Genomic DNA, 57,671 nt, shown 5'->3' with positions numbered 1-57,671 from the left:
GAAAAAGTACAGTCTATTCCTGGTGGATTAGAAGGATTAGTGGTAGGAGAGGTGATTTCGGCCGAGCAACATCCCAATGCAGATAAATTACGTGTTACGAAGGTGGATGTTGGTACAGGTACACCATTGGATATTGTATGTGGTGCGCCAAACTGTCGCGCTGGTCTCAAAGTGATCGTCGCGACGGTGGGAACGACTTGTCACCCAACTGTTGGGGAGCCGTTTAAGATTACAAAGTCCAAAATCCGCGGAGAAGTTTCCGAGGGAATGTTGTGCGGTGAGGACGAAATAGGACTAGGTAGCTCACATGCAGGAATCGTAGAGTTGCCTGCTGATGCAAAAGTGGGTTCGCTGGTCAAAGAGTTTTACCAAATGGAAGATGATTTCTGTTTCGAGATCGGATTGACACCGAATCGTGCAGATGCAGCATCTCACTTGGGGGTAGCACGCGATTTGGCCGCTTATTTTCGCAGTACGTACATATTACCGAATGTCGAAGGATTCGCCGAACCTACAGGAGCGAGCGCTGCGGCAGTAGAGGTGAAAAGCACCGAAGCTTGCCCAAGATATTCCGGAGTACACATTTCTGGCGTTAAGGTAGGGGACTCTCCCGATTGGTTGAAAGAGAAGTTAAATACAATAGGTATCCGCTCAATTAATAATATAGTCGATATCACAAATTATGTCTTGCATGACTTAGGACAGCCTTTGCATGCCTTTGATGCAGCTAAGATAGCAGGGGATAAAGTCGTCGTACGTCTAGCCAACGAGGGTGAGCTTTTTAAAACACTGGATGGCGTTGAACGTAAATTGTCTTCAGAAGATTTAGTTATAGCCGATGATACCAAGCCTATGTGTATCGCAGGAGTTTTTGGTGGAGAATATTCAGGTGTTTCTGAAAGTACGACGGATATCTTTCTAGAGTCCGCATATTTTAATTCCGTTTATGTTCGTAAGACTGCTAAGCGTCATGGTTTAAAAACAGATTCCTCATTCCGTTTTGAGCGGGGGACAGATCCTAATATTACTGTTTTTGCATTAAAAAGAGCTGCACTTTTGATCCAAGAGATCGCAGGGGGAACTATTTCTTCTGCTGTTACAGATCATTATCCGAATCCGGTTTCTCCATTTACGTTTGATGTAGACTGTAAAAGTGTACAACGTTTGATTGGTAAAGAGATTCCGGTTCAAGAGATCAAGGAAATTATCCTTGCTTTAGGGATTGCGATTACTTCCGAAAAAGATGCTGTCTTTTCGGTTGAAGTTCCCGCTTATAAGGTGGATGTAACGCGTGAAGTAGATGTTACCGAGGAGGTTTTACGTATTTATGGTTACAATAATATCGAGTTAAAGAGTCAGATTCTAGCTTCACTTAATACACAGGAGAAGCCAGATAAGGAAGTCGTATTAAACCAAGTAGCTGATTTATTGATCGGTAACGGTTATAGAGAGATCCTTTCAAATTCGTTAACGAAATTAGCTTACGTAGATGATGAGTCTACAGCTGTTCGTTTGTTAAATCCCTTGAGTTCGGATTTAGATACGATGCGTCAAAATCTGGTTTACTCCATGTTGACAGCTATGTCTTATAATCAAAAACGTAAGTCTAGCGATCTTAAATTTTTTGAATACGGTAAGACATACCACCTGTTGGAAGAAGGCTATAGCGAACGTCAGCGCCTTGTACTTGGTGTGGTAGGAAATAAATCAAAAGAGCAGTGGAATGCATCGAATGGCACAGTAAACTTCTATAACCTTAAAGCTGCTGTCGATATGATTGTGAAGCGTTTGAAAGTTGAAGGTCTCCAAGTTGTGGAAACTGCAAACGCAGATCTGGCCTATGGTCTAGATTATATGAAGGGACAAAAAGTGTTGGTTTCTTTTGGTGCTGTTGCTGCTGAAGCGTTAAAAAAGGCGGATGTTGATGGACAGGTATATTACGCTGATTTTGATTGGGATTTGGTCATTCGATCGATTCGGAAGAATGAAATCAAGTTTAAAGAGGTTTCTAAATACCCTGCTGTACGTCGTGATTTAGCATTATTGTTGGATGATTCGATCACATTTGAGCAGTTAAAAAACATCGCATTGAAGTCTGAACGTAAGCTTTTAAAAGGCGTTAGCATTTTTGATGTGTATAAAGGAGATAAATTGCCGGAAGGTAAAAAGTCTTATGCTTTGAGTTTTACGATTCAGGACGAAGAAAAAACGCTAAATGATAAACAAATTGATAGCATTATTCAAAAATTAATTATTAACTTTGAGAAAGAGACTGGTGCTGTAGTGCGCTAGTTTATTTAATTTAATTGCGAATTATTATATGGCATCATTATCGACACAAATGAATCTTATCGTTGAGAAAACGAAGAATTTAGTTCAATTGTGTGAAGCTTTACAAGAAGAAAATGATCTTTTAAAACTGGAGTTGCAGTCGGTACAGGTTGCATTTGAGACCAGTTCAGGAAAGGTAAATCAGCTTGAAGAAAAGATCAAGGCAATGGCTGTAGCCAAATCCTTAGAAGAGGCGGATATAGATAAAAGTGCTATAAATGAAAAAATACTTGACACAAAACAAAAAATTAACGATTTTGTGCGAGAAATAGACAGATGTATAAACCTGTTGAAATAACTAAATAAGGGTGAAGTCAATTTGGTTTAATACATTATAAAGCTCATAAAAATGGGAGAGATTTCCATAAAAATAAATATCGGTGATCGTGTGTATCCTTTACGTGTTGGGATAGAAGAGGAAGAGGTGATACGTCACGCAGCGAAATTGATAAATGAAAAAATGAAGGAATTGCAGGAAAACTATTCCGTTCGTGATAAACAGGACTTGTTGTCTATGTGTGTATTACAATACGCTACTGGAATGATCAAAGCCGAGCGTAGCGCACAGCATCAAGATCTTGGACTGGAGCAGTCCGTTCATGAATTGGATACGATTTTGACAGATTTCTTTAAAAAATAAGTTTTCGTTCTTATATATAGAGCTTTAACAACGAATTTGCCGCAATTAAATTCGGGTTGTCACTATTTTAAACTTAACGCTTCAATATCACGAGCACTAAAAAGATGTAGGCCATTTTGCATATTTGCCATCTAGGTCATGATCATACGCTCAAATCATGTGTAATCGAAGTTTAATAATACATGATACCTGTTAATTTAATTGCGGTTTTTTTTTAAAAAAAAAACTAAATAATATATACTAAATAAAATGGAGTTATCTATAACAATTTCAATTATAATATCGCTCTTAATTGGTGTTGCAATAGGGAGGTTTTTATTGCAATTGCTGTTTAAGAAGCAAGAGAAGGATGCTAGTGAAAAGGCGGAAAGTATTTTGAAGGAAGCGGAAAAGCAAGCAGAGCATACCAAAAAGCAACGACAATTGGAGGCTAAAGAGAAGTTTCTTCAACTGAAAGCAGAGCATGAAAAAGAGGTCAATCAACGTAATAACACGATAAGCCAAAAGGAAAATTCTATCCGTCAAAAGGAACAATCTCTTAACCAAAAGTTGGAGAGCATCAATCGTGAAAAACAAGAACTTGATAATAAGAGCAAGAAGTTGGATCAGTTGACCGAATTGAACGAAAAGAAACGTGAAGAGGTTGAAGCGTTGAAAAACCAACATATCCAACAATTAGAGACTATAGCAGGACTTACTGCCGAAGAGGCGCGTGAGCAATTGGTATCTTCTCTGAAAGAAGAGGCCCGTTCACAAGCGATGATTCAAATCAAGGATATCGTTGATGAGGCTAAATTGACAGCTTCAAAGGAGGCTAAGAAAGTGGTTATCCAAACTATCCAACGTACAGCTACGGAGTCTGCTATAGAAAATACGGTTTCTATCTTCAATATTGAAAACGATGAGGTAAAAGGACGTATTATCGGACGTGAAGGGCGTAATATCCGGGCTTTGGAAGCGGCGACTGGCGTAGAAATTATTGTAGACGACACACCAGAAGCTATTATCTTATCTGGGTTTGATCCTGTGCGTCGTGAGATAGCTCGTTTAGCGTTACATCGTTTGGTGACAGATGGTCGTATCCACCCTGCTCGTATCGAAGAGGTTGTTGCAAAAACACGTACACAGATCGAAGATGAGATTGTAGAGATCGGTGAGCGTACAGCAATCGACCTGGGTATCCATGGTCTACATCCAGAATTGATCCGTATGGTAGGTCGTATGCGTTACCGTTCGTCCTATGGACAGAATTTATTACAGCACTCCCGTGAAGTAGCCAATTTCGCAGCTACTATGGCTTCTGAATTAGGCTTAAACGTGAAACATGCAAAACGTGCCGGATTATTACATGATATCGGTAAGGTACCAGATGACAATCCTGAATTGCCACACGCGATTTTAGGTATGCAATTGGCCGAAAAATACAAAGAGCATCCGGATGTATGTAATGCGATTGGCGCTCACCACGACGAAATCGAAATGACAGCGATGATCTCACCTATCGTTCAGGCTTGTGATGCGATATCTGGAGCTCGTCCAGGTGCTCGTCGTGAAGTAGTTGAAAGTTACATCAAGCGTTTGAAAGAATTGGAAGCATTGGCATTATCTTACCCAGGGGTAGAGAAGACATTTGCGATTCAGGCGGGACGTGAGCTTCGTGTTGTCGTAGAGAGTGAAAAAATATCTGATGCACAGTCAGAGATATTAGCCGCAGATATATCGAACCGTATTCAGACAGAGATGACTTATCCAGGTCAGATCAAAGTCACTGTAATCCGGGAGACACGTTCTGTTTCGTACGCGAAGTAATCGCTTAAGACATAAGCATAAAAAAGCCTCAAAGTGAAAATTTTGAGGCTTTTTTATGCTTGATTGTAAGATCGTAGGTGCGTACCATTGAATATTTAGATGTTTTCAAGTTCTTCTTTCGTATAACCTCCCGTACAATCCATACAGGAATTTGCATATTGGTTGTACTCATCATAAGCAGCCCCTATTTTCCCAAATAGTGTTATGATACGGTCTATTCTTATCCGATAATCGTTATCCATGATTATGAAGACGCCTTTGTTTTTTTCTTCGGTCATTTGGAGTACGGTTCCCTGCGCTTCACCGACTGTGTTATCATCCTCAAAATAGAATATTTTACCCCTGTTTTTTTGAGGATCTGCTCTTCAATAATTTCACGATATTCCCATGCTACCGGGAGATATTCGTTTCCTTTCGTCGCGATTTTGGTCTTCATTTTTATTAAATTCAGACTTTAGAAGTCAAGTTCAGTTATTTGGATTTTTTATAAATGAAAAATACGTAATTTCTCACAGACATCACAACTGCTCCTATAGCATTACATCCCTAGTCAGCTTGGTGTTAATAGAAAATCGCTGAGGAAGACTGGATCTTGGTGTCTGCGTATTTCCAGGCTTCATTGAATGCGATCATAATTTTTTTTGCGTCGCTGATTTTTTTTTGCTTTAGTAATGCCTCATGTAGTCCCAATAATGCCCAGCCATTTTTCTTCCATTTTTTTAAGTCTTCTACATATATATGTGCTGCTTTTTCGTAGTTTTTAGATCGTAGTAGTACTGCTCCTAAATGATGCCTTACAGAGAAAAACCAATCCGGTGGTTCGTTATAGTTTAGTTTATCCTCTATAGTAACAGCTTCTTGAAGTAGTTGTATCGATTTATCGAGATCGTTATTTTTAACATTTATTGCAGCAGCAAGTACTTTATTTGCTATCTGTACCAAATCAGCCATTGTATTTATATTCCAGACCGTGAGTTGGGAGAGGCTGCTGTCTCTGGATAATTCTTCCAGTTTTTCGGCTTCTTTTTGAGCGTTGTTAATCTCTTTTTTCCCAATGTAAGCCAGCCCTTTAGCATAATGCCAGATTGCGTTCGGATAAGGCATGTTTCTTGGCGGAGCAGGAAAAGATAGAATTTTATCCCACATACCGAATTTAACAGCTATGTAGTAAGGTATCGTGTAATAATGCTGTAGGGTGCTCCATTCGGGCTGTTCCATCAGATCGCGTGCCAGATGTTGTTGTAGCCTTTCAGCAGCATAGAATGATAGCGATGAATTGCCCTCTAGGGCAGCTGTGGCAGCAAGGAAATGGTAGTTGTGTGGATAATAAGCTAAAGGGTATATTCCATGCGCATAGCATGCGATTGTATAAGCACTGTCAACAGCTATGGCACGCAGGTTTGATTGTGTCGCGAGATGGTAGTCACCCGTGTTAATGTAAATATGGGAGGGCATATGTAGTAGATGGCCTGCTCCCGGCACTAAAGTATCTAAGAGCTTTGCACTATTGAGGGCGCGTTGGGGAGCAGATGATGCTTCCACCGCATGTATGTAGAAATGATGTGCGCCAGGGTGCTTTGGATTGGATTTCATAAGCTGTTCTAAAACGCCAACCAATTCGGGAGTCCATTCTTTAGACTGTTTTGTTGTATTGTCGTAAAGATCCCAAGGGTGTAAGTTCATTAAAGCATCAGCGTATAAAGCACCGATATCCGGATGTGCAGGAAATTTCTCATACACTTTTTTCATTGCGTTGGCGTAAGCAATATTTAATGGTGATCGGTCGGCTGGTGGACTAGATTGATACCGATAGCTTAGTGCTTTGATAAGTTCTATTTCTAGTGGGGTACCACCCATGGAAAGAGATTTAGCTTTTATGACAGCATCGTTAGCTAGTTGATAGTTGTCGTTTTCCATTCCTGCATTGTAGTTAGGCCCTAGTGCATAAGCAAAGCCCCAATGGGCCATAGCGCAAGTTGAATCTAGTCGCATGGCTTCAAAAAAAGACCTTGCTGCTTCCGCATGATTAAAACCATAGCATAACATCATTCCTTGGTTGAAATATTGTTGTGCTTCTTCGTTTGTGGTTGATATTTTGAAATCAATACCCGCTAAGCCTTTAAATAGAGGAGCTTTTTTTCCTGAATAATACCATTCTCTATCGGAAGTTGTAGTACTAGCACAGGTGGATACATCCGAAGTTTTTCTCTTCTTTGGTTGTTTTCCCTTGCAGCTGATAAGAAACAGTGCCGTTAATAGTAGAAAAGCAAATCTAAACATAACAGTATAGTTGAAATAGAAACTTTGGCTATCGTCAGGAGGCTGAACGAAGTGCTATACTATAGGGCAGTAATTATTTGGCGTTGCAAGTTTACTTCGTTTATAACATGAAGATAATGAATGCTATCGATACTATCTTATAACATTTGAAAATTGTATACATCCTTGCTCAGTTGTGCAATATTGAAGATAGCTCGGCTGTATATCTGATACAATTCATTATACTGCACGATATAGTCGTCCATGGTATTGTAAACTTCTGTCACGGTCTGTAAGAACTCTTGCAGATCCTTATCCAAAGAAACGATATCGACATCCATATCTTCATGATGGAGGAATATAGCGTCCAGAACGGTGAAGTTTAATGGATCTATCGGCTTGTCTCCCCTGTAAAAGGTATCGGTAATAGCATTGTATGCCGTGGTACAGCTACGTACCTCATCATAAAACCGTAGGATAGCTTGATGTAGCTCTTTTACCTGCAAGTAGAAGTCGCGTAGTTCTACCTGTAGTTTATAGTCTAAGTTGTATAGTGGGGCTGATGGCGACAATTGGCTGGTCTCTTTGTAGAAGTTATACATGTCCAGCAGTTCAAGATATTCTCTATCTAGGAGGTCGATCTCTATGATGGCTAATAGAACTTTTCCTCTTTCTTTCTCGAAGAGCAGTTTCATTTTCCAGACCTCATCGTGTGCTTTGCGGTAATTGTCCAAACTTTGAACTTCATGAGATAGGGGAGTCCCTATTTCATTCGTTGTATAAATAAGATCTCGAAGAGGGTGTTTGATGCAGATAGTCTTCATAATTGGTAATCAAAGTAGTCTAAAGATAATAAAACTTTCACGATGTACCAATATTGATGCATCGTGAAAGTTTCGTTTAACTATACGACATAGCAGCGTACGATGTCACTGTAATTGGGCGTAGGGTTTGTACCTAGATAGGTCACTCTAAATTCGTATTGTTGCAAATGCTCCAGATTGCCGATTATTGTCTTGGACTTGCTTGTCAGCACACGCGTCCACTCATTTTCGCTACCTACCTTTCGGTATTCAAATTGGTAAAATCGTGCTGGTTTCCATGCTTTGACACGCACACCGACCTGCTGTAATCCCGCTTGCGTAATTTCTACCCTAAAATCGGTTGGTTTAGGGGAGGATTCTCCACTGGCGACCTTTTTTTTGCTTGGGGCGAATCCGGCTGCCATAATGGTTGCTGGATTACCCTGTGCCACAGTCTCCACGTAGAGCGAGAAGTCATACAGCAATGCCTTTAGTTGAGCCGCCTGCTGGTTCTTTAATTCCACCTGTCGCATATCCCTAAAAGAAGCCTCTGTGAGACCACTACGATAGGCCTGTAGAGCGGATTCTATCTCCGCTAAGGTAGGCACAGGATCAGGAAATAGGCTTGCATTTTCTGTTACTTTTGCAAGGATGTTTTCAGCGTACTGCAGCAGCTTTGCTGCGGTTTCTGTTTTGGATGAAAGTACTGGTTTTGCCATAACTTTAAAATTTAAATTTGTTAATAGATAAAAGTTTATGGCCCAAAGGTACTACGGGCACTATTTGAAACAGGGGGGTAAATCGGGTCAATCTTTTTAGAGGGCGTCTGTTTTTTGTGACCCGATTTGACACCATCGGTTCTAAAATAGTTTTAAAATAGGGTATAAGGTTATTTAGAGCATGCTTTTGAGGGTAAGTCCGTACTCACCGTTTTGATCCACTTTTGCGCCAAAAGTGGATCGGTTTTAAGAAAAAGTAGATCTGTTTTTGGCAAAAGTGGATCCGATTGCTGTGATCTTGATGTACTTTGTTGCAAAAGTCAAAGGGATTGTCTCGATCTTGATTCCAGTCGAGTGTAAAGTGAATCGGTATTTGCCAAAGCCAAATCCGATTGTTGCGATCTTGATGTGTTTTGCAGGAAAAGTCATAGGGATTGTCTCGATCTTGATTCCAGTCGAGTGTAAAGTGAATCGGTATTTACCAAAGCCAAACCCGATTGTGAAAATCTTGGATCTGATTATCGCTAATTAATTCACCAAAGATCTTTTTCGTATCATTTTTTCTCTCCATTCGGTAGGGGTATATCCGAATCGTTTTTTAAATAGTTTTGAAAAGCTCTTTTGACAGACAAAATGTAATGAAAATGCAATAGAAACTATGGTATTATCCGAAGCCATGATCCGGTCCCGAGCTTCCACCAGCCGTAATTCCTGAAGATACGCACTTACGCTGTGCGGTCGATTCGCGAAACTCCGGGTCAGTGTCCGTACGCTGACATTCAAGGACTCGGCTATACGCTGTAAGGTAAGTCCTTCTTCGCAGAAGTGCTGTCGCAAATACGTTATTGTTTTATGATACAGTCTGACTTCATGATCCTGTTCTGTATCGGTTTCTTCTTTGGCTTCGTTGAAGACGATATCAAATATCCGTAAGTTCCAGGCCATCAGTAGATAATATGTGCCAAAAGGCCGGAAGCTGATACGTTTGAGTGCATCTAACACACTGAACAATTTGGGATGTAGAGTCATCTTACCCAAAACAGTACATTCTTTGCCTGTATGGTCCATATTGAGCCAGGTCCTTATTGCGGGATATTCTGCTGCCAATCGTTCCATATTAGCAGGTAATATACCTATCATAAATACCCAATTTTTGCCATCGTTGAGCTGTACACTTAAGGGGGCGATCGATTGTTTATAACATTGGATTTCTCCCGTGGATAGTGGACGAGGCGGTGACGTCAGTAATACGCTTCGTCCCGACAGGTCCATATGTATCCAAAGACAGTCCTGCATGTTGGTATGTATTTCCAGCTGCTGTGGCGATAGCTGTATGCTGTCTTTTACCTCCAGCCAGTAGAAATTATCATTGTATAAATAACGATGAGCAGGCTGTTTGTCAGTAATGGAGCAATGCGTTTCTGGGATAAAGGAGAGGTAGCCATCGTATCGGGATGCCTGTCTCAGAGCGCTATTTTCGTTCAGAAATTTTACAAATGACATAATTATATTCTCCAATCGGTTGTCTTAAGATAGGTGAAAAATATGAGAATATTCGTATCTCTTTTATAGAATGATAAAATTGTCAGGGCAGAGATATACCTTTACGAGCCATCAATGTTGTAACTATATAGGTAAACGGCATACTTACCTGTTTTTGGAAAGAGATATCATTTTTTAACACATTTGTTAATTTAATTCTTTTATAAAAATTTTAAATGTTTTCAAACTAATTGGTGAATTATCGGGCTTCACGATGATCTGGCCGGTATAATCAATTATGAATTTTGAAGAAAAAATTGAATTCTGAGTTATTCGGGCATTCCAAATAGAGCCACATGACTCGTCCTTTATTATTTTATATAATGAAAGGAAATCCCTACTTTTAAGGGGTTTTAAAAAAATGGCAAAGCAGATACGTAAGACATATAAAGGGGAGAAAAACGATAAAGAGCGTACTATGGGTAAGCTCTTGGCAGCAGTAGGAGAGGTATTGAAGGAGAAAGGGTATACGGGAATGACTATAGCTAATATTTCTAAACAAGCAGGAGTAGACCGTAAGCTGATTTCACTTTATTTTGGATCAGTTGAAAACCTAGTAGAGACTTATATTAAAGGAAAAGATTACTGGGTTGGGGCGATGGCAGGGGCTGTGGAGCATTTTGGAACTTTGTCGACAGAAGGATCTAAGGGTTATCTACAAGCCTTGTTGATGAAGCAGCTGGATCACTTTTTAATAGATGAGGAGATGCAAAAGTTAGTAACTTGGCAGATCAGTGAGGAGTCTGATGTAATGGATCAGATAGTACGTGAGCGGGAGAAGATGAGTGCTCTGTTTTTTGCACTTGCAGATAAAGAGCTGGAAGGGCGTAATGTGGATCTACGGGCTATAACAAGCTTGCTCGTGGCGGGGATATATTACTTAGTGCTGCATGCTAGGTATAGGAAAGCCACTGTATCCGAAATTGAACTGAACGATGCTGGGTTTGATAGGATACGTGCTGCTGTGAAAGACATTCTTTCTTGGGCATACGATATAAAATAATTTATGACATTACCATAAGAAACTTCTGGCAACAGTTGTTTTATAACCTCTAATAAAAACGGTACACTCGGCTTGCGATTTTTCTTATTCCAAACCAGAGTGAGTGTTTTGTTCTATTTATGCCCCCATTTCTTTTTTTAAGTACCGATATCATTTTTTCTTGTGTTTTTTTTCCTAAACAAGGGAAAAAAATAATGTTTTTTTTCACAAATAGCATTGATGTTAAAATTAAAATTCTCATTTCAATATTCGTTATAAATTAATTCTCGCAAACTTATATAAAATTCCTATTTTTGAGAAAATTATAAGTATTTAATAATGAGTATTTCAATTAGAGTTTGGTTTTGTGTTGCTTTTATAGTCTTTTTCAGTGCGTGCGAAAATAAGAATGAACAATTTTTGCCTGCGCCTATTATTGATACCGTAGAGGTATCTGGTACTAAGTTGACGCTGCACGTGAACCATTTCAATCTTTATGACCGTAGTAAGAATCTTATTAAAGTAGATGATCAAATTTTGAGCTATGAAATAATCAGAGAAAAGGGGAATATATTTTTGGCCGACTTCAAAGCAGATGTTTTCGATGAGTTTAACTTCGTAAGGACAGTGTTGTTTCACAATGGGTTTAGTGAAACAAGTAAGCAAATATATAGTCCTTTATACCCTGTTATATTAGAGATCAGTCCCAAAAGAGCTTATCCAGGAGATACGATTACCATCGACGGTAATAACCTCGATTTTAAAGAAGATCTAGCTGTACTTTTTCCGACTTCTAGCGGAGATTATGTATTCGGTAAGATTATTTATGGCGATGAATACACGTTAAAAGTAATTGTACCTGAGAATGCGGTCAGTGGGGCTCTGCTGTATCGGAATCGATTGGGCATATCGGATAAACTCATGGGATTACTCACTACGGATCTAGAGATTAAAGTAAAGTAAACCCGTTGTGCATTTTAACAGAGGTTCATAAAGTACTATCCTCATATTCAAAAAAAATTATATATAAAAAAACCTTAAAAAGATGATAAATTTAGTAAGAATAAATGCATTGATTGGAAGCGTATTACTTATGTTGACTTTTACAAACTGTAAAAAAAGCCCGGATGCTGTTCCCAATATGTATGAACACTTCTTAGAGTTTAAAGACAAAAGCGATAAAAATTTATTAAATGACTTTGATATCAATAAATTAAAAACCGATATAATAGTAAATACTGAGAAAGGCGACGAGGTTAATACCGTTTATTCAGTTGTTGAAATGAACAGCAAAAAAATTCTCAAAATAAATTCATCTACCTTACCGAATAATAAGGTCAATGTCTTGATTTATACGATACATAATGAGGAATTAATGGGGGATTCAGAAAAGCATATCCTAAAAACTAACTGGAATATTTCAAACAACAGGATTACACTAACAGATCTCTTTAAAAATGGCGAAAAGCAAATCTCAATTAAAGAAGACTTTGTTAGCTTTAGTCACTATGTTTTGACTAAAGAATGATAACGTATTACTTACGTTTAGCACCGCCAGATCGACAACACTGTCTCTAGGTGTGTAAGTTATAGAAATACGGAGTTCTTCTTATTCCAATATAGCCCAAAAACCACTTTTTGTGGAGCCTATCCTATTTATTAGTTTCTGCTTTTTAAGCTTGTCTATCTGATATTCAACACCTCTTACGGATAGGTTTGCTTTCTCTGCTAATTCCTGACGTGTAATGTACGGATTGTCTTTTATAAGAGATAATATCGTTGCAGAGGTCCTCCGTAAAGTTTCTCCCACAGTTTCGGCGACATGTGCATACGCAACCACTCTAAATCCATGTTGAAAGTTTTCAAAGATAGGTTGTCTCAGTCCGTAATTGGTAAATCCTTCAGTGATGTGCTAATCGTATTATCTTAAATAATCGCGCTATAACTTGTGCACGTTCAAGTTTTTACAGTTCGTAATAATTCTCGTTTATATCTCTTGGATAGAAATAGCCTTTTATACAGTTTGGATTTCTAATACAGAGTTGGATATGATCCTTTTCGCGGAATCCAGCATTTGGGTAGGGAACTTTACCTTATCCAAGATTTTTTTAGAATCTAGATAATTGCTTACTTTTGTTGGATGAACAAGAAGAATAGGAAGCAGGACCAAAAGGAAACGCTGATTAGGCCGGTAGATAAGTACTTTAAGGAATTGGATAATACATTTTCGCAGGGAAATAAAGGACTTTACGCCCTGTTTTTAGCACTTGCTTTTTTTGGATTTATGGGATTGATATGGATGATTCCATTTCCGCAGTTTGATTTTCTTATTCGTATGAATGCCCATACGTTTCTGAATTGGGGATCTGTATTTATTGCTGTGGTAATCTATATTTACCTGAAATTAGCACCGACATTGTCTTATGCAGTCTTGTTTTGTATCGCTGTTATGAGTTTTTTTATTGTGCAACTCGAATATATAGAGCGGGATGGCGGGCCTTCGGTAGTATTGGTATGTTCGAGCATAGCTCTTGTTTCGTCACTCATTTTATTTGTATTGATTAGAAAAGAGGAAGGTTTGGGACTAAAGCACTTTTTTAGTCTAATAGGATTGGGGCCGATCTGGTTATGGTCTAAGGTGTTTGATAAATTTAAATGGAAATATTAATATGAGTGCATTTAACTATCCCCTGCATTTTCAATTCAAGATCGGAACTCTCGCTAATGACTTTATGGCAAAGGATGCCTCGGGTGAGACCATTTGTTATGTACGTGAGAAAATATTTGCATGGCGTGATCAGATTAAAATCTATAGTGATGAATCCAAAACCAATCTCCTGTATGAATTGGTATCTGATAAATTGATTGATTTTCAGCAGACGTTTACGATCAGCGACCATTCGGGTAGGGTAGTGGGCAAGGTGCGGAGAAAAACGCTTCGATCATTATGGAGATCGACCTTCCGACTGATGGATAGTGCGGATACACACGATCATACCATCCAAGAGAAAAATCCTTGGACAAAATTTATGGATGGGCTTTTTGGAGAGATACCATTGATAGGTATACTATCGGGTTATTTCTTTAATCCTGCTTATTTATTGTCCAATAGTGATGGCCAGGTATTATTCGAAATCAAAAAGGAACCTTCTTTTTTCGGGCGTAAATTTACGGTACATAAGCTGACGTCGGATGCAGTGGATGAAGAACGTTTTGTCTTGAGTCTAATGTTAATGGTATTGATAGAAAGAAGCAATGGTTAACCATTGCTTCTTTTATTCTATTTTATAATCCTTTTTATCTTATTGGACTTCTTTATCAGTTTGTGAAGTCCTTCGTAATCTTCATCTTCTAGTTTACGATGTAGTTTTTGCAACTGCTTGATATGTTCTTCCAAAACTTCCAATACATTAGTTCTATTCTGTTTAAATATAGGTGTCCACATATCGGGCGATGATTTGGCAAGACGTACGGTAGACTCAAAGCCCGAACCCGCTAGTTCAAAAATCCGACCCTGTGACTTTTCTTTTTCCAATACCGTCAATGCTAGCGCAAATGAAGTCAAGTGGGATATATGCGAAACATATGCCGTATGCATATCATGCTCTTCGGCATTCATAAATACTGATTTCATCTCCAACTGTTCGGTGATAGCATCAGCTATATCAAAGGCATCTTCGTCCGTACGGAAGGCATCGACATATACCATGTTTTTGTCTTTAAACAAATTTGGTATCGCCGCCTCGGGTCCCGAATACTCTGTCCCTGCCATGGGATGGGCTGCGATGTAACGCCCTCGTTTGGGATGATCGGCGATGAGTTGCAATATATTTATTTTGGTCGATCCCATATCGATGACGACCTGTGTGTCAATCTGATCAAGAATAGCAGGAGCCAACTGCATAATTGCATCAACGGGTACTGTTAATACAATTACTTTGGCTTGCTTTATGGCGTCTTCCAAAGACATAATCTCATCTACCAGGCCTAACTGTAGGGCTTTTTTTTGATTGGATTCGTTTTTGTCTACCCCAATTATTTTGTCGAAAGATTTTGTTTCTTTCAATCGGATGGCTGTAGATCCACCAATTAATCCGATCCCGACAATAGCTATGTTCATTTTATAGTATTTAAATGTGAGATATTAGATAGGAGATTTCATAGCCTTATCAACCATACAACTCCGTAACAATATAACTCGATAACCTTATTTAACCATTATTCCGATTCGTGCCAGTGCCTTATCTAGAACCTCCGTTTTTGCGCATAGACTAATACGGATATATCGATCTCCCGCATTACCAAATATGCCGCCCGGAGTTATAAAAACTTTAGCGTCATATAACACTTTATCACTTAGTGCATAGCCGTCCGTATATTGCTCAGGAACTTTGGCCCATACGAAGAGTCCAACCTGATTGATATCGTATTGACAGCCTAATAGATCCATAATTTCAAAGACCTTTTTGCGACGCTGTGTATAGGCTTCGTTCAACTGGGTATACCATGATTTGTCCAAAGATAGTGCTTTTGAGGCTGCAAGTTGTAATGGTAAGAACATGCCTGAGTCCATATTACTTTTGAACCGTAAAATCTCATTAATTCGGTTTTCGTTAGCAACGAGCATACCAATACGCCAACCGGCCATATTGGACGATTTACTTAAAGAGTTTAGTTCTATAGCAACTTCCGCAGCCCCATCAACAGCCATGATACTTTCCGGATAATCATTCAGTATAAAGCTGTATGGATTGTCATGACAGATTAAAATGTTGTGTTTTTTACCAAAAGCAATTAGCTTTTCAAAGAAGCTTTTGTTGGCCAATGCTCCTGTTGGCATATGTGGATAGTTAACCCACATCATTTTTACTTTGCTTAAATCTGTTTTTTCTAAGGCGTCAAAATCCACCAACCAATGGTTTTCTTGACATAGATCGTAAGGCACTATAGTCGCGCCAGAGATCTTTGCCGCTGATGTATAGGCTGGGTATCCTGGATTAGGTATTAATACTTCATCACCTTCTTGAAGGTAAGTCATACATATATGTACTATACCTTCCTTGGATCCTATTAATGGAAGAATTTCTGTTGCTGGATTTAAAGTAACGTGATAATATCGCGAATACCAATCTGCCATCGCTTGACGTAACACAGGAGATCCTTTATAGTTTTGATAACCATGTGTATTGTCTTGAGCGGCTTGCTCGGTCAGCACTTGGATGACTTCAGGGTGCGGAGGTAGGTCAGGGCTTCCTATACCTAGATTGATTACCTGTGCTCCGGCCTTGTTCATCTCGTCAATTTCTCTCAACTTCTTCGAGAAGTAATATTCCTCGGTCTGTTGTAGCCTTTTCGCAACTTCAATATTCATATGTAAATTATTTCATAACAGTGTCTAAAAAGGAAGCGATAGGCGTCATTGCCAACCTGAGGAACAGCCCGTCCCGAGAATCGGGAATGGTGTGCCATCTAATTTGCTTAAATACAGATTGTCTCGTCATACTTCCTACCCATGATAGATTTGTAAACTATGCCGTCATCCCGACCGAAGTGGAGGGATCTAGAAGTTATATATTAATCCTATACAGTTCATAGACCTCTCCATAAGGTCGAGGTGACATTTACTTTTACTGTCATCAAATCTCCTTTTTTAAATTTGGTGCTAAATTTATAAAAACAAAATCGCTTTGTTGAATTATTTGGCGACAAAATAGCTAAAGGCTGTAAAATATGTAAATTAGGTGTGCCTAATAGGACAAGCTTGATTGGATAGCTGATATGCCGCCGATAAACGGCCGATGGTACATCTGGTTCAAGAATAGGATTGATGAAGGTTTTTTTCTATTTTTGTGGTTCTTAATTTTTTAAATGAAGACATACTTTAGACTATTATCTTTTGCTAAACCGATAAGCAAATTTGCCATACCTTATGTTATCTGTACAATAATTACTGTTGTATTTGGAACATTAAATCTAGCATTGCTGATGCCATTGCTATCGGTATTATTCAAGGGGAGTGCAGAAGTAGCCGAAGCTGTCGCACCTGTATTGCAGAAACCTGAACATTTTTACCAAATAAAGGAATGGTTTAATTATTTGTCCAATAGCTTATACTATGAGCTAGGACCTTATGGTGCGTTAAAGTATATTTGTGTTATTATTGTCATATCTGTCTTTATTTCCAATCTATTCCGTTATTTCTGTCAACGGATTATGGAAAATTTTAGAATACATACTTTATTAAGGTTGCGTAAGGCCGTTTTTGATAATGTAATGAATTTGCATTTGGGTTTCTTTACCAACCAACGGAAGGGAGATGTTATATCAAAAATAGCTTCGGATGTCGGTACCGTACAGTATTCAGTAACGGGGACGCTTCAGGTGGTTTTTAAAGAACCACTTCAATTGATCGCTTATTTGGTCACTTTATTCCTCATTTCACCTCAGTTGACTTTGTTTTCCATGACGGTAATTCCGGTATCTGCATTTTTGATCGCACGTATTGTAAAAGGTCTTAAAAAGGAGGCACGTGCTGGACAAGAATCTTTTGCGAATATGATTACTTATCTCGATGAAGCTTTGTCGGGTGTAAAGATCATCAAGTCCTTTAACGCGACACGATTTGTGAAGGATCGTTTTCATGATGAGAATGAACATTTTGCCTCTATTATGCGTAGAATGGCCGCACGTCAACAGATGAGTTCGCCTGTGTCCGAGTTATTGGGAGTAGTGATGGTGGCTATTATTCTGTTGTATGGCGGTAGTCTAGTATTATCGGGGGAAGGAAGTTTAGATGCTGAAGCATTCATCACCTATATCGGTATCTTTTCTCAGGTAATGCGCCCCGCGAAAGCGTTGACTGACTCTTTTAGTGGTATTCATAATGGACTGGCAGCAGGAGAGCGTGTACTGGAACTGATTGATGAAAAAAATCTGGTCAAGGACAAAGAAGATGCTGTGGTCGTGAACACTTTTGAAGATTCTATTCAGTTTGATAGTGTGGATTTCAGCTATGGTGATCGTAATGTGCTTAACGGTATTAATCTTAATATTGAGAAAGGGCAGACGGTGGCTTTAGTCGGCCCTTCAGGGGGAGGTAAGTCTACGCTAGTCGATTTGATTCCTCGGTTTATGGACGTGACCTCCGGAGCTGTCAGGTTTGATGGTAAAGACTTACGCGATTTGAATCAGGATTCACTGCGAGCTTTAATAGGTACGGTGAATCAAGACTCTATATTGTTTAATGATTCTATCTTTAATAATATTGCCTTTGGAAGTCCATTTGCGACAATGGAGGAAGTAGAGCATGCTGCGCGTATAGCGAATGCCCATGATTTCATACTGCAGACGAGTGACGGTTATGATACCAATATTGGGGATCGTGGGACTAAGTTGTCCGGTGGACAGCGGCAACGGATCTGTATAGCGCGGGCAGTACTCAAAAATCCTCCTATTATGCTGTTGGATGAGGCTACATCGGCATTGGATACCGAATCAGAAAGACTGGTACAGGATTCTTTGTATAAGTTAATGGAAAATAGGACTACCGTGGTGATCGCCCATCGATTGAGTACGATACAAAACGCTGATAAAATTGTGGTATTAGAAGGAGGAAGGATTGTGGAGGTGGGTGCACATACGGAACTGTTGACAAAGAATGGATTGTATCGAAGATTAATAGATATGCAGCAATTTGCGGAGACCTAGTAGATTTTTTTCTGATAACTTTCTTGCCTATTGGCGAACCAAAGGAATCATGAAATTTTTGTTCTGTGGATTGGGTGTAAAAAGGTACTACGAGACGCATATTTTGCGTTAGGTATTGGCGAATACGAGGCATTTTAGCTAAGTTTGTATTAGAAGGAGAGACACATGAATGCTAATAAGGCACTTGATTTTTTAATCAAAAGTGAGACAGACCCAGATTTAAAAAGAATAGCAGAAAAAGTCGTTGCTGAAGAACGAATTACAGTCGAAGAGGGTATAATCCTTTACCAAAAAGGTGAACTGAACTATTTAGGTGTTTTAGCGAATTTCATCAGAGAGCGTAAGCACAGGGATCGTACCTATTTCAATAGAAATTTTCATATCGAACCGACCAACGTATGTGTTTATGATTGTAAATTCTGTTCGTACTCACGGATGATCAAACAGCGTGAAGAAGGATGGGAGATGGATGTAGCGGGTATGATGGATGTCGTTCGCCGCTACGATGATGAAGCAGTGACCGAAGTACATATCACAGGCGGCGTTGTACCTAAACAAAACCTAGAATTCTATGCTGATTTTTTTAAAAAATGTAAAGCGCATAGACCTGAATTGCATATCAAGGCATTAACTCCAGTAGAATATTACTATATTTTCAAGAAAGCGAAATTAAGCCATTACGATGGGATGAAATATCTTAAAGAATGTGGCTTGGATTCGATGCCTGGTGGAGGGGCTGAAATTTTTCATCCCGAAGTCCGGGAGAAAATAGCACATGATAAATGTACCGCTGAGCAATGGTTGGATATTCATGAACAGGCACACAAATTGGGGATGAATACCAATGCAACAATGCTTTACGGTCATATTGAAGCGTACTGGCATCGGGTCGATCACATGGAGCGTTTACGCCAATTGCAGGACAAGACCGGAGGTTTTCAGACTTTTATCCCCTTGAAGTTTAGAAATAAAGACAATCAAATGTCGAATATTCCTGAGGTATCTGTGATTGAAGATTTAAGGAATTATGCTATCGCACGGATCTATTTAGATAATTTTGATCATATAAAGGCCTATTGGGCAATGATATCAAGAGAAACGGCACAATTATCGCTAGCTTATGGTGTTAATGATATAGATGGTACCCTGGACGATACCACAAAAATCTATAGTATGGCTGGTGCGGAAGAGCAAACTCCGGCGATGAGTACACAGCAATTGGTCGAATTGATAAAGAATGTAGGGAGGCACCCAATCGAACGGGACACTTTGTATAACGTGATAACAGACTATAAAGATGTTGTTTTTGAAGAGGATAAATCAAAGCGTTACTATGCTTTGCCCGTTGTAAATTAAAACAAAGCATTGAAGAAAAGTTTCTATTTTATAAGACACGGACAAACGGATCTAAACCTAAAAGGGATCGTGCAGGGACGGGGAGTAGATTCTCCTTTGAATGAGAATGGCCTCAAACAGGCTGAAGCGTTTTTTGAGGCTTATAAAGATGTACCTTTTGATAAGATCTATACATCGACCCTTTTGCGCACGCATCAGACGGTTGAACCTTTTTTGACCAAGAACATTTCGGTTGAACAATTGGAGGGATTGGACGAGATTAGTTGGGGGATTTATGAGGGACAGGAGCAAGATGAAACTATTTTGAAAGGGTTTCAGGCACTTATCGAGTCTTGGCGAAATAATGAACTGGACGTCCACGTGGAAAATGGGGAATCACCTAATGAGTTGGTTGAACGTCAAAAGCGGGCAATAGCCTATATGTTGACAAAGGAAGAAGAAGAGAATATTTTGGTCTGTATGCACGGCCGTGCACTACGGATTATGTTGTGCCATCTTACGAATGTACCTGTCAGTCAAATGGATGATTTTCCGCACACAAATACTGCTTTATATATCTTAGACTACGATCAGGGGACATTCTCGATATCAGATTATTACAATACAGAACATTTGAAAGAATTATTATAATGAGTAAAGTAAGGGTTTCAGCGGTGAGCTACACCAATACATTGCCATTTCTGCAAGGACTTAAGTCTTCGCCTGTAATGGATATGGTGGATTTAAGTGTAGATTACCCTGCAGAATGTGCTCGGAAAGTAATAGCAAATGAAGCAGATTTGGGGATTATACCTGTGGCTGCATTATTAAAGATAGCTAATCCTGTTATTATTACAGACTATTGTATAGGTTCGGATGGTGCGGTCGATTCTGTTTTTATCTTTTCGGATAAACCTATTTCTGAAGTAAAAACACTTCGTCTAGATCCTCAATCCCGAACATCAAATGGATTGGCCCGTATTCTATTAAAGTACTACTGGAAAAAATATGTAGATATCGTATGGGAAGGTGATGCGGATGCCTATGTCCTCATCGGAGATCGGACTTTTGGCAAGAAGGAAGAAGTCGCTTATGTATATGACCTTGGTCATTTCTGGAAGGAACTAACCGGTTTGCCCTTTGCTTACGCCGTTTGGGTCGCGAATAAGGAATTGTCGGCAGAGTTTGTGGATTTATTCAATAAAGCATTGGCCGATGGTGTGTCGCATCCTAAAGATGTCATACCTGGGTTGCCGGTATATCCAAACTTTGATTATGAGGTCTATTTAACAGAAAGCCTAGATTTTAAATTGAATGTCGGAAAGAGACAAGCTATAGCAAAATACCTCGAGTTGTATAAAACACTAGAAGAAATAGAAATAGCTCCTATAACTTAGGAGCTATTTTTTAATTGTAATTTATTTGGCTGCCTTTTTCTAAGTCTTTAATTACCGATATAGAGCGTGGCATACGCTCTTTCAGTTCATCCACATGTGAGATAATACCGACAACCCTATTCTCATGGTGTAGGTATTGAAGCGTATCAAATACCGTATTAATGCTTTCTGCATCTTGGGTTCCGAAGCCTTCATCAATAAAGAAGAAATTTCGATCGGCTTTATTTAACGACTGGATATTTTCGGCTAGTGCCAAGGCAAGGCATAGCGAGGCTTGAAAGCTCTGCCCGCCAGAGAGCGTCTTCACTGATCGTTGGTAACCATCATGAAGGTAATCAATCACCTCAAATTCATTGTTTTCATTGAGGCACAAGCTGAGCTGATTCTTGGTGAGTCTATGGAAACGCTGGTTGGCTATCTCGCAGAGTCGTGCCAGATGTATACTCGATACATAATTGATAAAACCATTGCCTTTGAACATATTGTCTAGTAATCTTAAATTTTCCTTACGATTATTAAGCTGTTCGTAGTCAATTAATAAGTTTTTTTTCTTGTCCAATTCAATGGTCAGACGGGTTAACTCTTTTTCTAGTGCGCCGGTTAGTGCGAATTGCAACTCAAGTTCTTCTTTTTTTAATTGGTAGATTTCTTCCGTGTCTTCGAATAGCTTCTGAGAGAATGAGCTGTCTTTAGTCAGTTCTTTTAGTTCAACGATTCTTGTGCTTAGTGTATTGTGTTGTACATAGAATAACTGTATCTTTTCACGTAGGGTCACGACATCCAGATTTTTGTCTAGAATAGCCTTCACGACGGTGATATCTCCAAATTGAAATTCTTTCAGGAGACTATTGATTGTTCCTTGTAGCGCTTGGAGCTGTCCATTCAGGGCAACGTATTGTTCATGAGCTTCTGCATATTGACCAGCAGTCTCTGCAAATTGCGTCTTGGCCCGTATGAGTATATCATTCCAATCTGTAACCTGTTGCTCGACACGATTTATTTTCTCTTCCAGTTCGCGGAGCTGGTCGATCAATATTGATTTTTCTATTCCTTTATAGGTAGATACTTCGATTACTTTTAACTGTTGTGTATGTTGGGCCATTTTTGCCTCAACTATCTTGATCTGATTTTTTAAATCATCTAAGGATTTTTCATATTTAACCCGATTCTCCTGGGTTTCCTGTAGCTCCTTACGAATATCTTTGATGTCATTTTCTTGTTGAAGAATCTTGGATTCTAATTGCTGAACTTCGTTTTTTTTCACTTCAAAAGCTTCACGGTTTCCCTGTTCAAAACTTTGCCAGATAAAACCATTATTATGTATTGAAATTAAGCCGGAGATTTCCTGTGCATTTTGTTTAAGGGATTCCAACCCTTTGAGTTTATCCGTAATCAATACAGTAATCGCCGATACCTTGGTATAGCGATCCCTCAGCTCCTGTTCATTGGTTGTTAACTGTACTCTTTCACCATTTAATCGGTCGATCTCTAGCGTCCAGTTTTCTTCATGCATGGGATTCGGATGATCTAAAGAACCACATAACGGACATGGCTCGCCCTGATGTAGTCTTAGTACATATTGAGATAGTTCCTGCTTGACTAAGATCGAGTTTTCCTGTTCTTTTAATAAATTACTTTGTGCCGAAATATCGGTTATTTTTCCTTGGAGTACCTCTCGCCAATTTGTTTCAGAAAGATTTTGCTTTTCCAGATCAGAACGATAGCCTGCTATTTCTACTTCTTGCTGCTGCAATTTGTCTTGAATATCGGAGAGTTGTCCCTGTAACTGATCGTATCGTTGGTACCAGTTTTCGATAGCCATTAATTCCTGTGTCGGCGTACGTGAGTTTTTAGCAAGCTCTAGTCGATGCTCCTCTTCTTGAAGACGAATAATCAGGTTTTGTTCTTTCTGCTGGGTTTGAAGTACAATAGGGGAGCCTCTATTTACCCGATTTTCTAACTCGATCTTGCTTTGTTCTAATTCGGCATTGGCAATTAATAATTGATAATCGTCCGTCTTCTTTTTATAGGAGGGAAGCTGTTCGTAATCATCTTTTAAGCTTTCCAATTGCTGCTCGGTCTCTGTTATCCTGTGATTGAGTAATTGTTTGTTGTCTTTAAGCTTTTCAATTTTGATTAATAGTTGCTCTTTATTATAGGTAATGTGATGGAGACTATTGATTGGTTCTCTAAAATGTAGGGAGACAGACTCAAATTCCTGAATCTCCTTTTCATACAGCTTTACTTTAGGACGTTGTTGTTCTAAGGTTTCTAGTTCAAGTTGTTTGTTGTCAAGATCAGTCTTGTTTTCCTTCTCTATACGTAGTTTATATAGTTGTTTTTCAACTTTTTCAAATTCTAGCTTTACCTTCTCTAAGAAGAGCTTCGCGTCTTCTAACGCTTGCTTATTCTCGATAATTATTTCGTTCGAGACTTCTTCAAATCCCGTAAGAGCACCTTTTATATGTTCAAGCTTTTTATTGTTATTACTTTGTAATAGACTTACTTTGGGACCAAGGTCATACTGGTTTAAAAAGAAAATCTCTTTCATCATATCTGAACGATCCTTTCCCTTTAGTTCTAAAAACTCCATGAACTGTCCCTGAGGGATGATAATTGTACGTCTGAAATTTGGATAGGAGAGGTTGGTAACTTTGGCTCCATCTGCTGACTCTAGAGGGATCCAATTGTTATCTTTCCATACATAGGCGTAGCGTTCGATGCTAGTTGTCTCTTCAAATTTTTTTTTACGTCTCCACTGCGCCACAAATCTAAATTTCTTGCCTTCGAAGTTGAGAAATTGAAAATCGATTATAGCAGTGTCGGATTTGAGGTTAAGCATGTTGTATGCTCGTTTCTCTTGCTTGTTAAGACGTTCTGTTTCGCCGTATAAGGCAAAGCTTATAGCTTCTAGGATGGAGGATTTTCCGGAGCCAACTGCTCCAAATATACCGAACAAACCTCCCTCGGTCAGTTGTGTGAAGTCGACTTCCTGTTTCTTTTGATAAGAATATAATCCTTCTAGACTTAAATATATCGGTAGCATATTATCCTTCTATATCTTTGTTTTGTGTCATTACTTCCTTAAATAAGGCATTAATCTCTTCGTTTGGATCCTGTCCGTATTTGCTTCTGAAATAGTCGGCAAAAAGGGAGTGGATATCTTGATCCAATTTGACAGTAGTTTTGGACTCTGCATGCTCATTTACACCGGTCAATACTGGAATCACGTGAATGATTCCGTCGTGAGCCTCATGTAGTCTTTTTAATTCTAGCGAAGAGAGGTAAGTGTCGGTTTCCATGGTGAGCTCGACCAATGTATCTGGGTGTTCATGAAGCCAACTTACGGCATCATCAATAGATTGAAATTTCTTACGGTGTAGTCTACGTCCTTTGGTTAGACCTATGGGCGTAATTTGAGGAACTTTAGCTGGTTCTATTTCAATTAGGACTACTTTTTTGCCTTGCCCAGCTTCTGCAAATGAATAGGCTAGAGGGGCACTGGAATATACTACTGGAGAACGGTGTCCTGCAATGTGTTGATAGCGATGTAGATGGCCCAACGCTGTGTACTGTATAGCTGTCGGAATCCCGTCGGTATAAGTGATGTCGGCATTTCCTATTTTGATTGGCTTTTCACCTTCGGGTTCTTCCAGTAGCTCTCCGCCGCGTTCCATCATGTATAGATGTGCCGTCAGTATGTTTACTCCCTTGTCGTCACAGTAGTTTTCTGCTAGTTTTGCCCAGTGGGTACTGAGCCATTGATTAAGCTCTTCGGACTTATCTTCTATCCCCATGAATTGCTTAAGCCGTATTTCATTGGCATAAGGTGTCGTTAATAAACGTATCGGGAAAGGGATGTGTGCTAATTTAATTTCTAAGAAGCCTTGATCACTGTTCGTTATCTTAAAATGATCGTCGACAGCAAACGGATGTATTTTGAAATTGGGATAACCTATAAAAATAATTCCACAGGCCTTGGCCAAAGGATCTACAGAATCTACACGATCTGGAGAATCGTGATTTCCAGCTATGGCTATGACAGGACGTTTTCCATTTGCTGTAAGACGTTTCAACGTTTGATATAATAGCTCAGTAGCTTCTACAGGAGGGTTGAATGTGTCAAAAAGGTCTCCTGCTACTAGGATTAGATCGACCTCTTGTTGTTCAGCTATTTGACATATTTCATCTAAAACATCCTTCTGTTCTTCCAGTCTCAATACGAAGTCAAGACGCTTTCCTAAATGCCAATCAGCGGTGTGGAGTATTTTCATGATACAAATCTGTAGTAAATTTTCCTCTGTCGTGTCGACAGCTTTTTTTGACAGAGGAAAAATACAGATTTTTGCCCAAAAGAACAGTTAATAAAGTATAAAAGTTTAAGGTTGTATAGCTACAGTTTTCGGCTCTTTGTTTCCGTTATGACATGTTTCACAAGTAATGTTTTGAATTACACCAGCATGTTCGTGCTTGAAATATTTCTTGTTTATTTTATTTGTCATTTTCATCATCTCTCGCGCAGTGTTTTTATGCGGATTTTCGTCGCTGGCAAAGTCTAATCCTTTTTCACCATTAGATTTTGGCGCATGACAAAAGTTACACTTAACGCCGAGAGCAGCATTAAATCCCTTCATGACCTTCTCCAACTCTTCATGTGATACATTTTTAGGAAGGACTTTTAGGTTTTTAGGACCTTCTGTCTGTATGGTGGCAGGCGCTTGAGTGAATGCACTGATTGTAACGACAACAGCGGCAATACCCGATAAAATAAGGAGTTTTGAACGATTTATCATGGTTATAACTTTTTACTTAGCGCAATATAGTTATATGATTTGAATTGTCATAGTACAGTCATGTGAATTTATGGTTAAATTTTTGATTAAGCTCATTTTCTTTGAAAGCTCGGTGTGGTTTTATAGATTTGCCCTCGACTAAACTAGGATATAAATTTATGTGGATAAGAATAATTGTAATGCTATTGATATTGGGCCCTTTTTTTCGTGTTTGTGCAGACGATGTGAAACCAATCAAAAATAAAACCTCTTATGATTTTCTATTACGATTGCCTAATAGCTATTCCGAAGAAGGAGAGAAGCAACCTATTTTGGTGTTTTTGCACGGTAAGAGCTTATCGGGGTCTAATCTAGAACGGGTGAAGCGTTATGGCGTATTGTATGCCATGGAAAAAGGTCTGGAAATACCAGGTATAATAGTAGCTCCTCAGACGATTAATGGCTGGAATCCAGATCAGGTAATGGAAGTCATAGATTATATTCTCGCTAATTATAACGCGGATGCTTCGCGGGTATATGTTTGTGGGATGAGTATGGGAGCCTATGGAACTATGGATGTAGCTGGAAAGTATCCGGATAGAATTGCGGCTGCAGTCGCAATTTGTGGCGGAGGTACAGCTAACTATGCTTGTAATCTAACACAGGTCCCTTTATGGATACAACACGGTAACCGGGATCGCGCAGTGCCATTGTCCGAATCAAAGAAGATGTTTAATGCAATAAAGAAGTGTGATGATGATGCCGACGTTACATTAACAGTGGTACCAGGAGGAACACACGGCAGTGTCGAACGTTTGTTTCATAAGGATGAGATCTATGATTGGTTGTTTTCTTATAAAAAGCTTAAATAAAAAAGAGATGCATTCAGCATCTCTTTTTATTTAAGCTTTTGTATTTCTACAGAGCGTCAATTTTTTCTTGAATCGCTTTACTTTTCTCTTCCAACTGTAGGAAATCGTAAAGACCTTTCAATCCTTTTAAAGCGCTCTCGTTTTTAGGATCATTTTCAAGAACCTTTAAGAAATGTGCTTCAGCGGGTTTTATTTTTTCTTTCAATTCACCGACTTTAGTGGTGTATTGGTTATTGGATAACGTCTTGTCGTCGTTAACTTTTTGTAATTGCTCGCGAATAGAATTCATCAATACCACACCTGCATTTAAGTTCGCATCGTTATAGTTTGGATCGATTGCAATCGCTTTACTATAGGCTTCGTATGCTTTGTCAGCGTTGTTATTTGCGCTTTGAGCTATACCTAGATAATAATAAAGATTTTTGTTCTTGCCATCTTTTGAAATTTGATTTTCAATTTCGCTGATGATTTTTGACTCGTTACCAACAATAAGATTCAATTCGATATTCTGTACGACCGCATCATTTTCATTCGGGTATTCCTTTGCTGCTAATGCTGCATACTCCAAAGCGCTGGTTGTATCTTTAAGTGATAGGTAAAGCTTTGGTAAATCTACCAATACAGCTTTATGCTGCGAATAATTCTTTTTGTCAATCAGTTGTTTGTATTTATCAATACCATTTTGATAATCGTTGTTTTGTATTGCTGCAAGACCAGCGTAATAGGTCAACGTCGTATCCCCTGGCATGTAATTAAGTGCTTTATTGAATGCATCGTAAGCGGCCTTGTATTCTTTCTTGTCCCAATATCCTACTCCGTTATTGAAGTTAAAAGAATATAGGTTTTGTTCTGCTACGCTGATATTCGTTTTGTTCTTTTGGTCTTTGTCCAGCTCTTTAGCTTTAGCGATACCTTCGGCAGCTTTCGTAGCCTTTTCTTCACTTTTTTCGTCTACTGCCATATTCGCGTACACTAAAGAATAATAAGTCCATGTTTCCGCTAAATCTTTAGTCTTCTCATGAACAGAAGCTGCGTCGATCGCTTCTTTAGCTGTCTGTAGGAACGATACGCCTAATTGAGCGGACCCTGTGCTTCTTAATTCTTCGTATTTTTGAATGTTGGAAGCTGCTTTTTTCAGATTACTAGATTGGGCAAATACCGTAGTACCTGCTGTAACCATCGCTGATAAAATTATTGCTTTTTTTAAATCCATATCTAATTCTTATTACTATTTCTAATTATTTGAAAGCTGGTTGAGTAACACATTGACTCGATCTAGTTGATCGGGATCTTCTGCCGCTTCATAATACAATGCTAACCCTTTTAACGCATTAATTGCATAAGGTTGTATACCATTCGCCTTTAAAAGATAATCCTGCGCACCGTATTGGGCCTCTAAATTGCTCTTATCTTTTAAAAACTGGTTTAAGAAGATTAGTCCTAATGCTAAATTTGCATCGTAATTGTCTTCATCTAATTCTATTACTTTATGGTAATATTTTTTTGCGAGTTCGGTATGCCCTCCATTTTCGTTGGCAAAACCGGCCAAATAATGTAATTCTATGTTTTCTGGCTCGTACTTGATCGCTTCATCTATGATGGGAACTATCGCAGCGTAGGATTTGGACGCTGCATAGTTTTGAATCAACAGAAAAAGAATTTTTTTGTTGTTCATAAACTTATTTCGAGCGGCCTGTAGTGTGTTTAAATAGAGCTGTTTTTCATTCTTGGAGTTATACAGGTCGGCTAATGCCAAGTATTTGCCTGCATCAGCATCCGTTTCTTTTATGATTTGACTATAGTAGTCTATAGCTTCGTCAGTCTTTCCTGCTTGAGCAGCTAATAATGCAAGATTGTTAAGGACATCTTCTGATTTGGAACCCAATTTGTTTACCTGCAGAAAACTATTATAAGCTTTTTCATACTCTTTGTTTTCTATAGCTTTGTTTGCTTTATAAATATAAGCTGCAGTAAGGTTTTGATTAACATACTTAATCTCACTCTCGAAATTGTCTTTGTCTTTTTGCTTTAATTTTGCAACAGCCGCCAACGTAATGTCAATAGGATCTTTAGCTGTCTTTATCTTACGTGTCGAATCGGCATAAGCAAGCGAGCTATAAACAAGAGCACGCAACATGTTATTTTTAGAGAGAGAAGAGTCTCTCTTTGTCGCATAGGATGCGTCGCTGAATTTCTTGGCACTTTCCAGCTGCTTAATATCCCCCGTCTGTATATAACGGGCAAAACTGTTGGAGCCCTCCTTGTAATTGGATTGGGCTACAACAGTTGTACTTAAACTTATCAATAATAAGGAAGCCGATATTGCTTTCATATTTTATTCTTCTGTTGCTTCAGTTACTTGTTCATCTAAGTCGGAGTTCTCGGTAGTATTTTCGGAATTTGTACCGATTTCTTCTTCCTCTTCTTCGCGAGCAACTTTAGTAATTGAGGCTATCTCATCTGTTTCTTTAAGCGTGATAAGACGAACCCCTTGAGTGGCACGCCCCATAACACGGAGCGAATCTACTCCGATACGGATTACGATTCCGGATTTGTTGATAATCATAAGGTCATCATTGTCTGTTACATCTTTAATAGCGACGAGTTCGCCGGTTTTCTCTGTAACATTGATGGTTTTGACCCCTTTACCACCTCTGTTCGTAATGCGGTAATCTTCGATATCTGTTCGTTTACCATAGCCTTTTTCAGAAACGACTAGTACGCTCACATCAGAACTATTCACACTAATCATGCCAACTACTTCATCTGTCTCGCTTGTCAATGTAATTCCGCGTACACCGGTTGCGGTACGTCCCATTGGCCGGACAGTAGATTCATTGAATCGGATCGCTCTACCAGAACGTAAAGCCATCACAATCTCACTACTACCACTCGTTAAACAGGCTTCAATTAGCTGATCACCTTCATTAATATTGATGGCGTTGATACCATTAGCACGTGGACGCGAGTAGGCTTCCAAGGATGTCTTCTTGATCGTTCCTTGTTTGGTACACATGATAATGAAGTTGTTCGCTAAGTATTCTTGATCTTTAAGATTCTTGACTAAGATATATGCTTTTATTTTTTCATCTTTTGGGATATTGATGATGTTTTGTAAAGCTCTACCTCGTGAAGTCCGACTTCCTTCTGGAATTTCAAATGCTCTCAACCAGAAACAGCGACCTGCCTCCGTAAATAATAACATGTAATTATGAGCAGTTGCGGTAATGATATGCTCTGTGAAATCTTCGTCTCGGGTATTGGAGCCGATAGCTCCTTTACCACCCCGACCTTGACGTTTATACTCGGTCAACGGCGTGCGTTTTACATAGCTGTTATGTGAGATTGTAATAACAACTTCCTCATCATCTACGAAGTCTTCCATTGTCATGTCCTCTGCTGAATGCACGATGACCGACCTGCGCTCGTCACCGAATTTTTCCTTAATTTCTAAGAGTTCATCTTTAATGATTTGCATTCGGAGACCTTCATCCATTAGAACTTGTTTTAAGTAATCGATGGTCTTCATTAATTCGGCGTACTCCTCCTTAATCTTATCCCGCTCTAGTCCTGTAAGACGACGCAACGTCATATCTAAAATAGCGCGGGCTTGTAGATCGGATAGTCCGAATTTTTCCATTAAGCCAACCCGAGCATCTTCAGGTGTCTCGGAACTACGGATTAACTTGATAACCTCATCTAGATGATCTAATGCAATAAGATAGCCTTCTAATATATGTGCTCGCTTTTCGGCTTCGGCCAATTCGAATTTAGTACGACGAACGATTACCTCATGTCTATGCTCCACGAATTCATGAATCATATCTTTCAGGTTCATCAACATCGGGCGTCCTTTGACTAAGGCAATGTTATTTACGGAAAAGGATGACTGTAGGGAAGTATATTTATAAAGGTTGTTTAAAACAACATTTGCGTTTGCATCACGTTTGATTTCATATATAATACGTACATCTTTTGTAGATTCATCACGTATCTCGGAAATGCCTTCGATTTTCTTTTCGTTGATTAGATCTACGGTACGCTTGATCATATCCGCTTTGTTAATCAAATAAGGTATTTCGGTTACGATGATGATTTCACGGCCGGATTTAGTCGTTTCGATCTCCGCTTTCGCACGCATTACAATTCTTCCACGACCTGTCTCAAATGCTTCGCGGACACCGTGGTGCCCGTATATAAATCCTCCTGTAGGGAAATCTGGAGCTTTAACATACTGCATTAATTCCGAAATTTCGATATCTCTATTGTCTATGTAGGCAATGGTACCATCAATAACTTCGGTCAAATTATGGGGGGCCATGTTTGTGGCCATACCAACGGCGATACCCGAAGCGCCATTGACCAAGAGGTTAGGGATGCGGGTCGGTAATACTGTTGGCTCTGTCTCTGAGTCGTCAAAATTCAACTGAAAGTCAACAGTGTCTTTTCTGATATCGGCCAACATTTCCTCTGCGATCTTGCGTAGACGAGATTCCGTATAACGCATTGCTGCTGGTGGATCTCCGTCTAATGATCCGTAATTTCCCTGACCATCGATCAAAGGGTATCGGAGAGACCAATCTTGAGCCATACGCACCATAGTATCGTATACGGCTGTATCTCCATGCGGGTGGTACTTACCCAATACATCCCCAACAATACGGGCTGATTTTTTATAAGGTTTTCCAGAAGTAACCCCTAACTCGTGCATACCATATAATACACGTCTGTGTACGGGCTTTAAACCATCTCTTGCATCTGGGAGCGCTCTTGACACGATTACAGACATCGAATAGTCGATATATGCCGACTTCATCTGGTCTTCAATGTTGATTTTTACTACCCTGTCATTAGCAGGTACTAGATTGTTTTCATTTTCTGTTTCTTCAGCCATATTTACCTGGTTACTGTAAAACTAATTAAGTGCATGTATAATGCTCGCACTACGCATGCGAAGATACGATTTTTTTTTCTGAAAGTGTAGGTTTTTGGAGCCTGTTCGGAACTTTTCAGACGGTTATCATTGTTAGATCTACAGCCGATGATTCTAGTCAAAAGAGAAAGATTTTGGTCGTTGATTGCAATGTTAATTCGGTAAAATGTATCGCTTTGTATCGCAGATTGTATTTTTTATTATTCAGTAATAGTTTAAAATGAAGTGTTTGTGTGTGATTATTTGTTTTTTGTAAAGATATCGTATTAAAAACCTTAATTGTTTATGTTTTTGGTAACAAATAATTGTTTGCGTTAATATTAATATAAAAAATGTTGTTACATTTGTTCAGAATTTCACTTATAACACACAAACAACGAGATGAAACATAATTTTGGTGCTGGTCCTTGTATTTTGCCCCAAGAAGTTTTTAAAGAAGCTTCTCAGGCGGTATTAGATTTTAATAATACGGGATTGTCTATTTTGGAGATTTCCCATCGATCAAAGGAATTTGAGGCGGTAATTGTAGAGGCCGAACGTTTAGTTCGTGAGCTACTGAATGTACCGTTAAATTACTCCATTTTATTTCTTCAAGGGGGCGCAAGTCAACAGTTTGCAATGGTGCCCATGAATTTGTTGCCTGAAGGCGGAAAAGCTGCATATTTAGATACCGGTGTATGGGCTTCGAAGGCAGCTAAGGAAGCAAAGAATATTGGAACGGTAGAAGTTGTAGCTTCATCCAGTGATAAAAATTATAATTATATACCGAAAGGATTCACTATTCCTTTGGATGCATCGTATTTTCACTATACCTCTAACAATACCATTTATGGTACAGAGGTGTTTAAGAAACCAGATACACAGGTTCCTACGGTGGTGGATATGTCTTCTGATATTTTTAGTCTAAGTATTGATGTGCGCGATTTTGATATTATTTATGCAGGTGCGCAAAAGAATATGGGGCCTGCCGGGCTGACTTTAGTTATTGTCAAAGACGAAATCTTGGGAAAAACAGGTCGTACAATACCGACTATTTTTGATTATCAGGCACATATCAAAGCTGCGTCAATGTATAATACGCCTGCTGTATTCTCTATTTATGTATCTATGCTTAATCTTCGTTGGTTGAAAGCGAAAGGCGGTATTTCTGTAATTGAACAAGAGAATATTATTAAAGCACGTACATTGTACGATGAAATAGACCGTAATCCGTTTTTTAAAGGGACAGCTGAAGTGGAGGATCGTTCACGGATGAATGTCACGTTCGTTATGGATACACCGGGGCTGGAAGCAGAGTTTTTGACCTTAGCGAAAGAGCGGGACTTGATCGGGATCAAAGGCCATCGTTCTGTAGGTGGTTTTAGAGCTTCAATCTATAATGCACTGAGTATACGGTCAATCAATGCGCTAGTAGATGCTATGCGAGAATTTGAGGATAAACATAGAAGTTAACAAGTTATGGAGTTATCAAGTTAATAAGTCAGAATGGTTAGATGTGGACCAATGTAGATGTTAACAAGAACGCATTATAACTCGATCACAAGATCACAAAGAATAATAATGAAAATTTTAGCAAATGATGGGATAGATCCTATCGGTAAAAAAATATTAGAGGATGCAGGTTTTACAGTAGATACTGTGCATATTCCTCAAGATGAACTAGTGAATAAGTTGAATGCTTATGATGCTGTTACAGTACGTAGTGCTACAAAGTTAAGACAGCCTCTTATTGATGCTTGTCCGAATATCAAAGTAATTGGTCGAGGAGGGGTTGGTATGGATAATATTGATGTGGATTATGCAAGATCTAAGGGGATTACGGTTATCAATACACCTGCTGCTTCATCTCATTCGGTAGCCGAATTGGTCTTTGCACATTTATTGAACGGCGTCCGTTTCTTGTACGATGCTAACCGTAAAATGCCGGTTGAAGGTGCTGTCAATTTTGGTGGTCTTAAGAAGGCGTATGCAGCAGGTACTGAATTGATGGGGAAGAAATTGGGGGTTGTCGGATTTGGTCGTATCGGTAGAGAGACCGCCAAGATGGCTTTAGGGATAGGTATGGATGTATTGTATTACGATCTGTTTGAAGGGCCTACTTCATTGCAGCTTGATTTATCTGGGGGACTGAAAGTTGATGTTCCTGTGCGCCAAGTAGAACTTCCGGAGTTGTTTAGCGAGTCTGACTTTATCTCCTTACACGTTCCTTTTTTGGATAAGCCTGTTATTGGGAAAGAAGAATTTGCATTATTGAAGGATGGTGTCGGACTGGTCAACGCATCACGTGGTGGCGTAATTGATGAATTAGAATTGTTGGAGGCTTTGGATTCAGGCAAAGTAGCTTTTGCTGGCCTTGATGTTTTTGAAGATGAACCAACACCGCGTGCAGCACTTCTGAGTCATCCAAAGCTGTCTTTGACTCCGCATATTGGAGCTGCGACAAACGAAGCTCAGGAACGCATTGGGGAAGAACTTGCGCAGTTGTTGATAGCGAGTCTGAAGAAATAATACTTCCGTATTATTAAGAAATGCGGCACAGACCTGAACGGGGTTGGTGTCGCATTTTTTTAATTCTCTATTGCCGACTTTGCATTACGCTAAATGAAGAGGTATTTGTAGGTGTAATTATGATTTTTCTATTTTTTTAATGGTAAAAATGAAAAATCCGCATAATTATCGGTTCAATTGGGTATATTCACGCTCTAAAATAGTTTTTTGCTGTTTTTGAAAATGCATTTGGTTCTGTCGATAGAGCCTTTTGAAATATAATATAAAGTTAAAAATATAATTACTTCATGAAAATTCTAAAATTCGGTGGTACTTCCGTAGGAAGTGCAGCTCGTATCAAAGGGTTACTCGAAATCGTAGACCCTAACGAGCGTCAAATTGTGGTATTATCTGCAGTGTCGGGGACAACAAACGCTTTAGTAGAGATCGGTCAGGCTTACTTGAACGGAGATAAGCAGCTTGCCAAGCAATTGATCACAGCACACAAGGATAAGTACGAGGCGCTTATTAAGGAGCTTTTTGCCACCGAAGAAGGACTTAAGAAGGGGAAGGAACTTATCGATCACCATTTTCATGTAATTGAATCTTTAGCAAACAACGATATATTCACGCCTACAGAGGAGAAAATAATTTTAGCTCAGGGTGAATTGATGTCTACCACCCTTTGGCATTTTCATTTGGAAGAAATAGGTGTTGCATCTGTGTTGCTTCCTGCTTTGGAGTTTATGAAGATCGACGAAGACAATGAACCTATGATAGACCATATTAGGCAAAAGTTGTCCCCATTGTTAAGTGATAATCCAGAAAATAAGCTATTTATTACGCAGGGATTTATCTGTAGAAATTCTTTTGGCGAAATTGACAACTTGCGTAGGGGAGGATCCGACTATACGGCTTCTTTGATTGGAGCTGCAATAGCTGCAGATGAGGTTCAGATTTGGACAGATATTGATGGTATGCACAATAATGATCCCCGTATTGTGGCCAACACCTCCCCGATAGCCCATCTGAGTTTTGATGAGGCTGCTGAGTTGGCTTATTTTGGAGCTAAGATTTTGCACCCGCAGAGTGTATTCCCTGCGCAGCGCTATAATGTGCCAGTGCGTTTGTTGAATACGATGGATCCAGGTGCCCATGGAACGTTGATATCAAAAGCGGGCTCTGAAAAAGGCGTCATTCGGGCAATTGCTGCAAAAGATGGAATTACTGCTATCCACATACATTCGTCTAGAATGCTGTTAGCTTATGGCTTTTTACGTAAAGTGTTCGAGATATTTGAGCGTTATAAGACACCTATAGACATGATTACGACTTCGGAAGTAGCTGTATCTCTTTCAATCGACGATACAAGTAATCTTTTGGAGATCATCAAAGAGGTAGAGTTGTTTGGTAAAGTAGGAGTCGATGAGGGCCAGACTATTGTATGTGTCGTAGGGGATTTCGGAGCTAATACGCATGGTTATGCAGCACGTGTACTGGACGCAGTCAAACATTTACCTATCCGAATGATATCCTATGGAGGGTCGGATTATAATGTGTCTATACTTTTAGATACCAAATATAAAGTAGAGGCATTACGCTCGTTACATAATAGGTTGTTTTAATATTCAGAGCAAGGATATGTTTAAAAATAAGGAATTGTTGAGCCAGTTTTCTAATCAGGAGACACCGTTTTATTACTATGATTTAAATCTGCTAAAGCAAACACTCCAATCTGCGAAAAAAGCAGCAGATAAACGTGGGTTTCATGTACATTATGCTTTGAAAGCTAACTTTAATGATAGATTGCTTGCTGTTATTCAATCCATGGGATTTGGAGCAGATTGTGTCAGTGGTAATGAGGTGCAGAAATCTATTGATACAGGGTTTCCTGCGGATCAGATAACGTTTGCGGGAGTAGGAAAATCGGATAAAGAGATTTTGACCGCTTTAAAGCATGGAATTTTTGCTTTTAATGTGGAGTCTATTCAAGAGTTAGAGGTGATAAATGAGTTGGCGGGACAGCATGGCGAACGTGCTAACGTTTCTTTAAGGATCAACCCTAATGTGGATGCTAATACCCACCATTATATAACAACTGGACTTGATGAGAATAAATTTGGTGTACCAAATTCAGAGTTAGAGAAGGCTGCTGCTGTCATTAAAGGATGTGAACACATAGATCTTATTGGATTGCATTTTCATGTTGGTTCTCAGATAACAGATATGGGGGTCTTTAGGAGTCTGTGTGTCAAAGTTAATGAATGGAAGAACTGGTTTGAGGATAGGGGAACTTATATTAAAGTGATCAATGTAGGCGGAGGGCTCGGTGTAGATTATAGGGATCCAGATGGTAATCCTATAGCCGATTTTGAAGCTTATTTTGATGTGTTTGATAAGTTCTTGGAACGTAACGCGCAGCAGGAGGTTCATTTTGAATTGGGACGGGCACTGGTGGCACAATGTGGGACGTTGGTGAGCCGTGTGCTTTATACGAAAAGCGGTTCTAAAAAGAACTTCTTAATCCTAGATGCAGGAATGACCGAATTGATGCGTCCCGCTTTGTATCAAGCTTATCATAAAATAGAAAAGATAGGAGAAGGTACTAATGAGAAAGAGCTGAATTATGATGTTGTAGGGCCGATCTGTGAAAGTTCAGATAGCTTTGGAAAAGAGGTTTTACTTCCAGTGAGCAAACGGGGGGATCTAATTGCTATAAGGACGGCGGGAGCTTATGGAGAGGTAATGGCCTCGAATTATAATTTAAGGAACGAGATACGTTATCTGTATTCGGAATAACAGTTAATTTAATCCTTCCTGTGAAAGCCTCATTAGAATTTTCTAATGAGGCTTTTTTTATTTAGGTCCATCAAATGTAAAAGCAAACTCGCTGTATACAAGTGTCTTGTTTGATTTTGTTTGTTGTTTTTAGAATTATGTTCTGTTTATTTGTGTTTTTGTCGTTCTTAAATTTATTTTTATTTAATTGTATCGAATTTAATTCTTTTTACGTTATGTTTTGGAATCCGATAATTTTTCGGAGGATTTTTATTTTAAATATATAAGAATATGAACAAATTATTTTCAGTATTAATTTTGGCTACAGCAATTTTCTCGAGTTGCTCAAGCACATCTAAGATAAAGGAAATGAAAAAAGAAACCTTATCAGTTGAATTCGTTGGTAACGGGACTATTAAGAAAGCCGAAGGAAAAGTGAGTCTTTTCGCTGTATCGGAGAATATCGCTGATGTACCGGCAACATTGATTTTGGAGCAAAAGCTAACATCATCTAAATTGCCATTTAAAGTAACAGTTGAACTGCCTGAAAACCATAAGAAAATGATTAAACCGGCTGTTAGAGAGGGAGAAGTAATTAAATACTATGTGAATATCGATTGGGATTCAAATAATGATGGAGTCGCCGGAGCAGGTGATATCGTTATTGACTATGATAAAAAATTTCCGACCGTAGTCATTGGTGAAACTACCCAGGTTTTTGTCCACGAGTTAAAGTAAATTTTCAACATATAATATTGGGGAGACATGTGCAGGATTTTACTCCTGTATGTGTCTTTTTTTTGTGCTTAATCTAGCAGGTGTCGTATGAGATAGAACGTATAAGTTGTGTAACTTTGAGGAATATTTAGAGGGATAATTTAATATGAAGACGAGAGAACTCAAGGTGTCTATTAAGGTGACAGTTCCTAAGGCAGTAATAGATAATACGGATGAGCCTTATTTTTATAAAATAGGATTTGAAAAAGAAGACGAGGTGTTAAAAAATGAAGTGGAAAATGGAATAGAAGCTTGGTTTGATGGTTTTGAATTGGTGAGTAACCGTGTTGGAGAGGATATCGAAATAACAGATACTGCTGAAGAAATGATAACGGCAAAGCTGCACTATACTGTCTTCGTAGAGAAGATCTATTAAAGAAATCGGGAAACTGGACTAGGGGTTATTTGTAAAACTGTAGGAGTCTTAGGATCTGGATTCCGTTTACTTTTGTTATGCAATAAGACATAATGTAAATGAGCAATATTGTTAGTAATTTAAATATCATTCTCAAAAGAATCGAAAGGGCGTGTTTAGATAGTATGCGTGATCCAGCAGAAGTTAAGTTGCTGTTAGCAACTAAAACAGTGCCCTCCGAACGTATTAAAGAAGCACTTCAAGAAGGACAAACTTTGATCGCAGAGAACAAGGTTCAGGAAATAAAAGAAAAATACGAGGATTTGAGAAGTATACCACATACGAGTCATTTTATAGGGCATCTGCAATCCAATAAAATTAAAGATATCTTAAAATATGACATCAGTTGTATACAATCTCTCGATCGATTAGAAATTGCCGAAAAACTACAGCAGCGATTGGCGTATGAGGATAGAAAAATTGATGTTTTGATTCAAATAAATACTTCTGGAGAACAAAGTAAGTTTGGTATACATCCCGACGAGGCGATTGAGCTCGTGAAAAGTGTTTCTGAGTTCGATAATATAAAGATTAAGGGGTTAATGACCATAGGGTTGTTTAGTGCCGAGGCAGAGAAAGTGAGACCCTGTTTTCGGCTACTCAAACAGATCCAACAGGAAATTATTACTGAACAGATTCATAATGTAAATATGCATGAGCTTTCTATGGGGATGAGCGGGGACTTAGAAACTGCAATTGAAGAGGGATCTACGATAGTTCGTGTGGGGACAGCTATCTTTGGTCCGCGTATTTACGCAAATAGCTACTACTGGAATGAAAGCAGGCTCGGATAAACCTTAGCTGTTTAGACTATTTATTGAAGCTTTTGTTTACTGGCTGACGTCGCTTTATGTACGCCGATACTGCAAGAAATAATAAGACGGTGGCTGTAGTCGCGATAGAACTTACCATCAAAATAGCGTAGATGTCTACTTCAGGATTTAGTAGGTATAATGATGAAAAAGCAGCTATAAAATAAAGTATACCAAAAATTAGAGTCTTCATATTTTAATGCATTTATCCATATTTAGTATTTCTCATTGGAAACTATGTGTCGAGTTGCTATAGTGAATACGGTGTCCGATTCATCTTAAATATAATAATTAAACGTTACTTGTGCCTGAATTGCTACAACATTACGTAATAATATGGAGAGTATTTACGGGTTTCCGTAGTTGGGGAAACCGTATATTAAAATAGGCTACCTCGCAAGAGGTAACCTAAGAAAGAACAGACGTGTATTCTGCGTTTCTGTTAAACAAGTGTTTCTTTTTCTAAGTTTTCTTCCAAATATTTTTCTAAACTGTCATCCATTTCATCCATCCAAGCTGTATGATGAGGGGTGGCTTGCGTACCATCCATGACCGATTTATAAACTTGATCGCGGTAGCTAAGAATGTTGGTTTCTTTATCTTGTAGCCAGCTTTTGAACATTGCAGACACTTTGTCTACATTGAAGTCGGGATAATCTGTAAAAGACATCAGCTCTTTGATATAATCTGTTTGAAAGTCGACATGTTCAATACCTGTTTTTGTACTTTCTTCGTAGTCCATCCATTTTTTTATATCTAAAATGCGCTCTTCTTTTAAGGGGATATTGATCCTGCCAAGCATGTAGTCTCTTGCAAACCAGGCTTGCGTATCAAACATGTTGAATGTGTAATATTGATCCTGCATACCTAGATAGAGTAATTGCTCATTATGATTAAAAACTACGCCTTTATAAAGGTCGTCCGGATATAAGCGGTTTTTAGTCTTTAGTCTTAGGTCATCCGGTAGAAATGGGAATTTGTGCTGATACCCCGTACAGAGTATCACAGCATCAAATTCTTCAGAGGTACCATCTTTGAAGTAAGCAGTAGCACCTTCAAAATGGGTTACACAGGATTTTTCTTTTATTCCTTCGGGCCAGTTACAGCCTATTGGGTTACTTCGGTAAGCTATAGTTACGGATGCACTACCATGTTTATAGCACTGGACACCAATGTCCTCAGCCGAATAGCTACTGCCTATAAGAAGTAAACGTTGATCCTTGAATTGATCGGCTCCTCTGAAATCATGGGCATGCATTACGGCTCCAGGAAAATTTTCAATACCTTCGAAATAAGGAAAGTTAGGTGTTGAGAAATGTCCTGTGCCAACAATTAAGTAATCAAAATACTCTTCAAAGGTTTTATTGTCCTTTAAGTTGTCAAAAATGACGCGAAATTGTTTTTGATCCTCGATATAGTCCACCCATCGGGCGACCGTATTGAATTGGATATAATCGCGAGCGTTACTTTGATTGATCCTACCCTGGATATAGTCAAATAATACTTCGCGTGGAGGATAAGAGGAAATAGGTTGCCCAAAATGTTCTGAAAAAGTATAGTCAGCAAATTCAAGACATTCCTTGGGGCCATTCGACCATAAGTATTTGTACATACTTCCATGGAGAGGTTCACCGTATTTTCCTACCCCAGTTCGCCAGGTGTAATTCCACATACCGCCCCAATTATCTTGTTTTTCATAACATTTAATTTCTGGGATGGGATTACCTTTTTTCTGTTCCGATTCAAATGCTCGTAGCATAGCCAATCCGCTCGGACCAGCACCAATAATACCAACTTTAAAATTTGTCATATAATACTATTAATAAAATGTTAAGCTATCCTAAAGGGATAACTGTGATTAATTTATTTAGAAAGTGAATCATTAGATTCAAGACCATCCCGAATAAATTCGGAATGCAATGGAAGAGACTTTTTAAATCTCTAATTAGATGGCATAGCCAAAAAGAAAGGAAAAATTAGGTTTTACCAAAAAGGTAAACATGTTGAATATTATTATACAGAGCCGTAGCTATACGGATGTTTTTTCCTTCAAAAAACTCAATATACGGAAAATTAAATCATTAAGCAAACTATTACACCTTTCATTATATCTGTATTTTTTATCTATTTGACGATAGAGATCGTTCTTGATGTACTTCCAGAGTTCGTTCAGAGCGATTTAGCCTTTGATAGTGTTATAGTTGGAGGAGTTGTCGGCTTACAGTTTCTTTCAATATTATTGACAAGAAGTTATTTATAATGCCTATTATATTTTCTGCAAGACCTTTACAATAGTATTGATGTTGCGGGAGGTAAGCGTGTTTTTGAGTTTTTTCTGCCCTAAGACTTTACTGAATTCAGAATCTAAGGAGCTTCCTTTTGGAACTTTCCAATAAAAGGCTGAGCCGAACATAGCGCCTTCTTCACCTGGTGCTTTTTTTGACTGTTCGAATTCTTTTTTTAGCAAATTTTCAATACCATCTATTCCAAGGAATACATAAGTGTGGAAATTTGTATTGGGTTCAAAAGGATTACTATTTATGATGCTTTCAAGTTCCTTTTTGTTTTTTAGGAAAAGAAATGCATCATAGTCAAAGTGTGAAGAGAGGGCTTTTTCCAGAATTTCTTTTAATTCCGTCCTTGGTTTACCGGAGGAGAATAAGATATTGCCAGAAGCTAGTACCGCATTAACTTTAGCCATCCCGTTGTTTTCAAATAATGTACACACCTCTTTCATCTTCATCGTTGTCCCTTGTACGTTGACACCCCTCAAAAAAGCACAATATAGATAGTTCGATTGATCGGATTGTTTACTCATAGTTCAAGCATTTGTCGTATGTAAAAATAGGAATTATTATAGGTGACATCAATGAGGCTGAATAATTTGTGGAATATATCGAGGTAGCCCATTAGTGTTGATAAAAATTCTTGTCTGTTTACAGAATGCAGTTTTTTTTATCGAAAAGTTCAGTATGTTTTGAGTTTCTAGTGGCAGTTTTGGATATTTGTCAAATAATCTCTTTTTGGACTATACTCGATAGGTAGTCATACAAAACTAAAATTATGCAGACATCGATGGAAATAATAAAGAATAGATCAGATATTGGAGCTGGTACTAGAGGAGCGGATTTAGGGATAGATGCTATGGAGATAGCGGCGATTAATAAGGGTAGTGATTTTTTTCATCGTTATCCTTTTGTGGATGTACCGACACGTAATGACTCTGTGTACGAAAATGATCAACATCCTTATGCTAAATATATACCATATGTTTACGAGCAATGCGAGGAAGTTGCTACTGTGGTCGGTAATTGTCTTTCAAGGAATCAGTTTCCTCTAGTTTTCTCAGGAGATCATTCGTCTGCGATGGGTACAATTAGCGGTATTAAATCTGCATTTCCAGAAAAGACACTTGGCGTTGTTTGGATAGATGCACATGCCGATATACATTCCCCGTACACGACGCCATCTGGTAATATGCATGGCATGCCATTAGGTGCTATGCTAAACGAAGATAACCTGGAGTGTGCGATTAATAAACTGGATGAAGAAACCCACACATACTGGGATAAACTGAAAAACTTAAAGCTTTCTGGCCCAAAGATTAAGGCTGAACATCTTGTTTATTTTGGTGTGAGGGATACTGAACAGCCCGAAGATTCGTTAATCCAGAGCTTGGGAATACGCAACTTTATGGTGGCAGAAGTCAGAGAGCGTGGAATAGATGTTTGTATTCAGGAAGCACTTCTAAGACTTAAGGAATGTGATATACTGTACCTTTCTTTTGATGTAGACAGTATGGATAGTGATTTGATTTCGGACGGTACGGGCACGCCTGTGCCAAGAGGTTTCTTTCCTCATGAGATTTCAACCTTATTAAAAGGGGTGTCAGATTCAGGTAAAGTATGTTGTTTAGAGATTGTAGAAGTAAATCCATTATTGGATAGTCAAGGTAATAAAATGGCAGAAGTGACCTTTGATATTTTGGAAAAGCATTTTCAAGATAAGGGCGAATAGGAGTGAGCTTTGTCCTCAAAAAAGTGCAATACATTTTCAATGTATTGCACTTTTTTATTTCATTTGTTTTATGTATTTCGTTTTTTCAATAAAATATTATTAATAAAAGCTGTTTTTTGTTGATAATATTTTATTGAAATATGTATTTTTGAATGTAAATACTAATCTAATTTAATCTATTCAAATGAAAAAGACGATTCCGTTTATTGTGTTAATTGCTTTGGGTATTATAGGTCTGTTTGGATCTCCTACAGAAATGGCAAACCTGTCCAACGTCAAGCTGGATTCAGGAGATACAGCATGGTTGTTGACTTCCTCCGCATTGGTGCTGATTATGACTCCGGGTTTAGCATTTTTCTATGGAGGTATGGTTAGTAAAAAGAATGTTATTTCGACAATGTTGCAGAGCTTTATTTGTATGTGCCTAATATCGATTGTATGGGTTGTTTTTGGTTTCAGTTTGGCATTTGGCGAAGATATTGGAGGAATTATAGGTGATCCTCGAACTTTTTATATGATGAAAGGAATGCTGGGCAATGTAGCTTGGGAGGGGTTACCAACCGTTCCCCTGATTCTTTTTGCGATGTTTCAGTTAAAATTCGCTATTATAGCACCTGCTCTTATCACCGGAGCCTTTGCCGAGCGAGTTCGCTTTAATTCTTACATGGTATTTATTCTACTTTTTAGTATATTCATTTATATGCCCTTGGCTCACGCAACCTGGCATCCCGAAGGTATTCTAGCGAGGTATGGCGTATTAGATTTTGCAGGGGGTACAGTCGTACACATGTCTGCGGGTTGGGCTGCGTTGGCTTCGGCGCTTTACTTAAAAGGAAGAAGGACTCCGACACATTCACCAGCTCGGATCAGTTATGTTATTTTAGGTACGGCATTGTTGTGGTTTGGTTGGTTTGGTTTTAATGCTGGGTCGGCAGGAGGGGCGAACAGTTTGGCTGCGCATGCATTTGCAACAACCACGATAGCTTCTGCTGTAGCAGCTATGTCTTGGATTTTTGTCGATATTATTCGAGGTAAGAAGCCATCGGCAATGGGTGCATGTATCGGTGCTGTCGTTGGACTTGTCGCGATCACTCCCGCTGCAGGATTTGTAAGTATATCGCATTCTATTGTTATTGGATTAATTGCTGCTTTAGTAAGTAATTTGCTAGTATTTCTACGTAGTAAAACCCGTATCGATGACACGTTGGATGTGTTTCCTTGTCATGGAGTAGGAGGTATGGTCGGGATGGTATTGACTGCCGTATTCGCACATAACTCAATAAACCCAGTCTTGAAAGAGAACGGTTTATACTTTGGTGAGACAAATTTGTTTACAGCACATGTGATTGCACTCGTTGCTGTTTCTATTTTTGCTTTCTTTGGAGCGCTATTACTCCTTAAGCTTACTGATCTGATTGCTCCGTTGCGTGTGCACGAGAAAGATGAAGAATTGGGGTTAGATAGAACACAGCACGACGAAGAATTATAAAAAAAACGCCTGAAGCGGGGAGCTACAGGCGTTCTTAACTAACCAATTATTAACCTAAATTATGAATACCCAAAGTTAACCGTATAAATCAATTTAAAATGTTAAATACTTGTTAATATTGATATAGTCATAGTATTGTGACATTTTATTTTTTTATGAGAATAAACTCTGCCGATAAGAGATGGGGGATATACCTTTTGTGTTTTAAATATCTTCGAAAAATAGCTGGGTGATGGATAATGCATCGCATATGAAATCTCCGCAATATCTAGTGTTAAATTCTCCTTTTTACCCGGATTAATTATGTCGTACTATATCCTATCTCTTGTCGAGAATTTATAATTTTACTACCTTGCCCTTATATATACCTAATTACCATAAAACTAATAAAAAATGTTTTTTTTTCGATTTTCTGTTTTTTTTATTGCCTCTCTGTGGGGATTGACATTGAGTGGACAACATAAGAAACCCAATGTGGTAATTATTATTTCGGATGATCACTCCTATCAGACTATCAGTGCCTATGGTTCGAAATTAGGTCGGACGACTAATATAGACAGAATCGCCCAAGAAGGTGCTACTTTTAATCGGACTTATGTAAATAATTCGATATGTGGCCCAGCTAGAGCGACCCTTTTAACAGGGAAATATAGCCACAAAAATGGATTCAAAGATAATGAAACCTCTACTTTTAATTTTTCGCAGAATACCTTTATTAAAGAGTTGCAACAAGTGGGGTATAAGACAGCTTGGGTCGGTAAAATTCATTTAGGTGAGGAGCTTCAAGGATTTGATTATTACGATATATTGGTAGGACAGGGGCATTATTTCAATCCGGATTTTATTTCACAGGATGGAAAAAAGAGAAGTGAGGGCTACGTGTCGGATATCGTTACTGAAAAGGCATTGGCTTGGTTAGATTCAACGGCAGATAATTATCCATTTTGTTTGGTCATCGGCCATAAAGCTACCCATAGAACTTGGATGCCTGACCCCAAGGACTTTGGGGAATTTGATCAGGATAGTATCCCTCTTCCTCCTAGTTTCTTCGATGATTATTCAGGGAGGTCTGCAGCAGCAGTACAGGAAATGTCTATTAATAAAGACATGAAGATGGGGTACGATTTAAAAATGTTTGAATCCTGGGAGAAAATGATGGTGGATGGAAATTTTAAAAGGATGAACCCGGAACAGAAAAAGCAATATGCAGCATATTATAAGCCAATTTATGAAAAGTTGGAAGCAGCTAATCTTTCTGGAGATGATCTTGCTAAATGGAAATATCAACGCTATATGATAGATTATCTAAATACGGCGCGTTCTATGGACAGGAATATAGGTAAAGTGTTGGATTATCTAAAAGCGCGTAATCTTGATGATAATACGGTGGTGATTTATCTTTCTGATCAAGGATTCTATATGGGTGAACATGGATGGTTTGATAAACGTTTTATGTACGAAGAATCGTTTCGTACCCCAATGTTGATGAAGTATCCAGGGACCATCCCCGTAGGGGCACATATCGATGCCAATATTGTCAATGCAGATATTGCTCCTACAGTATTAGAATTGGCCGGGGTAGATATTCCTAAAGATATGCAAGGGCAATCTTTCGCTAAAGTTCTGAAATCTCCTTCTAAACCCCATCGTAAAGCATTGTATTACCACTATTTTGAAAATGGCGAGCACGCGGTGTCTCCACATTTCGGCGTAAAGGACGATCGCTATAAATTAATTCGTTTCTATAAACGTGTAGATGTATGGGAGCTCTTCGATCTGGAAAAAGATCCACAGGAGTTGAATAATGTTTATAATGACCCTGCCTATAAAAGTGTTGTGGCTAAGATGAAAGCGAAGTTAAAAAGAGAAATTAAGAGTTTTGATGATAAGGAAGCAGAGGAGATCTTTTCAAAATTTTAATATGTTTTGATAAAGCCCTGTTTTCCTATACATAGGTGCTCCTTCTCTTAAGTACATTTTAGTAGTATGAATATATTACAATGCCCCATATAACTTACTTTTGTGAGGTATGATCGAACATTTTTTTTTAAGTTTTGGTATTTTCAGTAAAGAAGAGGTAGCAGGTTTTTTACCCCTATTTGAATATCGGACATTGTCCAAAATGGGTTATTTTGCTCAGGCGGGTCAAGTCTGTAAGGAAGTCGCTTTTATTGAGTCAGGTATATTCCGTTCCTATTATCATACGGAGAAGGGAGATGATGTTACTTATTGTTTCCGTTTTCCTAACGGTATGTTGGGGGCTTATTCTTCTTTTATCTCGGGTGCACCGAGTGTCGAAAACTTGCAAGCCCTTACTGAAGCGAAGATTTGGGTTCTAACTATGAAGAAGGTAGAAGACTTGGAAGCGTCTGACCCGAAATGGACGAAGTTCTTGAAGATCATAGCCGAGCAACAATATATAGAGCTTGAAGAACGGGTGTTTCAATTGCAAAAAGAAAGTGCTTCATCGCGTTACGGTAGTTTGCTCAAAAAACAACCTGATTATATACAATCCATACCTTTACAGTACCTCTCTTCTTATCTGGGGATCACCCAACGACATTTAAGCCGTATTCGTAAATCGCTTTCTTTTTAGACATTTGTCCTGTATAATCGGTTGGTATAGCTGTTAGCTTTGCATACTATATTTTCGCAGACATGAAGAAGATCTTAATTATCAATGGACATCCCAATAAGAAATCTTTTAACAGTGCTTTGGTACAAGCCTATTGGGATGGAGCACTTGGGCAGCAAGCCGAAATAAGGGTTATTCCTATTGGTGAGTTGCAATTTGACCCTAATCTACAGTACGGATATCAACAACGGATGGAGTTAGAGCCCGATTTGATACAGGCTTGGGATAGTATTTTATGGGCCGACCATCTCGTTTGGATTCATCCTGTTTGGTGGGGTGGGCTCCCTGCAGTAACCAAGGGCTTTGTGGATCGACTTTTTTTGCCTGGTATGGCGTACAAGTACCGTCCAAATTCTGTTTGGTGGGACAAGTTGCTGCGTGTTAAGACCGCTCATATTATAACCACTCTGGATCAACCGGGATGGTATTACCGTTTATTTTTTGGAAGGCCTAGTGTCAATCAACTGAAAAAGTCGATTCTGGAATTCTGCGGAATCAAGCCGGTAAAGGTTACGTATGTTGGGGTTATACGTAATTCAACGGATGCTCAGCGTACGAAGTGGTTGGATAACATAAAGGCTTTGGGACGTCAGTTACTTTAACGGAGCTTCCAGCAAGAGTTTCTTTACACTGTTTTTGATGTATCCATTCTCGAAATAGGTGTAGATGTTCTGGCCTGGACAATTGGTATGTCCACAATAGTCGCGATGGGTGGCTATTGTTTCAGGCGATATGTCATACTGTTGACAGAAAGAAGCAGTAAGCTTCACCAGGACATCTAGGAGGTGTTCATTGAGTTGCTGTTCATTGTAGTTTCCCAGAAAAGATATCAAAAGATGGCCTGTAGGATCATAGTCTGTATTGGTCTCGCCCACTGTCAGCACATCTCTACCTTGATAGACAGTGCCATCTGGAGCTATCAGGTAGTGATACGGGATATCTGTCCAATTGCGCTCAGGTCCCATGCACCAAGTCTGTATATTCTTTAGCCTTTGTTTAGCATCTCCATTTTCCAATACTATTTTTCCTCCTTCGTGATGTATGGTAATTCGTACAGGGGTATGCTTTTTATAAGGACGTGCTGTTTGTGCATTCCAACTACTACGTGGTTGTATGATTATTTCTATAGAAGGATCTATAGGATAGAATGACATTAAAGGAAATAGAAGAAGTAAGAACAAAAGCTTCATGTTGATTTTTCTTAGGTTTGCTAATGCAATTTAGGTAATTTTAGCCGTACTTTTTATTATTCCAATATGTGTTTCAATCTGCGCTTTTTTTCTGTCTTTGTTCTTTCTCTCTTTTCTATGGCCTGTTTTGGTCAGGATTTAGAGCGCGAACAGAAAGACCGGGATCTAAAGATATTGGTGATTTCGGATTTGAATGATGCGTATGGTTCGGTCACATACAGTACGGAGGTACATCGTTTGGTGGGGCGGATAAAGGATATCAATCCAGATATTATCTTATGTGGAGGGGATATGGTCGCAGGACAAAAAGCCTCTTTACGTAGATCTCAGCTAGATAGTATGTGGAGCGGATTTCAGGCTTCGGTGTTGGAGCCTATCCAGCAGATGAATATTCCTTTTGGTTTTACGATGGGTAATCATGATGCTTCTCCCAATTATAAAAATGATCGGGAAGCGGCTTCTGCTTTCTGGACAGCGTATAAAGATCAGGCAAAACTTACTTTCGTAGATGATACCCACTTTCCGTATTATTTCTCTTATCTAAAGAATAACATCTTGTTTTTGAGTTGGGATGCTTCAGCATCGGTTATTCCTGATGCGGTAAAGAGCTGGATGGTAACACAATTGTCCTCTGACTATGCGCGGAAAGCAAGGGGGCGAATAGTTTTAGGGCATTTACCTTTATATGCTATGGTAGAGGCGAAAAACAAACCCGGAGAAGTAATAGAGGACGCCGATGCTACCTTAGCTTTCTTTAAGGACCATGCTGTGGATATGTATATTTCCGGGCATCAACATGCTTATTTCCCAGGGTCCAAACAGCAAGTTACACTCCTTCATAGTGGTTGTCTAGGAGGGGGACCTAGACCGTTGATTGGTCATGACGCTCCGGCTTACAAATCGTATGCAATTATTGACATTCCAAAAAAAGGAGGAATGAGCAAGGCGAGTATACTTGGTTTCGTCGCGCCAGATGACCATAAAGTACCGCTTTATGCGTTACCCCGAGAAATAACGGGGTTCAATGGAACTGTAAAGCGTATAGATCGCTCCCTTAACGGAGAAAAATTGAACTTACCCAAGCTACCGAAGAATGCCTTACCTGCAAAGAGTATTGTACAGCAACTTTCTGATTTAGATAACGAACAACGGGAGAAAGCAATAGCGGAGAGTTTTCTTAGGGGTAACTTTCCAAAATTTATGCGGAAATTACAACGGATTGATGTAACTGGGCTGGATGAAAAGGGAAATAGGATAGATGCCTATTATTATGTCATGCCTGATTACCTCATGTTGGGTACGGATGTCGATTTCGTGCGATTGCCGATAAGACCTAGCACGGCTCAGTATATAGCCGATTCGTTGGGATTCGTGTTGAGCAATAGTAAGATCTGTGATGCTGTTTATCAACAGGCAAAGGTGAAGCTCGAGCCTTTACCATTAACAGAAGATAGAGAGCAGTTCAATACCTTTGTGGCGCACAATGTTCGTATTGAACAACAAAGACAAGGGCGAAAAGGCCTTATCGCCGGAATTAAGAAGGATGTGGTGTCGACTGAAAAGCTTCGGGCCACTAAAGGGAAATTGGCACTATACGGTTGGCATAAATTGGATGCTAAACCTATACAGCCCGTATTTACCGGACATGCCGATTATTACGTAGATTATAGCCACGGCATTCGGTTTGTATACCCTTACCTCTTTGTTGGTAAGCAGAAAATAGCATTTGATGACGCGCTAATGAATCCCTCATTGCGTGTTATGCTGACCGATGAGAACGCAAGTTCTTATTATAATTACCCTTGGTAATCCAGCAAATGAGGTATATCTGGACTATGTCGTATTTTTATTTCTGTATCATTTAACTGTTCCAGCTTAGACCTATGTTTGTACTGTGTTTATTAAACCCTGTACAACTATGGTTAAAGCTATTTTTTTTGATGTAGACGGTACTTTATTACGATTTAATGAAGAGACTATTCCTGATTCGATTCTTGATAGTCTACGCTGTTTAAAAAACAGTGGAATAAAGGTGTTTGTCGCGTCTGGGCGTTCCTATGCGCAGATTAAGCGTGTCACCGACTTTCCTTTTGATGGATTTGTTGCTTCGAATGGAGCGGTAGGCATCGATGCGGAAGGAAAAGTTCTTTATAAATCATCTATACCTTATATAGATCTATTTAATCTGGTACAATACCTAGAGTCCAGACCTTCGGCATTTTGTGTTTCTTACATGACCGAGGAAGGTGTTTTTGCCAATGATATTAACGAATTACTGAAGCATCATTATTCACTTATCCATATCCCTCTTCCTGAAAAGCGCCCTCTGTTGGAGTTGTTGCGTTCCAAAGTATTTCAGCTGACTGTTTATATCACTCCTGAGCAGGAAAAGACAATCATCGATAATATTATGGTCAATTGTGTAGCGACGAGGTGGCATGATGATTTTGCAGATATCAACAATCAGCGTTACAACAAAGCGACCGGAGTCGCCTTTTGGTTACGTTATTATGGAATTGGAAAACGTGATACGATGGCTTTTGGAGACGGTGGCAATGATATCGAAATGCTCAAATATGTTAAGTATGGAGTGGCTATGGGGAATGCGCGTCAGGAGGTAAAGGATATCGCTTATCATGTCACGGCCGAAGTCGATGAACAAGGAGTGGTACAGGCGCTAAAGTACTTTAATCTGTTACAGGAAGAAGATGGATTGATTACACTTTAATATAATAGGATCATGAAGAAAGACAGATATGAGAACAGTAGACGGCTTTTTCTGAGGGCAGGATCGCTTATTCCTGGGGGAGTGAATTCTCCTGTTAGGGCATTTAATGGTGTGGGAGGGAATCCTGTTTTTGTGAAAAAAGGGAAAGGCGCTTATCTGTACGATGCGGATGATAATACTTATATAGACTATGTGAATTCTTGGGGAGCCCTCTTGTTTGGGCATGCCTTTTTTTCTGTGGTGGATTCGATTCGGAAGCAATCACTTTTGGGGACTTCGTATGGTATTCCTACAGAAGCGGAGATAGAGCTGGCAAAGTTATTTGTCGATGCTGTACCCCATGTGGAGAAGGTTCGCTTTGTCAATTCAGGTACAGAAGCAACGATGAGCGCTATTCGACTTGCGCGCGGATTTACAGGGAGGAGCAAGATCATCAAATTTATTGGCTGTTACCACGGCCATGCCGATTACTTCTTGGTTGCTGGAGGTAGTGGCTTGTCTACATTGGGGATTCCGGATTCGGCAGGAGTACCACAGGGAGCGGTAGTGGATACTTTATTGGCTGATTTCAACTCGCTAGATAGTGTCGCGCTTTTATTTGAGCAGTTTCCCGAAAGTATTGCAGCAGTAATTGTCGAACCAGTAGCAGGTAATATGGGCTGTGTGGGTCCTGTCTCGGGATTTTTGGAGGGTTTACGTAAACTTTGTTCCCAGTATCAGGCTTTATTGATCTTTGATGAAGTAATGACCGGGTTCCGGCTGGCACGGGGGGGAGCACAGGAGTATTTTAAGGTAGAAGCCGATTTGGTGACCTTTGGAAAAATTGTCGGAGGCGGATTGCCAGTTGGCGCATTTGCTGGTAAAAGTCATATTATGGATCAGTTAGCACCCTTGGGGCCTGTTTATCAAGCGGGGACACTTTCCGGGAACCCTTTAGCCATGTCGGCAGGAATACAGATGCTGAAACGGATCAATAAGGATGAAGCGCTGTATCGGAGGATTCAACATAAGACGGCTTATTTGGAAGAGGGATTGAAATCCTTGTTTGAGGAATTGCAGATTCAGGTCTGTATCAACAGTGTAGGTTCTATGATTTCTCTGTATTTCAATAGCGATGTGGTTACGGATTATGTATCAGCCCAAGGTGCAGATGCAGGTGTATTTCGTACGTTTTTCCATGGTATGCTGGAGCAGGGAATTTATCTTCCGCCTTCTCCATTCGAGTCCTGGTTTTTGTCTGATGCGCTTACGCAAGAAGACCTCGATCATACTATTGAAGCAGCCCATTCAGTACTGTCGGGTATGCTAAAAAATAAAATAACAACAGCGTCTGCGCTAAGCTGGACTAGGTGATTTTGCCTGAACTGTCATGGCAAATTTATTACCATATGGCGTATCTTTGGGTAACAAAAGATGATCTACTAAAGTGAAGATCTTAAGGTCAGGTGACTGATTGGAAGGTAAAGGTTTGCAAGACCTTTTATAATGGTTCGAATCCATTCCTGACCTCTTTTTCCAAAGCCATATATCCCCAGCCCGGGTCGATTCTAATCATATTCTTTAAAACGAATAATTATTCTTTATGGCAATGTCAAGATTTTATAGTTTACTTTTTAGTTGTTTACTGTTGTACAGCCCGCAGGTTTCCAAAGCACATGTCATGCTCCCTACCTCTTTTTCATTTCATGATATGGATTGGATAACCTGTCTTGGGGTTGTATTGGTTTTATTTCTGTTTATCGTCTCGACTTTACTCTATAAGTATATCAATCGGTACTGGCAGTTGCTACAAGGACGCCTGCATCGAGATGAAGGTTATGGAAAACGTTTGGATGAGCTGATACGGGATAGCAGTGCAGAGCAGGTCAGTCGATTATGGAGCGTGATCAGTCAATTGGTTAAAAATAAACGAGTTGGTGCCGTTCTTTTCTTTCTGTTGGGAGCTGCATTACAGGCTAGAGCACAGTTTTACGAAAAAGTAGATGATCTGGATTTGCTCAGTCAAGGCGGTGTATTAGTGACGATGGTTCTGGTAGCCATTCCACTTGTTGTCGCCATTATCCTGCTGGTTGTACAGATCAGGAAGCAGGTGCGCAAGTCTGTCAATATGGGAACAAAGAAGGAAGCGGAAGAACTCGCTGACTATGTGCGGAAACAGGATGATGTAGATGCCGCTGTTTTTGAAAAGCGGATGGGGGCACTCCAATATCGGCTTTCGGATCAGGAACTGAGTGGGGCAGCGGCGGTATCTGATGAAAAAGGACTGTTGCAGAGCCGGGATTTGGAGAATCTTCCTTTCGTAGCTAAAAAGCGAAAAGCACTCCCTAGACCTAAAATAGATGCTTCAAGTTCCAGATTGATACAGTGGTTTATCGGTACGGCTACATTCTGGTTGTTATTTGGTACGACTGTAGGTGAATATCTGGGTATCAAATTTATTGCGCCCGATGCCGAAGCAATAAGCTGGCTCAGTTTTGGACGGCTACGTCCGGTACATACCAATGCTGTTTTCTGGGGCTGGTCATCCTTAGGGATGATCGGGTTGGGCTATTATATTGTTGCTAAGGTGAGTAATGTACCGTTGCAGAAAGTCAATTGGGGGTGGTACTCTTTGATATTGATCAATGCCTGCGTATTATTTGGCAGTATCAGTCTGATGGCCGGGATAAACAATGGCGGCGGCGAGTATCGCGAGTATATTTGGCCCATCATGCTGCTGTTTGCTTTGGGATTGACTTTTACCTTAGGGAGCTACCTCAAAACAATAGCAAAAAGAGAAACCAAAGAGATTTATATATCCAACTGGTATATTGTATCGGCTGTATTGTTCATTTCTATTGTTGCTGTAGTGGGCTATCTTCCTTCTTATCAAGATGGATTGGGGGAGACTATTATTCAGGGATATTATATGCATCAGGCGGTAGGGATGTGGTTTATGCTGTTTACCTTAGGAATTGTCTATTATTTTCTGCCCCAACAGCTCAATCGCCCTATTTACTCCTATAGTCTGGGTATACTGGCGTTCTGGACACAGATTCTGTTCTATACGCTTATTGGTACACACCACTTTGTTTTTAGTGCTATTCCCTGGTGGCTACAAACTGTTGCTATTGTGGCCAGTGCAGGCATGGTGATCCCTGTGGCGGCAGGTACGACCAATTTTATCATGACTTTCCGTGGTGCCTGGCACAAAGTGAGAGATAGTTATTCTCTTCCTTTTTTTGTCGTAGGTATTGTTTTTTACTTTACGGGATCGATGCAGGGAACAGCTGAAGCCTTCCGGTACACGAATCTACTTTGGCATTTTACTGACTTTACGGTAGCGCATTCCCATATGACGATGTATGGTATTATTGCCTTTCTACTGTGGGGCGGGATCTATGCTCTGCTTCCGCGTCTTACGGGAAAGGAATCCGGACAGGCAGCCATAGGTGCTCATTTTTGGCTAGCATTAATCGGTCTGATGATTTATTCGGTCTCCCTGATGTATGGAGGGACATTGCGTGGTTTAGCATGGATGGAAAATGTGCCATTTATCGATAGCGTGCCTTTGATGATGCCTTATTGGCTGTGGCGCGCAATAGGCGGTACTTTAATGTGGATATCGCATATCGTATTTGCGTATAATGTGTTCCAGATGATGGCTGTAAGTAAAGAGGATAAGTCACTTGTGGATCAGGTTATCACTTATCTGGAAGAGGAAAATGTCGAAAACAACTAAAGGAGGAAGCTAAAAATGGAAATTTTTAATAATCATAAAAAGCTATTTACAACGGCTACGGTTTTATTTCTGTTACTGACTGTTGTTATTGCTATTGTGCCAGCATTTGATAATCAGATGAATAACGGTCCTCTGCCGGATGCGCAGCCCCTGAGTGAAAATGCAAGAAAAGGTAGGGATCTCTATATATCCAATGGTTGTGTGGCATGCCATAGTCAACAGGTACGTAATGTGCATATGGATAAAGTGTGGGGCAATAGACCATCCATAGCTGCTGATTATGCATTGAGCAAGCGTGTGGATACTTGGCGAAATACAGCAACATTGATGGGGACTGAACGGACAGGACCTGACCTGACGGATGTAGGAAATAGGCAACCTAGTCTGGATTGGCATCTCCTCCATTTATATAACCCACGTCTGGTTGTTAAGGAGTCTATTATGCCGGCTTATCCTTGGCTGTTTACACATAAAGAGGTTTTGGAGGAAGGAGATATCGCAGTAAATGTGCCTATAGCTATGCGGAAAGGGAATAAGAGGGCGGTGGCTACCCAAGAGGCACTATATCTTGTCGCTTACCTGCAGGAGCTGAAGCAGGCTCCGCTTCCTGAAGCTACAACTACGCCATCTTTTCTTTATAAGCCGGAAGAGAAAGTTGGGGGAACCGTATCAAAAATGGATGATGGACTATTGGATGGACAGACATTGTATGCCGCCAATTGCCAATCCTGTCACCAGGCTTCTGGCGAAGGATTGGCAGGAGCGTTTCCTCCTTTGAAAAATAGTAAAATCGTGCTTAGCAATGACCTCAAGCTATATGTAGATATTATCATGAACGGTTATGATTCCAGACCTGAATATAGTGCGATGCCTGCGGTGGGGCATAATATGGGCTGGACCGAGAAAGAAGTAACTGCGATTATAAACTATGAACGTAACAGTTGGGGCAATAAAGCTCCCAAAGTGAGCGAAGAGGAAGTTAAAGAAGTTATGGAGTATTTAAAAACACAAATGAAGTGATGAACAAGTTAAGAAGTATACTCGTTATTGCGTTCTGCGTAATACAACAAACTGTGTGGGCATGCCCGGTCTGTGATAGGCACCAGTCCAAGATATTAAGGGGTGTGGTGCATGGGTCAGGACCCGATAGCCAGTTTGACTATTGGATTATAGGGGCTGTAGCCTTGATTGTGCTGGCTACACTTTTTTTCTCCATTAAATGGCTGATTCGTCCCATGGAGAAGGAGCATACGCATATCAAGCGGATGATAATCAATGAAGTGGATGTTTAAAGTGCTTAGAGATGGAAGCTAAAAGCAAAATATACATATTTATGGATGAGGAGGTGAACCCTCTAGCGATAGTGACTACACCTATTCATATCGATATCGATACCCGCAAACTAGTTGATGGCAAGCATAGTTTGAAATTGGTCAGTAAAGATCCCTCTGGTAAGGAAGGAATACGGATCATTCCTTTTGAGGTACGTAATGGTCCCGCGATAGCGGTGGAGGGTATTCAGGAGAATGCTGTTGTCGATGGTGTAGTGCCTATTATGATTAATGCCTATGGTAAAGGATATCAGAAGTCTTTTCTGATATCCGGTAGTGAGACTCCGCAGACCATCCCGTTTTGGGTGTGGATTTTACTTATTGGCTTTATTGCTTGGTCGTTGTACTATTTGGTTCGTTATATGAATCTCCGGGTTGTGGAGGTGCTGTGAGTATCTGGATCAGTAGCTATTGCACATTCTGTACTAGCAATACCATCCATCTGAAGCTTACTTTTGCGGAAAATAATAACAGAACTTCGTATTTAACTTAAAACTTTTACGCATGATGGAATTAGACAACTTTATTTTTGATCTTATCGCACAAGAGCAGGACAGACAGATGAAAGATCTGGAACTCATCGCTTCAGAGAACTATGTAAGCCCGCAGGTGATGCAGGTCACAGGTTCTGTATTAACCAATAAGTACGCCGAAGGATATCCTGGCAGGAGGTATTATGCCGGTTGTGAGGTTGTGGATCAGGTAGAACAGGCCGCTATAGACCGTATAAAGAAGGTATTTAATGCCAGCTACGCCAATGTGCAACCACATTCCGGTTCGCAGGCCAATGCTGCAGTGCTGTCGGCCTGTCTTAAGCCGGGTGATAAGATACTTGGATTTGATCTGGTGCAAGGTGGGCACCTCACGCATGGAGCCTCGGTCAATTTTTCAGGCAAGTTATACAAAACCAGTTTCTACGGCGTCGATAAAGAAACTGGTTTTTTAAATTATGACCGGATCCAAGAGATTGCCCTCCGGGAACGGCCCAATCTGATCATAGCAGGAGCTACGGCTTATTCCCGTGATATCGACTATCAGCGATTTAGAGCGATAGCGGATAGCGTAGGAGCGTTGTTATCGGCAGATATTGCACATCCTGCGGGGCTTATTGCTAAGGGATTGCTGTCTGACCCAATCCCGCATTGTCATGTGGTGACAAGTACAACTCATAAAACTTTACGTGGGCCGCG

The 57,671-nt window shown here is 39.6% G+C and carries 53 protein-coding genes (2 of these 53 only partly in view); 34 read left to right on the top strand and 19 right to left on the bottom strand.

What is annotated here, in order from left to right; all coding sequences use genetic code 11:
* The 4 genes from pheT to rny form a co-directional block, all read left to right on the top strand.
* On the top strand, positions 1-2,292 hold the 3' portion of the coding sequence (gene pheT / locus G7B18_RS02290; protein ID WP_164121990.1) for a phenylalanine--tRNA ligase subunit beta. The gene continues 105 nt to the left of window position 1, outside the view; 2,292 of the gene's 2,397 nt are visible here — the last part of the coding sequence; the start codon falls outside the window, past its left edge; the stop codon is at positions 2,290-2,292.
* 28 nt (positions 2,293-2,320) lie between these two features.
* Positions 2,321-2,629, top strand: a complete 309-nt coding sequence (locus G7B18_RS02285; RefSeq protein WP_079645574.1) for a hypothetical protein — start codon at positions 2,321-2,323, stop codon at positions 2,627-2,629.
* A gap of 51 nt (positions 2,630-2,680) precedes the next feature.
* Positions 2,681-2,971 carry a cell division protein ZapA gene (locus G7B18_RS02280; protein ID WP_164110517.1) on the top strand — a complete coding sequence of 97 codons (291 nt, stop codon included), beginning with the start codon at positions 2,681-2,683 and terminating at the stop codon, positions 2,969-2,971.
* A gap of 249 nt (positions 2,972-3,220) precedes the next feature.
* Entirely contained in the window at positions 3,221-4,780 is a 1,560-nt protein-coding gene (gene rny / locus G7B18_RS02275; protein ID WP_164110515.1) for a ribonuclease Y, read from the top strand.
* A gap of 95 nt (positions 4,781-4,875) precedes the next feature.
* Here the strand turns inward: rny and G7B18_RS19045 are convergent, their stop codons facing one another.
* The 6 genes from G7B18_RS19045 to G7B18_RS02250 form a co-directional block, all read right to left on the bottom strand.
* Positions 4,876-5,022, bottom strand: a complete 147-nt coding sequence (locus G7B18_RS19045) for a hypothetical protein (protein ID WP_240452744.1) — start codon at positions 5,020-5,022, stop codon at positions 4,876-4,878.
* A gap of 32 nt (positions 5,023-5,054) precedes the next feature.
* Entirely contained in the window at positions 5,055-5,216 is a 162-nt protein-coding gene (locus tag G7B18_RS19040; protein ID WP_240452743.1) for a hypothetical protein, read from the bottom strand.
* A gap of 125 nt (positions 5,217-5,341) precedes the next feature.
* Positions 5,342-7,060: a tetratricopeptide repeat protein gene (locus G7B18_RS02265; RefSeq protein WP_164121989.1), complete on the bottom strand. Its 1,719-nt coding sequence runs from the start codon at positions 7,058-7,060 to the stop codon at positions 5,342-5,344.
* A gap of 137 nt (positions 7,061-7,197) precedes the next feature.
* Complete coding sequence (locus tag G7B18_RS02260; RefSeq protein WP_164110509.1) at positions 7,198-7,863, bottom strand: hypothetical protein; 666 nt, start codon at positions 7,861-7,863, stop codon at positions 7,198-7,200.
* Positions 7,864-7,943: 80 nt separating this feature from the next.
* Positions 7,944-8,561 (bottom strand): fibronectin type III domain-containing protein, encoded by a 618-nt coding sequence (locus tag G7B18_RS02255; RefSeq protein WP_164121988.1) that lies wholly within the window; start codon positions 8,559-8,561, stop codon positions 7,944-7,946.
* Between the two features lie 528 nt (positions 8,562-9,089).
* A complete protein-coding gene (locus G7B18_RS02250) occupies positions 9,090-10,064 on the bottom strand; it encodes a helix-turn-helix domain-containing protein (RefSeq protein WP_164121987.1) in 975 nt (324 codons plus the stop codon).
* A gap of 400 nt (positions 10,065-10,464) precedes the next feature.
* Here G7B18_RS02250 and G7B18_RS02245 point away from each other — a divergent pair, with 400 nt between their 5' ends.
* From G7B18_RS02245 to G7B18_RS02235, 3 genes are all read left to right on the top strand, one after another.
* A complete protein-coding gene (locus G7B18_RS02245) occupies positions 10,465-11,106 on the top strand; it encodes a TetR/AcrR family transcriptional regulator (protein ID WP_164121986.1) in 642 nt (213 codons plus the stop codon).
* Positions 11,107-11,424: 318 nt separating this feature from the next.
* The gene (locus tag G7B18_RS02240) at positions 11,425-12,048 is read left to right on the top strand and encodes an IPT/TIG domain-containing protein (RefSeq protein WP_164121985.1); all 624 of its coding nucleotides are present in this window, start codon (positions 11,425-11,427) and stop codon (positions 12,046-12,048) included.
* Between the two features lie 82 nt (positions 12,049-12,130).
* Positions 12,131-12,613 carry a hypothetical protein gene (locus G7B18_RS02235; protein ID WP_164121984.1) on the top strand — a complete coding sequence of 161 codons (483 nt, stop codon included), beginning with the start codon at positions 12,131-12,133 and terminating at the stop codon, positions 12,611-12,613.
* Positions 12,614-12,694: 81 nt separating this feature from the next.
* Here G7B18_RS02235 and G7B18_RS02230 read toward each other — a convergent pair whose 3' ends face one another.
* Positions 12,695-12,895 (bottom strand): winged helix-turn-helix domain-containing protein, encoded by a 201-nt coding sequence (locus G7B18_RS02230; RefSeq protein ID WP_164121983.1) that lies wholly within the window; start codon positions 12,893-12,895, stop codon positions 12,695-12,697.
* 330 nt (positions 12,896-13,225) lie between these two features.
* Between G7B18_RS02230 and G7B18_RS02225 the strand changes: the two genes are divergently transcribed.
* On the top strand, positions 13,226-13,753 hold the full coding sequence (locus G7B18_RS02225; RefSeq protein ID WP_164121982.1) for a hypothetical protein: 528 nt from the start codon (positions 13,226-13,228) through the stop codon (positions 13,751-13,753).
* A gap of 1 nt (position 13,754) precedes the next feature.
* A complete protein-coding gene (locus G7B18_RS02220; protein ID WP_164121981.1) occupies positions 13,755-14,348 on the top strand; it encodes a hypothetical protein in 594 nt (197 codons plus the stop codon).
* A gap of 17 nt (positions 14,349-14,365) precedes the next feature.
* Here G7B18_RS02220 and G7B18_RS02215 read toward each other — a convergent pair whose 3' ends face one another.
* Both G7B18_RS02215 and G7B18_RS02210 read right to left on the bottom strand, forming a co-directional pair.
* A complete protein-coding gene (locus tag G7B18_RS02215; RefSeq protein ID WP_164110489.1) occupies positions 14,366-15,205 on the bottom strand; it encodes a prephenate dehydrogenase in 840 nt (279 codons plus the stop codon).
* 87 nt (positions 15,206-15,292) lie between these two features.
* A complete protein-coding gene (locus G7B18_RS02210; RefSeq protein WP_164110487.1) occupies positions 15,293-16,456 on the bottom strand; it encodes a pyridoxal phosphate-dependent aminotransferase in 1,164 nt (387 codons plus the stop codon).
* 497 nt (positions 16,457-16,953) lie between these two features.
* Between G7B18_RS02210 and G7B18_RS02205 the strand changes: the two genes are divergently transcribed.
* The 4 genes from G7B18_RS02205 to G7B18_RS02190 all read left to right on the top strand — a co-directional run bounded on the left by G7B18_RS02205 (position 16,954) and on the right by G7B18_RS02190 (position 21,524).
* Positions 16,954-18,792 (top strand): ABC transporter ATP-binding protein, encoded by a 1,839-nt coding sequence (locus G7B18_RS02205; protein ID WP_164110485.1) that lies wholly within the window; start codon positions 16,954-16,956, stop codon positions 18,790-18,792.
* Positions 18,793-18,957: 165 nt separating this feature from the next.
* Complete coding sequence (gene mqnE / locus G7B18_RS02200; RefSeq protein WP_164110482.1) at positions 18,958-20,148, top strand: aminofutalosine synthase MqnE; 1,191 nt, start codon at positions 18,958-18,960, stop codon at positions 20,146-20,148.
* A gap of 9 nt (positions 20,149-20,157) precedes the next feature.
* The gene (locus G7B18_RS02195; RefSeq protein ID WP_164110480.1) at positions 20,158-20,778 is read left to right on the top strand and encodes a histidine phosphatase family protein; all 621 of its coding nucleotides are present in this window, start codon (positions 20,158-20,160) and stop codon (positions 20,776-20,778) included.
* Positions 20,778-21,524 carry a menaquinone biosynthetic enzyme MqnA/MqnD family protein gene (locus G7B18_RS02190; RefSeq protein WP_164110478.1) on the top strand — a complete coding sequence of 249 codons (747 nt, stop codon included), beginning with the start codon at positions 20,778-20,780 and terminating at the stop codon, positions 21,522-21,524. Before G7B18_RS02195 ends, G7B18_RS02190 begins: the two co-directional genes overlap by 1 nt.
* Before the next feature lie 10 nt (positions 21,525-21,534).
* Here the strand turns inward: G7B18_RS02190 and G7B18_RS02185 are convergent, their stop codons facing one another.
* The 3 genes from G7B18_RS02185 to G7B18_RS02175 form a co-directional block, all read right to left on the bottom strand.
* Positions 21,535-24,570: an SbcC/MukB-like Walker B domain-containing protein gene (locus G7B18_RS02185; RefSeq protein ID WP_164121980.1), complete on the bottom strand. Its 3,036-nt coding sequence runs from the start codon at positions 24,568-24,570 to the stop codon at positions 21,535-21,537.
* A 1-nt stretch (position 24,571) separates the two neighbouring features.
* Positions 24,572-25,798 carry an exonuclease SbcCD subunit D gene (locus G7B18_RS02180; protein ID WP_164110474.1) on the bottom strand — a complete coding sequence of 409 codons (1,227 nt, stop codon included), beginning with the start codon at positions 25,796-25,798 and terminating at the stop codon, positions 24,572-24,574.
* A 105-nt stretch (positions 25,799-25,903) separates the two neighbouring features.
* Positions 25,904-26,317: a c-type cytochrome gene (locus G7B18_RS02175; RefSeq protein ID WP_164110472.1), complete on the bottom strand. Its 414-nt coding sequence runs from the start codon at positions 26,315-26,317 to the stop codon at positions 25,904-25,906.
* Positions 26,318-26,475: 158 nt separating this feature from the next.
* Between G7B18_RS02175 and G7B18_RS02170 the strand changes: the two genes are divergently transcribed.
* Positions 26,476-27,168 (top strand): prolyl oligopeptidase family serine peptidase, encoded by a 693-nt coding sequence (locus G7B18_RS02170; RefSeq protein ID WP_164110469.1) that lies wholly within the window; start codon positions 26,476-26,478, stop codon positions 27,166-27,168.
* Between the two features lie 46 nt (positions 27,169-27,214).
* On the opposite strand, the gene G7B18_RS02165 is transcribed toward G7B18_RS02170, so the two are convergent.
* The 3 genes from G7B18_RS02165 to gyrA are packed head-to-tail and all read right to left on the bottom strand — an operon-like array spanning position 27,215 to position 32,062.
* On the bottom strand, positions 27,215-28,381 hold the full coding sequence (locus tag G7B18_RS02165) for a tetratricopeptide repeat protein (RefSeq protein ID WP_164110467.1): 1,167 nt from the start codon (positions 28,379-28,381) through the stop codon (positions 27,215-27,217).
* 21 nt (positions 28,382-28,402) lie between these two features.
* Positions 28,403-29,500, bottom strand: a complete 1,098-nt coding sequence (locus G7B18_RS02160) for a tetratricopeptide repeat protein (RefSeq protein ID WP_164110465.1) — start codon at positions 29,498-29,500, stop codon at positions 28,403-28,405.
* A 3-nt stretch (positions 29,501-29,503) separates the two neighbouring features.
* On the bottom strand, positions 29,504-32,062 hold the full coding sequence (gyrA, locus tag G7B18_RS02155) for a DNA gyrase subunit A (RefSeq protein WP_164110463.1): 2,559 nt from the start codon (positions 32,060-32,062) through the stop codon (positions 29,504-29,506).
* Positions 32,063-32,482: 420 nt separating this feature from the next.
* Between gyrA and serC the strand changes: the two genes are divergently transcribed.
* The 7 genes from serC to G7B18_RS02120 all read left to right on the top strand — a co-directional run bounded on the left by serC (position 32,483) and on the right by G7B18_RS02120 (position 39,352).
* Positions 32,483-33,553 (top strand): 3-phosphoserine/phosphohydroxythreonine transaminase, encoded by a 1,071-nt coding sequence (gene serC, locus G7B18_RS02150; protein WP_164110461.1) that lies wholly within the window; start codon positions 32,483-32,485, stop codon positions 33,551-33,553.
* 108 nt (positions 33,554-33,661) lie between these two features.
* Complete coding sequence (locus tag G7B18_RS02145; RefSeq protein WP_164121979.1) at positions 33,662-34,609, top strand: D-2-hydroxyacid dehydrogenase; 948 nt, start codon at positions 33,662-33,664, stop codon at positions 34,607-34,609.
* 287 nt (positions 34,610-34,896) lie between these two features.
* Entirely contained in the window at positions 34,897-36,213 is a 1,317-nt protein-coding gene (locus G7B18_RS02140; protein ID WP_164110457.1) for an aspartate kinase, read from the top strand.
* A gap of 16 nt (positions 36,214-36,229) precedes the next feature.
* Positions 36,230-37,387 carry a diaminopimelate decarboxylase gene (lysA, locus tag G7B18_RS02135; protein ID WP_164110455.1) on the top strand — a complete coding sequence of 386 codons (1,158 nt, stop codon included), beginning with the start codon at positions 36,230-36,232 and terminating at the stop codon, positions 37,385-37,387.
* Positions 37,388-37,657: 270 nt separating this feature from the next.
* Entirely contained in the window at positions 37,658-38,104 is a 447-nt protein-coding gene (locus G7B18_RS02130) for a hypothetical protein (protein ID WP_164110453.1), read from the top strand.
* Positions 38,105-38,249: 145 nt separating this feature from the next.
* Positions 38,250-38,519: a hypothetical protein gene (locus G7B18_RS02125; RefSeq protein WP_164110451.1), complete on the top strand. Its 270-nt coding sequence runs from the start codon at positions 38,250-38,252 to the stop codon at positions 38,517-38,519.
* A gap of 98 nt (positions 38,520-38,617) precedes the next feature.
* A complete protein-coding gene (locus tag G7B18_RS02120; protein ID WP_164121978.1) occupies positions 38,618-39,352 on the top strand; it encodes a YggS family pyridoxal phosphate-dependent enzyme in 735 nt (244 codons plus the stop codon).
* 16 nt (positions 39,353-39,368) lie between these two features.
* Here the strand turns inward: G7B18_RS02120 and G7B18_RS02115 are convergent, their stop codons facing one another.
* From G7B18_RS02115 to G7B18_RS02105, 3 genes are all read right to left on the bottom strand, one after another.
* A complete protein-coding gene (locus G7B18_RS02115) occupies positions 39,369-39,563 on the bottom strand; it encodes a hypothetical protein (protein ID WP_164110447.1) in 195 nt (64 codons plus the stop codon).
* Between the two features lie 249 nt (positions 39,564-39,812).
* Positions 39,813-41,180: an NAD(P)-binding domain-containing protein gene (locus G7B18_RS02110; protein WP_164110444.1), complete on the bottom strand. Its 1,368-nt coding sequence runs from the start codon at positions 41,178-41,180 to the stop codon at positions 39,813-39,815.
* 456 nt (positions 41,181-41,636) lie between these two features.
* Positions 41,637-42,188, bottom strand: a complete 552-nt coding sequence (locus G7B18_RS02105) for a DUF1697 domain-containing protein (RefSeq protein ID WP_164110442.1) — start codon at positions 42,186-42,188, stop codon at positions 41,637-41,639.
* Between the two features lie 245 nt (positions 42,189-42,433).
* On the opposite strand from G7B18_RS02105, the gene G7B18_RS02100 reads away from it, so the two are divergent.
* From G7B18_RS02100 to G7B18_RS02080, 5 genes are all read left to right on the top strand, one after another.
* Positions 42,434-43,387 (top strand): arginase, encoded by a 954-nt coding sequence (locus tag G7B18_RS02100; RefSeq protein WP_164110440.1) that lies wholly within the window; start codon positions 42,434-42,436, stop codon positions 43,385-43,387.
* Positions 43,388-43,571: 184 nt separating this feature from the next.
* Positions 43,572-44,876 carry an ammonium transporter gene (locus G7B18_RS02095; protein WP_164110438.1) on the top strand — a complete coding sequence of 435 codons (1,305 nt, stop codon included), beginning with the start codon at positions 43,572-43,574 and terminating at the stop codon, positions 44,874-44,876.
* Between the two features lie 393 nt (positions 44,877-45,269).
* Entirely contained in the window at positions 45,270-46,796 is a 1,527-nt protein-coding gene (locus G7B18_RS02090; protein ID WP_164110436.1) for a sulfatase, read from the top strand.
* Positions 46,797-46,905: 109 nt separating this feature from the next.
* A complete protein-coding gene (locus tag G7B18_RS02085; protein ID WP_164110434.1) occupies positions 46,906-47,472 on the top strand; it encodes a Crp/Fnr family transcriptional regulator in 567 nt (188 codons plus the stop codon).
* Positions 47,473-47,534: 62 nt separating this feature from the next.
* Entirely contained in the window at positions 47,535-48,113 is a 579-nt protein-coding gene (locus G7B18_RS02080) for an NAD(P)H-dependent oxidoreductase (RefSeq protein WP_164110432.1), read from the top strand.
* Here the strand turns inward: G7B18_RS02080 and G7B18_RS02075 are convergent.
* Positions 48,105-48,665 (bottom strand): peptidoglycan recognition family protein, encoded by a 561-nt coding sequence (locus G7B18_RS02075; protein ID WP_205601694.1) that lies wholly within the window; start codon positions 48,663-48,665, stop codon positions 48,105-48,107. The genes G7B18_RS02080 and G7B18_RS02075 overlap by 9 nt on opposite strands.
* A gap of 102 nt (positions 48,666-48,767) precedes the next feature.
* Between G7B18_RS02075 and G7B18_RS02070 the strand changes: the two genes are divergently transcribed.
* The 8 genes from G7B18_RS02070 to glyA form a co-directional block, all read left to right on the top strand.
* Positions 48,768-50,510 carry a metallophosphoesterase family protein gene (locus G7B18_RS02070; RefSeq protein ID WP_164121977.1) on the top strand — a complete coding sequence of 581 codons (1,743 nt, stop codon included), beginning with the start codon at positions 48,768-48,770 and terminating at the stop codon, positions 50,508-50,510.
* A gap of 109 nt (positions 50,511-50,619) precedes the next feature.
* A complete protein-coding gene (locus G7B18_RS02065; protein WP_164121976.1) occupies positions 50,620-51,429 on the top strand; it encodes a Cof-type HAD-IIB family hydrolase in 810 nt (269 codons plus the stop codon).
* Positions 51,430-51,441: 12 nt separating this feature from the next.
* Positions 51,442-52,782, top strand: coding sequence for a glutamate-1-semialdehyde 2,1-aminomutase (gene hemL, locus G7B18_RS02060; RefSeq protein ID WP_164121975.1), 1,341 nt, complete (start codon positions 51,442-51,444; stop codon positions 52,780-52,782).
* Between the two features lie 235 nt (positions 52,783-53,017).
* Positions 53,018-55,150 carry a cbb3-type cytochrome c oxidase subunit I gene (locus G7B18_RS02055; RefSeq protein ID WP_240452742.1) on the top strand — a complete coding sequence of 711 codons (2,133 nt, stop codon included), beginning with the start codon at positions 53,018-53,020 and terminating at the stop codon, positions 55,148-55,150.
* A 15-nt stretch (positions 55,151-55,165) separates the two neighbouring features.
* Positions 55,166-56,170, top strand: a complete 1,005-nt coding sequence (locus tag G7B18_RS02050) for a cbb3-type cytochrome c oxidase subunit II (protein ID WP_164121974.1) — start codon at positions 55,166-55,168, stop codon at positions 56,168-56,170.
* On the top strand, positions 56,170-56,442 hold the full coding sequence (locus G7B18_RS02045) for a hypothetical protein (RefSeq protein ID WP_164110419.1): 273 nt from the start codon (positions 56,170-56,172) through the stop codon (positions 56,440-56,442). The genes G7B18_RS02050 and G7B18_RS02045 overlap by 1 nt, the downstream gene beginning before the upstream one ends.
* 11 nt (positions 56,443-56,453) lie before the next feature.
* Positions 56,454-56,873 carry a cytochrome C gene (locus G7B18_RS02040; protein ID WP_164121973.1) on the top strand — a complete coding sequence of 140 codons (420 nt, stop codon included), beginning with the start codon at positions 56,454-56,456 and terminating at the stop codon, positions 56,871-56,873.
* Positions 56,874-56,988: 115 nt separating this feature from the next.
* On the top strand, positions 56,989-57,671 hold the 5' portion of the coding sequence (gene glyA, locus G7B18_RS02035; protein WP_164122011.1) for a serine hydroxymethyltransferase. 586 nt of this gene lie beyond the right edge of the window; 683 of the gene's 1,269 nt are visible here — the first part of the coding sequence; it begins with the start codon at positions 56,989-56,991; the stop codon falls past the right edge of the window.

Source organism: Sphingobacterium sp. xlx-130, assembly GCF_011007405.1.
Classification (GTDB): Bacteria; Bacteroidota; Bacteroidia; order Sphingobacteriales; family Sphingobacteriaceae; genus Sphingobacterium; species Sphingobacterium luzhongxinii.
This window is presented reverse-complemented; position numbering and strand designations above follow the sequence as displayed.

Bases quoted from the DNA above. Each gene is read 5' to 3' on its own strand.
- G7B18_RS02285 (WP_079645574.1), top strand. From the start codon at position 2,321: ATGGCATCATTATCGACACAAATGAATCTTATCGTTGAGAAAACGAAG.
- G7B18_RS02280 (WP_164110517.1), top strand. From the start codon at position 2,681: ATGGGAGAGATTTCCATAAAAATAAATATCGGTGATCGTGTGTATCCT.
- rny (WP_164110515.1), top strand. From the start codon at position 3,221: ATGGAGTTATCTATAACAATTTCAATTATAATATCGCTCTTAATTGGT.
- G7B18_RS19045 (WP_240452744.1), bottom strand. From the start codon at position 5,022: ATGGATAACGATTATCGGATAAGAATAGACCGTATCATAACACTATTT.
- G7B18_RS19040 (WP_240452743.1), bottom strand. From the start codon at position 5,216: ATGAAGACCAAAATCGCGACGAAAGGAAACGAATATCTCCCGGTAGCA.
- G7B18_RS02265 (WP_164121989.1), bottom strand. From the start codon at position 7,060: ATGTTTAGATTTGCTTTTCTACTATTAACGGCACTGTTTCTTATCAGC.
- G7B18_RS02260 (WP_164110509.1), bottom strand. From the start codon at position 7,863: ATGAAGACTATCTGCATCAAACACCCTCTTCGAGATCTTATTTATACA.
- G7B18_RS02255 (WP_164121988.1), bottom strand. From the start codon at position 8,561: ATGGCAAAACCAGTACTTTCATCCAAAACAGAAACCGCAGCAAAGCTG.
- G7B18_RS02250 (WP_164121987.1), bottom strand. From the start codon at position 10,064: ATGTCATTTGTAAAATTTCTGAACGAAAATAGCGCTCTGAGACAGGCA.
- G7B18_RS02245 (WP_164121986.1), top strand. From the start codon at position 10,465: ATGGCAAAGCAGATACGTAAGACATATAAAGGGGAGAAAAACGATAAA.
- G7B18_RS02240 (WP_164121985.1), top strand. From the start codon at position 11,425: ATGAGTATTTCAATTAGAGTTTGGTTTTGTGTTGCTTTTATAGTCTTT.
- G7B18_RS02235 (WP_164121984.1), top strand. From the start codon at position 12,131: ATGATAAATTTAGTAAGAATAAATGCATTGATTGGAAGCGTATTACTT.
- G7B18_RS02225 (WP_164121982.1), top strand. From the start codon at position 13,226: ATGAACAAGAAGAATAGGAAGCAGGACCAAAAGGAAACGCTGATTAGG.
- G7B18_RS02220 (WP_164121981.1), top strand. From the start codon at position 13,755: ATGAGTGCATTTAACTATCCCCTGCATTTTCAATTCAAGATCGGAACT.
- G7B18_RS02215 (WP_164110489.1), bottom strand. From the start codon at position 15,205: ATGAACATAGCTATTGTCGGGATCGGATTAATTGGTGGATCTACAGCC.
- G7B18_RS02210 (WP_164110487.1), bottom strand. From the start codon at position 16,456: ATGAATATTGAAGTTGCGAAAAGGCTACAACAGACCGAGGAATATTAC.
- G7B18_RS02205 (WP_164110485.1), top strand. From the start codon at position 16,954: ATGAAGACATACTTTAGACTATTATCTTTTGCTAAACCGATAAGCAAA.
- mqnE (WP_164110482.1), top strand. From the start codon at position 18,958: ATGAATGCTAATAAGGCACTTGATTTTTTAATCAAAAGTGAGACAGAC.
- G7B18_RS02190 (WP_164110478.1), top strand. From the start codon at position 20,778: ATGAGTAAAGTAAGGGTTTCAGCGGTGAGCTACACCAATACATTGCCA.
- G7B18_RS02185 (WP_164121980.1), bottom strand. From the start codon at position 24,570: ATGCTACCGATATATTTAAGTCTAGAAGGATTATATTCTTATCAAAAG.
- G7B18_RS02180 (WP_164110474.1), bottom strand. From the start codon at position 25,798: ATGAAAATACTCCACACCGCTGATTGGCATTTAGGAAAGCGTCTTGAC.
- G7B18_RS02175 (WP_164110472.1), bottom strand. From the start codon at position 26,317: ATGATAAATCGTTCAAAACTCCTTATTTTATCGGGTATTGCCGCTGTT.
- G7B18_RS02170 (WP_164110469.1), top strand. From the start codon at position 26,476: ATGTGGATAAGAATAATTGTAATGCTATTGATATTGGGCCCTTTTTTT.
- G7B18_RS02165 (WP_164110467.1), bottom strand. From the start codon at position 28,381: ATGGATTTAAAAAAAGCAATAATTTTATCAGCGATGGTTACAGCAGGT.
- G7B18_RS02160 (WP_164110465.1), bottom strand. From the start codon at position 29,500: ATGAAAGCAATATCGGCTTCCTTATTATTGATAAGTTTAAGTACAACT.
- gyrA (WP_164110463.1), bottom strand. From the start codon at position 32,062: ATGGCTGAAGAAACAGAAAATGAAAACAATCTAGTACCTGCTAATGAC.
- serC (WP_164110461.1), top strand. From the start codon at position 32,483: ATGAAACATAATTTTGGTGCTGGTCCTTGTATTTTGCCCCAAGAAGTT.
- G7B18_RS02145 (WP_164121979.1), top strand. From the start codon at position 33,662: ATGAAAATTTTAGCAAATGATGGGATAGATCCTATCGGTAAAAAAATA.
- G7B18_RS02140 (WP_164110457.1), top strand. From the start codon at position 34,897: ATGAAAATTCTAAAATTCGGTGGTACTTCCGTAGGAAGTGCAGCTCGT.
- lysA (WP_164110455.1), top strand. From the start codon at position 36,230: ATGTTTAAAAATAAGGAATTGTTGAGCCAGTTTTCTAATCAGGAGACA.
- G7B18_RS02130 (WP_164110453.1), top strand. From the start codon at position 37,658: ATGAACAAATTATTTTCAGTATTAATTTTGGCTACAGCAATTTTCTCG.
- G7B18_RS02125 (WP_164110451.1), top strand. From the start codon at position 38,250: ATGAAGACGAGAGAACTCAAGGTGTCTATTAAGGTGACAGTTCCTAAG.
- G7B18_RS02120 (WP_164121978.1), top strand. From the start codon at position 38,618: ATGAGCAATATTGTTAGTAATTTAAATATCATTCTCAAAAGAATCGAA.
- G7B18_RS02115 (WP_164110447.1), bottom strand. From the start codon at position 39,563: ATGAAGACTCTAATTTTTGGTATACTTTATTTTATAGCTGCTTTTTCA.
- G7B18_RS02110 (WP_164110444.1), bottom strand. From the start codon at position 41,180: ATGACAAATTTTAAAGTTGGTATTATTGGTGCTGGTCCGAGCGGATTG.
- G7B18_RS02105 (WP_164110442.1), bottom strand. From the start codon at position 42,188: ATGAGTAAACAATCCGATCAATCGAACTATCTATATTGTGCTTTTTTG.
- G7B18_RS02100 (WP_164110440.1), top strand. From the start codon at position 42,434: ATGCAGACATCGATGGAAATAATAAAGAATAGATCAGATATTGGAGCT.
- G7B18_RS02095 (WP_164110438.1), top strand. From the start codon at position 43,572: ATGAAAAAGACGATTCCGTTTATTGTGTTAATTGCTTTGGGTATTATA.
- G7B18_RS02090 (WP_164110436.1), top strand. From the start codon at position 45,270: ATGTTTTTTTTTCGATTTTCTGTTTTTTTTATTGCCTCTCTGTGGGGA.
- G7B18_RS02085 (WP_164110434.1), top strand. From the start codon at position 46,906: ATGATCGAACATTTTTTTTTAAGTTTTGGTATTTTCAGTAAAGAAGAG.
- G7B18_RS02080 (WP_164110432.1), top strand. From the start codon at position 47,535: ATGAAGAAGATCTTAATTATCAATGGACATCCCAATAAGAAATCTTTT.
- G7B18_RS02075 (WP_205601694.1), bottom strand. From the start codon at position 48,665: ATGTCATTCTATCCTATAGATCCTTCTATAGAAATAATCATACAACCA.
- G7B18_RS02070 (WP_164121977.1), top strand. From the start codon at position 48,768: ATGTGTTTCAATCTGCGCTTTTTTTCTGTCTTTGTTCTTTCTCTCTTT.
- G7B18_RS02065 (WP_164121976.1), top strand. From the start codon at position 50,620: ATGGTTAAAGCTATTTTTTTTGATGTAGACGGTACTTTATTACGATTT.
- hemL (WP_164121975.1), top strand. From the start codon at position 51,442: ATGAAGAAAGACAGATATGAGAACAGTAGACGGCTTTTTCTGAGGGCA.
- G7B18_RS02055 (WP_240452742.1), top strand. From the start codon at position 53,018: ATGTCAAGATTTTATAGTTTACTTTTTAGTTGTTTACTGTTGTACAGC.
- G7B18_RS02050 (WP_164121974.1), top strand. From the start codon at position 55,166: ATGGAAATTTTTAATAATCATAAAAAGCTATTTACAACGGCTACGGTT.
- G7B18_RS02045 (WP_164110419.1), top strand. From the start codon at position 56,170: ATGAACAAGTTAAGAAGTATACTCGTTATTGCGTTCTGCGTAATACAA.
- G7B18_RS02040 (WP_164121973.1), top strand. From the start codon at position 56,454: ATGGAAGCTAAAAGCAAAATATACATATTTATGGATGAGGAGGTGAAC.